46 protein-coding genes, 1 pseudogene and 1 other annotated feature are annotated in these 45274 nt (G+C 38.6%); of the genes and pseudogenes, 34 read left to right on the plus strand and 13 right to left on the minus strand.

The genetic code is table 11. The annotated features are described in order from the left end of the window. Window positions 1-112: 112 nt before the first annotated feature. Window positions 113-496 carry a hypothetical protein gene (locus FFM68_RS12465; protein ID WP_137619609.1) on the minus strand — a complete coding sequence of 128 codons (384 nt, stop codon included), beginning with the start codon at window positions 494-496 and terminating at the stop codon, window positions 113-115. A gap of 347 nt (window positions 497-843) precedes the next feature. On the opposite strand from FFM68_RS12465, the gene FFM68_RS12470 reads away from it, so the two are divergent. Then, the gene (locus tag FFM68_RS12470; protein WP_137619610.1) at window positions 844-2010 is read left to right on the plus strand and encodes a pyridoxal phosphate-dependent aminotransferase; all 1167 of its coding nucleotides are present in this window, start codon (window positions 844-846) and stop codon (window positions 2008-2010) included. A gap of 38 nt (window positions 2011-2048) precedes the next feature. On the opposite strand, the pseudogene FFM68_RS12475 reads toward FFM68_RS12470, so the two are convergent. Next, window positions 2049-2248, minus strand: a pseudogene (locus FFM68_RS12475) (DUF4649 family protein). A 237-nt stretch (window positions 2249-2485) separates the two neighbouring features. On the opposite strand from FFM68_RS12475, the gene FFM68_RS12480 reads away from it, so the two are divergent. After that, a complete protein-coding gene (locus FFM68_RS12480; protein ID WP_137619611.1) occupies window positions 2486-3358 on the plus strand; it encodes a phosphate ABC transporter substrate-binding protein PstS family protein in 873 nt (290 codons plus the stop codon). A 91-nt stretch (window positions 3359-3449) separates the two neighbouring features. Here the strand turns inward: FFM68_RS12480 and FFM68_RS12485 are convergent, their stop codons facing one another. Then, window positions 3450-5186: a sensor histidine kinase gene (locus tag FFM68_RS12485; protein WP_137619612.1), complete on the minus strand. Its 1737-nt coding sequence runs from the start codon at window positions 5184-5186 to the stop codon at window positions 3450-3452. Then, window positions 5183-5878: a response regulator transcription factor gene (locus FFM68_RS12490; RefSeq protein ID WP_137619613.1), complete on the minus strand. Its 696-nt coding sequence runs from the start codon at window positions 5876-5878 to the stop codon at window positions 5183-5185. The genes FFM68_RS12485 and FFM68_RS12490 overlap by 4 nt, the downstream gene beginning before the upstream one ends. 141 nt (window positions 5879-6019) lie before the next feature. Here FFM68_RS12490 and FFM68_RS12495 point away from each other — a divergent pair, with 141 nt between their 5' ends. The 6 genes from FFM68_RS12495 (at window position 6020) to FFM68_RS12520 (ending at window position 10906) form a co-directional block, all read left to right on the plus strand. Then, window positions 6020-6481 carry a 2-thiouracil desulfurase family protein gene (locus FFM68_RS12495; RefSeq protein WP_137619614.1) on the plus strand — a complete coding sequence of 154 codons (462 nt, stop codon included), beginning with the start codon at window positions 6020-6022 and terminating at the stop codon, window positions 6479-6481. Beyond that, complete coding sequence (locus FFM68_RS12500; RefSeq protein WP_137619615.1) at window positions 6481-6819, plus strand: putative DNA-binding protein; 339 nt, start codon at window positions 6481-6483, stop codon at window positions 6817-6819. The genes FFM68_RS12495 and FFM68_RS12500 overlap by 1 nt, the downstream gene beginning before the upstream one ends. A gap of 16 nt (window positions 6820-6835) precedes the next feature. Further along, window positions 6836-8251, plus strand: coding sequence for a signal recognition particle protein (gene ffh, locus FFM68_RS12505; protein ID WP_137619616.1), 1416 nt, complete (start codon window positions 6836-6838; stop codon window positions 8249-8251). A 184-nt stretch (window positions 8252-8435) separates the two neighbouring features. Continuing rightward, entirely contained in the window at window positions 8436-9695 is a 1260-nt protein-coding gene (locus tag FFM68_RS12510) for a DUF6287 domain-containing protein (protein WP_137619617.1), read from the plus strand. Window positions 9696-9728: 33 nt separating this feature from the next. Continuing rightward, the gene (locus tag FFM68_RS12515) at window positions 9729-10295 is read left to right on the plus strand and encodes a DNA-3-methyladenine glycosylase I (RefSeq protein ID WP_137619618.1); all 567 of its coding nucleotides are present in this window, start codon (window positions 9729-9731) and stop codon (window positions 10293-10295) included. Between the two features lie 98 nt (window positions 10296-10393). Continuing rightward, entirely contained in the window at window positions 10394-10906 is a 513-nt protein-coding gene (locus tag FFM68_RS12520) for a dihydrofolate reductase family protein (RefSeq protein ID WP_137619619.1), read from the plus strand. Window positions 10907-11351: 445 nt separating this feature from the next. Here FFM68_RS12520 and FFM68_RS12525 read toward each other — a convergent pair whose 3' ends face one another. Then, entirely contained in the window at window positions 11352-11906 is a 555-nt protein-coding gene (locus FFM68_RS12525; RefSeq protein ID WP_137619620.1) for an NADPH-dependent FMN reductase, read from the minus strand. 184 nt (window positions 11907-12090) lie between these two features. On the opposite strand from FFM68_RS12525, the gene rpsP reads away from it, so the two are divergent. The 13 genes from rpsP to FFM68_RS12590 all read left to right on the plus strand — a co-directional run bounded on the left by rpsP (window position 12091) and on the right by FFM68_RS12590 (window position 22631). Beyond that, window positions 12091-12366: a 30S ribosomal protein S16 gene (gene rpsP / locus FFM68_RS12530; protein WP_137619621.1), complete on the plus strand. Its 276-nt coding sequence runs from the start codon at window positions 12091-12093 to the stop codon at window positions 12364-12366. Window positions 12367-12377: 11 nt separating this feature from the next. After that, on the plus strand, window positions 12378-12623 hold the full coding sequence (locus FFM68_RS12535) for a KH domain-containing protein (RefSeq protein WP_137609297.1): 246 nt from the start codon (window positions 12378-12380) through the stop codon (window positions 12621-12623). A 79-nt stretch (window positions 12624-12702) separates the two neighbouring features. After that, a complete protein-coding gene (locus FFM68_RS12540) occupies window positions 12703-13539 on the plus strand; it encodes a lipoprotein (RefSeq protein ID WP_137619622.1) in 837 nt (278 codons plus the stop codon). A 23-nt stretch (window positions 13540-13562) separates the two neighbouring features. Next, window positions 13563-14087 carry a ribosome maturation factor RimM gene (gene rimM, locus FFM68_RS12545; RefSeq protein WP_137619623.1) on the plus strand — a complete coding sequence of 175 codons (525 nt, stop codon included), beginning with the start codon at window positions 13563-13565 and terminating at the stop codon, window positions 14085-14087. Beyond that, window positions 14074-14814, plus strand: coding sequence for a tRNA (guanosine(37)-N1)-methyltransferase TrmD (gene trmD / locus FFM68_RS12550; protein ID WP_137619624.1), 741 nt, complete (start codon window positions 14074-14076; stop codon window positions 14812-14814). The genes rimM and trmD overlap by 14 nt, the downstream gene beginning before the upstream one ends. A gap of 258 nt (window positions 14815-15072) precedes the next feature. Beyond that, window positions 15073-15420, plus strand: coding sequence for a 50S ribosomal protein L19 (gene rplS, locus FFM68_RS12555; protein WP_137609293.1), 348 nt, complete (start codon window positions 15073-15075; stop codon window positions 15418-15420). A gap of 286 nt (window positions 15421-15706) precedes the next feature. Beyond that, window positions 15707-16123, plus strand: a complete 417-nt coding sequence (locus tag FFM68_RS12560; protein ID WP_137619625.1) for a PTS sugar transporter subunit IIA domain-containing protein — start codon at window positions 15707-15709, stop codon at window positions 16121-16123. Between the two features lie 42 nt (window positions 16124-16165). Beyond that, window positions 16166-16657: a PTS sugar transporter subunit IIB gene (locus FFM68_RS12565; protein WP_137619626.1), complete on the plus strand. Its 492-nt coding sequence runs from the start codon at window positions 16166-16168 to the stop codon at window positions 16655-16657. Between the two features lie 12 nt (window positions 16658-16669). Then, on the plus strand, window positions 16670-17479 hold the full coding sequence (locus FFM68_RS12570; protein WP_137619627.1) for a PTS mannose/fructose/sorbose/N-acetylgalactosamine transporter subunit IIC: 810 nt from the start codon (window positions 16670-16672) through the stop codon (window positions 17477-17479). Beyond that, complete coding sequence (locus tag FFM68_RS12575) at window positions 17476-18303, plus strand: PTS system mannose/fructose/sorbose family transporter subunit IID (RefSeq protein ID WP_137619628.1); 828 nt, start codon at window positions 17476-17478, stop codon at window positions 18301-18303. The genes FFM68_RS12570 and FFM68_RS12575 overlap by 4 nt, the downstream gene beginning before the upstream one ends. Continuing rightward, complete coding sequence (locus tag FFM68_RS12580) at window positions 18297-19007, plus strand: HAD family hydrolase (protein WP_137619629.1); 711 nt, start codon at window positions 18297-18299, stop codon at window positions 19005-19007. The genes FFM68_RS12575 and FFM68_RS12580 overlap by 7 nt, the downstream gene beginning before the upstream one ends. Before the next feature lie 166 nt (window positions 19008-19173). After that, the gene (locus FFM68_RS12585; RefSeq protein ID WP_137619630.1) at window positions 19174-21684 is read left to right on the plus strand and encodes a sigma 54-interacting transcriptional regulator; all 2511 of its coding nucleotides are present in this window, start codon (window positions 19174-19176) and stop codon (window positions 21682-21684) included. Between the two features lie 353 nt (window positions 21685-22037). Further along, on the plus strand, window positions 22038-22631 hold the full coding sequence (locus tag FFM68_RS12590) for a PepSY domain-containing protein (protein ID WP_174784521.1): 594 nt from the start codon (window positions 22038-22040) through the stop codon (window positions 22629-22631). A gap of 228 nt (window positions 22632-22859) precedes the next feature. Here the strand turns inward: FFM68_RS12590 and FFM68_RS12595 are convergent, their stop codons facing one another. Both FFM68_RS12595 and FFM68_RS12600 read right to left on the minus strand, forming a co-directional pair. After that, window positions 22860-23948, minus strand: coding sequence for an ABC transporter permease (locus FFM68_RS12595; RefSeq protein WP_137619631.1), 1089 nt, complete (start codon window positions 23946-23948; stop codon window positions 22860-22862). Further along, window positions 23935-24675: an ABC transporter ATP-binding protein gene (locus FFM68_RS12600; RefSeq protein ID WP_137619632.1), complete on the minus strand. Its 741-nt coding sequence runs from the start codon at window positions 24673-24675 to the stop codon at window positions 23935-23937. The genes FFM68_RS12595 and FFM68_RS12600 overlap by 14 nt, the downstream gene beginning before the upstream one ends. 175 nt (window positions 24676-24850) lie before the next feature. Between FFM68_RS12600 and FFM68_RS12605 the strand changes: the two genes are divergently transcribed. Beyond that, the gene (locus FFM68_RS12605; RefSeq protein WP_137619633.1) at window positions 24851-25405 is read left to right on the plus strand and encodes a TetR/AcrR family transcriptional regulator; all 555 of its coding nucleotides are present in this window, start codon (window positions 24851-24853) and stop codon (window positions 25403-25405) included. Window positions 25406-25492: 87 nt separating this feature from the next. On the opposite strand, the gene FFM68_RS12610 is transcribed toward FFM68_RS12605, so the two are convergent. Both FFM68_RS12610 and FFM68_RS12615 read right to left on the minus strand, forming a co-directional pair. Continuing rightward, entirely contained in the window at window positions 25493-26416 is a 924-nt protein-coding gene (locus tag FFM68_RS12610) for a LacI family DNA-binding transcriptional regulator (protein WP_137619634.1), read from the minus strand. 23 nt (window positions 26417-26439) lie between these two features. Beyond that, window positions 26440-26712, minus strand: a complete 273-nt coding sequence (locus tag FFM68_RS12615) for a hypothetical protein (RefSeq protein ID WP_137619635.1) — start codon at window positions 26710-26712, stop codon at window positions 26440-26442. A 600-nt stretch (window positions 26713-27312) separates the two neighbouring features. Here FFM68_RS12615 and alsS point away from each other — a divergent pair. Then, entirely contained in the window at window positions 27313-28965 is a 1653-nt protein-coding gene (gene alsS / locus FFM68_RS12620; protein WP_137619636.1) for an acetolactate synthase AlsS, read from the plus strand. 13 nt (window positions 28966-28978) lie between these two features. Continuing rightward, window positions 28979-29695, plus strand: a complete 717-nt coding sequence (budA, locus tag FFM68_RS12625) for an acetolactate decarboxylase (protein WP_137619637.1) — start codon at window positions 28979-28981, stop codon at window positions 29693-29695. Window positions 29696-29762: 67 nt separating this feature from the next. Here the strand turns inward: budA and FFM68_RS12630 are convergent, their stop codons facing one another. After that, a complete protein-coding gene (locus FFM68_RS12630) occupies window positions 29763-31163 on the minus strand; it encodes a peptidoglycan DD-metalloendopeptidase family protein (RefSeq protein ID WP_137619638.1) in 1401 nt (466 codons plus the stop codon). Between the two features lie 324 nt (window positions 31164-31487). On the opposite strand from FFM68_RS12630, the gene msrC reads away from it, so the two are divergent. Together msrC and FFM68_RS12640 are read left to right on the plus strand one after the other, a co-directional pair. Continuing rightward, entirely contained in the window at window positions 31488-31964 is a 477-nt protein-coding gene (gene msrC / locus FFM68_RS12635; RefSeq protein ID WP_137619639.1) for a free L-methionine (R)-S-oxide reductase MsrC, read from the plus strand. A gap of 117 nt (window positions 31965-32081) precedes the next feature. Further along, window positions 32082-32309, plus strand: coding sequence for a hypothetical protein (locus FFM68_RS12640; protein WP_137619640.1), 228 nt, complete (start codon window positions 32082-32084; stop codon window positions 32307-32309). A 111-nt stretch (window positions 32310-32420) separates the two neighbouring features. Here FFM68_RS12640 and icd read toward each other — a convergent pair whose 3' ends face one another. Beyond that, a complete protein-coding gene (icd, locus tag FFM68_RS12645) occupies window positions 32421-33644 on the minus strand; it encodes an NADP-dependent isocitrate dehydrogenase (protein WP_137619641.1) in 1224 nt (407 codons plus the stop codon). Beyond that, window positions 33644-36289 carry an aconitate hydratase AcnA gene (gene acnA, locus FFM68_RS12650; RefSeq protein ID WP_137619642.1) on the minus strand — a complete coding sequence of 882 codons (2646 nt, stop codon included), beginning with the start codon at window positions 36287-36289 and terminating at the stop codon, window positions 33644-33646. The genes icd and acnA overlap by 1 nt, the downstream gene beginning before the upstream one ends. A gap of 186 nt (window positions 36290-36475) precedes the next feature. Between acnA and FFM68_RS12655 the strand changes: the two genes are divergently transcribed. The 5 genes from FFM68_RS12655 (at window position 36476) to FFM68_RS12675 (ending at window position 42345) form a co-directional block, all read left to right on the plus strand. Continuing rightward, a complete protein-coding gene (locus FFM68_RS12655; RefSeq protein ID WP_371852027.1) occupies window positions 36476-37801 on the plus strand; it encodes a citrate/2-methylcitrate synthase in 1326 nt (441 codons plus the stop codon). 225 nt (window positions 37802-38026) lie between these two features. Next, window positions 38027-38274 (plus strand) — a binding site (T-box leader). Between the two features lie 113 nt (window positions 38275-38387). After that, window positions 38388-39227, plus strand: coding sequence for an SAM hydrolase/SAM-dependent halogenase family protein (locus tag FFM68_RS12660; protein ID WP_137619644.1), 840 nt, complete (start codon window positions 38388-38390; stop codon window positions 39225-39227). 41 nt (window positions 39228-39268) lie between these two features. Then, window positions 39269-39820 (plus strand): ECF-type riboflavin transporter substrate-binding protein, encoded by a 552-nt coding sequence (locus tag FFM68_RS12665; protein WP_137619645.1) that lies wholly within the window; start codon window positions 39269-39271, stop codon window positions 39818-39820. 16 nt (window positions 39821-39836) lie between these two features. Next, window positions 39837-41525, plus strand: coding sequence for an ABC transporter ATP-binding protein (locus FFM68_RS12670; protein ID WP_137619646.1), 1689 nt, complete (start codon window positions 39837-39839; stop codon window positions 41523-41525). After that, window positions 41512-42345: an energy-coupling factor transporter transmembrane component T family protein gene (locus FFM68_RS12675; RefSeq protein WP_137619647.1), complete on the plus strand. Its 834-nt coding sequence runs from the start codon at window positions 41512-41514 to the stop codon at window positions 42343-42345. Before FFM68_RS12670 ends, FFM68_RS12675 begins: the two co-directional genes overlap by 14 nt. A gap of 108 nt (window positions 42346-42453) precedes the next feature. Here FFM68_RS12675 and FFM68_RS12680 read toward each other — a convergent pair whose 3' ends face one another. Beyond that, the gene (locus tag FFM68_RS12680) at window positions 42454-43812 is read right to left on the minus strand and encodes an MFS transporter (protein WP_137619648.1); all 1359 of its coding nucleotides are present in this window, start codon (window positions 43810-43812) and stop codon (window positions 42454-42456) included. Window positions 43813-43911: 99 nt separating this feature from the next. On the opposite strand from FFM68_RS12680, the gene FFM68_RS12685 reads away from it, so the two are divergent. The 3 genes from FFM68_RS12685 (at window position 43912) to FFM68_RS12695 (ending at window position 45154) form a co-directional block, all read left to right on the plus strand. Then, window positions 43912-44331, plus strand: coding sequence for a MarR family winged helix-turn-helix transcriptional regulator (locus FFM68_RS12685; protein ID WP_137619651.1), 420 nt, complete (start codon window positions 43912-43914; stop codon window positions 44329-44331). A gap of 74 nt (window positions 44332-44405) precedes the next feature. Further along, complete coding sequence (locus FFM68_RS12690) at window positions 44406-44921, plus strand: hypothetical protein (RefSeq protein ID WP_239585177.1); 516 nt, start codon at window positions 44406-44408, stop codon at window positions 44919-44921. A 23-nt stretch (window positions 44922-44944) separates the two neighbouring features. Continuing rightward, entirely contained in the window at window positions 44945-45154 is a 210-nt protein-coding gene (locus FFM68_RS12695; protein WP_137619649.1) for a hypothetical protein, read from the plus strand. The last annotated feature ends 120 nt before the right edge of the window (window positions 45155-45274 follow it).

A 45274-nucleotide genomic window follows, 5' to 3' on the forward strand; every position in this document is an offset into this window, starting at 1 on the left:
CTTGTTAAATTCATTTTAACTTGAATTCAACAAGGGGTGCTTTTTTATTTTGTCTCAGGTTATTGGGTCAGTTCCGTAACGATCCGAAGCTTTTTTATCAATTAATAAACAATTAGTTTTTACTTCCTTTATCGATTGAAAATGCCCCTTCTTTTTGGAGAGCATGGGCCCAAAAAATGCCGGTCAATTGTGCAAATATAAAGAGAACAATCAATGGGACTGCAGCTACAAATGGGGAAGAAGAGTGGTACCAATCGACTATCGGACTTTTTAAAAGGATCAAGGCACAACTCAATAAGATATTGACGAGATTGCCTAGGATCAATAAAGACAGGCGTCGAATTTTTTTTGCATAGAAACCTATAGTGACAGTAACTATCAAAAACAGAAAAATACCAATAAGAGAATCGAAAAGATAATCGATTGCTAATGAGAGATGCATGTAAGGGATGAGATAAAAACCAAACGGTAGTAGTGAAATTATTTTCTTATGCATCATAAATAGCCTCCAGCAGAACGTCTTTAAGGTTATTTTATGATTGATAAATAGTCAATTCAATCGAAATTACATAAATAATGATAATAATTAAAGTTATTTTATGCTGCTATCAACAAACCGTTACCTATTTAGAGTTAAATTTTCTTCTTTGTAAAACGAACACTTATCAGGAAAAAAGAAAAGTAAGTTAGAGTTGTCTTTTAAGAAAGAGCATGAGTCTGCTAAAGTTGATTAAATGACTGCTAAATGCCGCTGAAATTTTATCAATCATGAACAAACAAAGCAATATTTACACTTTACTATCTGAATAATTGTGATAATATGATTAGAAATGGAGGGGTTATATGAATAAAGTGCAAGATCGATTTAATAAAAATGTGTATGAAATCGCCGTCTCATTGATTCGTCAATTTGATGAAAAAGTTTCTGGAATTCCTAATATGTTAAAGTTGACATTAGGCGAGCCGGACTTTAATACCCCTGAACATATCAAAGAAGCAGGGCAACAGGCGATTAGAGATAATTTTAGCCATTATACAGGAATGTCTGGTTTGATCGATGTTCGAAAAGCCGCGAGCTGTTTTTTATCGGAAAAGTATACAGTCAACTATCAACCGGAAACGGAAGTATTAGTGACTGTTGGGGCAACGGAGGCGTTATCTGCTAGCTTGTTGGCAATTTTAGAGGCGGGAGATAAAGTTTTGCTTCCAGCGCCGACATATCCGGGATATGAACCGCTGATTTTATTAGCAGGTGCTGAACCCGTTTATATTGATACACGGGAAACGGATTTTATTTTAACGCCAGAACAAATTGATCAGGCAATGGCAGAACATGGAGACAAAGTTAAAGCCATCATTATTACATCGCCGTCAAATCCAACTGGGGTAGCTTACAATGAAGCGGAAGTTTCTGCATTGAGTGAGACATTAAAAAAATATCCGATTTTTGTAATCAGTGATGAAATTTATAGTGAATTGAATTATGAAGCGAAACATGTTTCATTCGGAAAATATTTACGAGAACAAACAATTTTGATCAATGGGTTGTCAAAATCTCATGCGATGACAGGCTGGAGGATTGGTTTTATTTTTGCGCCAGCAGAATTAGTTGAACAAATCATCAAAGTTCATCAATACTTAGTGACGGCTGCTTCGACGATCTCGCAAAAAGCGGCGGTTCGAGCATTGGTCCAAGGAATCTCTGATGCAGAAGTGATGCGGGAAGAATATCGTGAACGTCGAGATTTTGTGTATCAATCTATGACAAAATTAGGCTTTGAAGTTGCCCGTCCTTCAGGTGCATTCTATATCTTTGCGAAGATCCCAGCAGATCAAGAGCAAGATTCGATGAAATTCTGTATTGATTTAGCAGAGAAGAATCAGTTAGCACTTATTCCGGGAGTTGCCTTTGGTCCAGAAGGTGAAGGCTATGTCCGACTCAGCTACGCCGCATCAATGGATAACTTAGTTGAAGCGATGAAACGTTTGACCGACTATTTAAATAAATAAAAAAATGGATCAAATCGAAAAGATTTGATCCATTTTTTTTATTTGTTCAAGTAATTGAATAATCCGCTGATGGTTTTATCTTGCAAAGCGATCTCTTTGTCATCGATTGTCGCTGTTACTACATGGTAATAATCAGGCAAGTCTGGGACTTCTTTTAGTTGAGCGGCTAGAAAATCATTGGGACTAGAATAGTTCACCGTTTTTCTGAGCCATTTACATCATAGATAATGACTAACATAGGTTTCACTTCTCTCATGGTTGTTTTTCAATCTGATGTTATTGTACATCAAAACTAATAAAAAGTAAGGGAATTTGTCTTTACCAAATATTTACAGTTCTTTACGGATCATTTACAGGGACACAACTAGATATTTACTTTTGATTGATAAAGTAATGATGTACTAAGGAAAAGGAAAGCGTCAGCGTTTTTCGATTCGGATTCTTAAAAAGAAATTTATTAGTGGGAGTGTATACGATGAAGAAAATTATTTTAGCATTAGCTTTTTCAGGAATTATCTTGGCAGGCTGCGGTACAGGAGACGCGGCAAAAGATTCGGGTTCAACAAAAGAAAATCCTGTGAAGATTACAGCGGTAGGGTCTACAGCTTTGCAGCCGTTAGTTGATGCGGCCCAAGAAAGCTATACACAAAATCATCCAAACGTCCAGATCTCTGTTCAAGGCGGCGGAAGCGGGACTGGTTTAAGCCAAGTCGAAAATGGTTCAGTAGAAATCGGAAATTCAGATGTTTTTGCGGAGGAAAAAGAAGGGGTCGACGCGAGTAAATTAGTCGATCATAAAGTTGCAGTAGTCGGGTTTGTTCCGGTTGTCAATAAGGACGTTGGAGTAAAAAATATTACAAAACAGCAATTGATCGATATTTTCACCGGCAAACTCAAAAACTGGAAGGAACTTGACGGCAAAGACGAAGCGATTCAAGTGATTAATCGAGCTTCCGGTAGCGGAACCCGTGCTTCTTTTGAAAAATGGGGACTAGACGGAAAAGAATCTATTCAGTCGCAAGAACAAGATTCATCAGGAACCGTTAAAAAAATTGTGGCACAAACACCAGGAGCCATTAGTTATTTGGCATTATCCTATGTTGATGACAGTCTGCAAACCTTGCAACTTGATGGTGTGACGGCAAACGCTAAAAGCATTACGACAAATGAATGGCCGATTTGGTCCTATGAACATATGTATACAAAAGGCGAGCCGGAAAAAGCATTGGCTGATTTCTTAAAATTCATGACTAGTGACGAAGTACAATCTGGACCGGTCAAAGAATTGGGCTATTTGCCGATAACATCAATGAAAGTCGAACGTGCCGCAGACGGTACCGTAAAATAATTTTTGATGGAGTAATTGAAGAAAAGACACCTTTCCCCAAAAAATAAATAAGCTGACCTCAATTTCGTTAGAAAGTTGAAGTCAGCTTTTTTTAATTATTCGGTAAGGTCACTGTAAAGGTTGAGCCAAGTTTTGGATGGCTCTCGACTTCGACCGTTCCGCCAAGAATCTCACTGTATTCTTTGACGATAGCCAGCCCAAGACCTGTTCCGCCTGAGTGGCGGGCACGAGCTTTGTCCACTCGATAAAAACGTTCAAAGATTCGTTTCTGATCGCTTTTTGACATGCCGATACCATGGTCGGTCACCGTGATGACTAATTGATCCGTCAGACGATAACACAATTCAATCTGGCTTTTCTCTGTTGAATATTGAATCGCGTTTTCCAACAGATTTTTGATAATCGGTTGAAAAAAAGTCAAGCGCGTTTGGTAGAAACAATTTTTTGCGCCATCAATTGTAATAAGGATCTGTTTGTTTTTCAGCAAATGCTGATACAAATCGATCTGTTGTTGGAAAAAGTAGTTCAACTCGAGTGCTTGACGGTCTTCAGCTAGATCACTGCCATCTTTTGATAGTTCAATAATATCTTGGATCAGCCGCTGCAAGCGTTTGGCGTCATTTTGCATGATCGTTAAAAATTCTTCGGTTAGATCTGGATCCTCTTTGGCTCCATCTAATAACGTTTCCGTAAAGCCTAATAAAGAAGTTACAGGGGTTTTCAATTCGTGTGAGACATTGCCTACAAAATCTCGCTGAATTTTTTCCAAGCGGCGGACATGCGTCAAATCATAGACCGTTCCCATCACCTGATCGCCTTTAAGCTCATTTTCAATATAACGTAAGCGAATATCTAAGTTCATCGAATCGGGTAATTTGGCTGAGATTTCTTGATGAACTTGATTTTTGTCGACTAAAACTTGCTGGATCAATTGGATGAACTTATTGTCTTGGATAACTTGCCAATAGTAATGTTGGCTAGCCCCGCCGATTTGCAGCAATTCTTCCATGGCCGGATTGATCATGATAAAACGGCCTTCGGTATCGATAATGAACACCCCGATAGTCAATTCATGAAAGAGCGTCGAAAACTGTTCTTCAGTCGATGTGTAAGCAGCATAGGTTTCATTCAATTGTTCACTGATTTGATTGACAGTAACGTAAAGCTCTTGCCATTGCGAAGAGTTTTGCATGACATAATTGCTTTTTTCTGGTTCAGCCAACATCCGTTGCAAAACGGGTAAAACTGTTTCGATCGGCCGGTTTCGCTGATAGGTCAGATAGCAGATGATTAGATAGATGAAGGCATAAAACAAAAACAAAATAGTAAAAATCGTTCGCTGAAAGTTTTGGGTCTTTGATTGAAATGCAGAAGTTCTTTTAGCAACTCGCAAGATACCGACAATCTCATCACCAGAGCGGATCGGCTGCGCAGTATAGAGCAATTCCGCTTTCAAAGTAGTACTATAACGTACGGAAGAACCGACATCATTTTTATTCAAAACAAATTTTACTTCAGGTCGATTTTCACGCGTACCGGAAAGATTCGGCTCGGTGCTGTCAAAAATGATTTTTCCATGTGTATCTAATAAGGTGATTCGATCTTGTGTTTTTTTTGCAAAGTCTTCGATCGCGTGTTGGTTTTTGTCGGAGTCAAGTGAATCTAAGTCTAGCTGCTGAATGACCAATTCGCCGTTACTAGTCAAAAATTCCTCTTGTAATTCCAACAATTCTTTGGTGAAAAAGTGATTGGCTAACTTCCAACTGCCTAAAAACAGTAAGCAAACAAGTAGAAAAGGAACAAGGTAGTCTAAGTGTTTACGTTTCATTTAGCCGGCACCTGAAACTTATAACCAAAGCCGCGAACGGTTTGCAAATATTGCGGATGTTTAGGGTCGACTTCGATTTTTTCTCGCAGATGGGAGACATGGACATCAACGATCCGACTTTGACCGGAAAAATCATATTGCCAAATCCGATCCAGCAAGGTATCGCGATCAATGACGCGTTTTTGCCGTTTCATGAAGTAGACGAGTAGTTCAAATTCCTTCGGTGTCAGATCAATCTTGTCATCACGAATGAAAACTTGGTAAGTAGCCAAGTCGGCTTTGATTTCGCCAGCAGTTAAAAATTCATGTTCGATCGTTTCTTGTCTAGGTTCTACTCGGCGAAAAATTGCTTTCATTCGAGCAAGAACTTCCCGCGGCGAAAATGGTTTGGTCAAGTAATCATCGGCTCCAATCTCTAAGCCTAAGATTCGGTCGATCGTATCATCTTTAGCAGTGAGCATTAGAATCGGTGTATCAATTTTTTCTTGCCGCAATTTTTTTGCGATCTCCAAACCGTCCATCGATGGCAGCATCACATCTAAAATAATAAAATCAAATTTTTCATTTAAGGCCAGCTCGTAGCCTTCCTTGCCATCTTCAGCAGTAGTGACGGCGTAGCCTTCTTTTTCTAAATTGAAACTCAATAACTTGATGATCGAAAGCTCATCGTCTACGACTAATACACGTTTCATATGGATCTCCTCTCTAGTGGAAGGAATTAATTTTTCTTGTTAAGAACATTTATGAAAGACTATTTCCATACCTTAATAAATGGTATAATGGGAAGGCAGTTTTGTCACCTATTTTCTATTAATTTGATAGGAGAAGTAACCATGCTGGGAATTAGTGCCTGTTTAGGCGGTGTCGCGTGTCGGTACGACGGTGGCACAAATGAGATTGCGGCGCTGAAAAGTTTAGTTGAAACAAATCAAGCATTGATGATTTGCCCTGAAGTTTTAGGCGGCTTGCCTACACCGCGTCCTCCTGCTGAGATTCGTGGCGGTGACGGATTTGATGTCTGGCAAGGCAAAGCAAAAGTTTTCGATCAAGAAGGCCATGATTTGACGAATGCCTTTAAACAAGGCGCGATCAAAGCGTTTAAAGAAATGCAGAAATTACAGATCACAGGTCTTGTTTTAAAAGAAAGAAGTCCTTCCTGCGGCAGTAATTTGATCTATGACGGTAGTTTTTCCGGTACTCGGATCAAAGGTGTCGGTGTTGCAACGGCTTATTTTATCCAACAAGGATTACCTGTTTATTCTGAAGAAAATTGGCAAGAAATGAGGATGACGTAATGGAGATCGAAAAAACCAATCGTATGAATGCGTTGTTTGAATTTTATGCAACGTTGCTGACTGAAAAGCAAATGAATTATATGGAGTTGTATTATGCCGATGATTTTTCTTTAGGCGAGATTGCTGAGGAATATCAGGTGAGTCGTCAGGCAGTTTATGATAATATCAAAAGAACAGAAAAAATCTTGGAAGATTATGAGCGCAAGCTACATTTGTTTTCAGATTATATTGTGCGGGAAGAGCAGTTGGATAAATTGGAAGTATATGTCACGGAGCATTATCCCAAGGATGAATTTTTAGCCGCTACGATCGCTGGATTACAAGATTTAGATGAATAGAAAGGAAATTTAATCAATGGCATTTGAAAGTTTAACGCAGCGCTTGCAAGCTGCGATGGGGAAATTACGTAAAAAAGGAAAAATCACAGAATCAGATATCACTGAAATGATGCGTGAGATCCGTTTGGCTTTACTTGAAGCCGATGTCAACTTACAAGTGGTGAAACAATTCACCAAAGAAGTCCGTAGTCGGGCGATTGGAGCAGAAGTATTAGAAAGTCTGTCTCCAGCCCAACAAATCGTAAAAATCGTTGATGAAGAGTTAACAAAGACCTTGGGAACAGAAGCAGTCGGAATTGAAAAATCACCTAAGATTCCGACAGTTATTATGATGGCTGGGTTACAAGGGGCTGGTAAAACAACGTTTGCCGGAAAACTTGCCAATCAGTTGATCAAAAATGAAAAAGCTCGTCCGTTAATGATTGCAGGCGACATATACCGTCCAGCAGCTATCGACCAATTGAAAGTTTTAGGTCAACAGTTAGATGTTCCTGTTTTTGATTTGGGAACTGAAGTCAGCCCGGTTGAAATCGTTCGTCAAGGGATGGAACAAGCGCGAGAAAATAAAAACGATTATGTCTTGATTGATACGGCCGGTCGTTTACACATCGATGAAGCGTTGATGGAAGAGCTGAAACAGATCAAAGAAATCGCACAACCGAATGAGATTCTTTTAGTTGTCGATGCGATGACAGGGCAAGATGCAGTCAACGTAGCGCAGAGTTTTAATGAACAATTAGGAATCACTGGGGTCGTTATCACTAAATTAGATGGGGACACTCGTGGTGGTGCGGCGTTGTCAATTCGGGCCGTCACAGGGGCTCCAATCAAATTTGTCGGATCAGGTGAGAAACTAACAGACTTAGAAGTCTTCCATCCAGATCGTATGTCTAGTCGAATTTTAGGCATGGGCGATATGCTGACATTGATCGAAAAAGCGCAACAAGATTACGATGAGAAAAAAGCTGAAGAACTTGCACGCAAGATGAAGGAAAACAGTTTTGATTTCAATGATTTCATCGAACAATTAGATCAAGTGATGGGCATGGGACCGATTGAAGATCTATTAAAAATGATTCCTGGCATGAGCCAAATGCCTGGAATTGAAAATGTCAAAGTTGATCCTAAAGATGTCGAACGTAAAAAAGCGATGGTTTATTCAATGACACCAGCAGAACGAGAAGATCCAGATTTATTGAATCCTAGCCGCCGCCGTCGGATCGCTGCCGGTTCAGGGAACTCGATCGTCGAAGTTAATCGCATGATCAAACAGTTCAAAGAGTCGCGTAAAATGATGCAGCAAATGAGTAAAGGCAATATGTCAGCAGGAATGGATCAAATGTTTGGTTCAGGAATCAAAGGTAAAATGGGCAAGATGGCCATGAACCGGATGGTTAAGAAAAGTAAAAAGAAGAAAAAGAAACGCAAATAGCATAAATTGATGGAAAAGCTAGGCAGATTTTATTGCCTAGCTTTTTTGATTTTTATACGAAATTCCTGTCCAGATAGCCAGCCAATCGACCTTTTGAGTGCTATACTAACGGTAGTTGATTGCAACGGCTGTTGTAGTCATGGAGTAAAGGAGTTAAGAAAAAGTATTTTTTGGGGGTTATCAAATGAAAACAAAAAGAATCATCGCTTCACTATTTATCGTATTTTTCTTATTAGCAGGATGTTCGAATAAGGCTGCAGAAGAAACGACAACGGATAAAACAGAAAGTTCAACGGTTGAAAAAATTTCTGATTCATCTAGCGCTGAAAAAAAGCAATCACCTAAAAAGAAAAAAATAGCATTGGCAGGAACTTATTATACGAATGAAGGCAGTACAGCTACTGTTGAGCAACTGAGTGATCAAGAATGGAAAATCACGTACCAAGTTTCAGAAGGAGAAATGACAGCAACCTTTATTCCAGATTGGCAATCAAAAGGTGCCGACTATCAATCAAAGACACAGATGTCAAAATCTGACGGAGATTCAGGTTTTAAAATCGATATTACAGCAGCTGCATCTGGCGAGATTAAATTAACGATGAGTGACGGAAATCCAGATCATCAGATGACTTTCAGTAATCAGAAACCTAAAGTGACAGCGGACCCTGTTTTGCAAGGCGATCTTTCTACTTTTGAAGGCAGCTATTCAAATGATACGACTGAAAAAGCAATCGCAGAATCTGGTTTTACTTTAAATGGGTACACTCCAACGAATTATTATCAAAATCAGACGACCGTTTTCCCAGGCATTTCTAAAAGCGGGGAAGATTGGATTTATTGGGCAGGTTCAAGCCATGCACATTATAAAATGAATAAAAATCAGCTACCTAAAAAGACTAACGGGTATTATGAAGTAACTTTCTTAGGAACAAACGCGATCGCCATCGAAGGCAAAGAATTAGTTTTGACACTTGTTCCTAGTGGTGTATCAGGACCTGACGGCAAGACGAGTGACGAAAATCGCATCTTTTTTGATTCCGATAATCAGGAAAGTCTGCGTGAATACCATGACGAATGGTGGAAAGCGTATCAATCCAAACAAACAGAAACCGACCTTGATGTCGAAGCAATCCTCACTGGCGACTTTGCGACATTAGCTGGTACTTGGAAAAACGGCGAAGGCCGAACACTAACAATCAATGCAGATGGAACAACGGATAATCAAGAAAAAATTGTTGCACAAAGATCCGAACCCGCTGAAGATGGAATTTCTTATGTAAGTATTATGCCTATTAATGGAGGTGGAGGCGCTGCGATTGCTCTCTATAAAATTGGTGCGACAAATCCTGAAGGGGACCAATCTGATACGACAAGACCGAGAATCATCATCACGCAAAATAGCGGAAGTTTCCCGGCTGAGGAATACTATTATCGTCAAGACTAAGTACGCATAGTCGAAAAAGAGGGAGGAATGCAGATGGAACGTTGTCAATGGGCTGGAAGCAATGAAAAGATGCAACACTACCATGATACTGTTTGGGGTGTGCCGGAGTACGATGATCAGCGACTTTTTCGGAAACTAGTCTTAGATATGAATCAAGCCGGATTAAGCTGGCAGACGATTCTGAATAAAATGACTAATTTTGATTTGGCGTATGAACAATTTGATATTGAAAAAGTTGCACAGTTTGATACTGCAAAGGTTGAAGCGTTGATGCAAGACGCAGGAATTATTCGTAATCGTCGAAAAATTGAAGCAGCGATCAACAATGCACAAAAGATCATCGAAATGCAGACAGCCGGGCTAAGTTTTGCTGATTATTTGTGGGGCTTCACCGATTACCAAGTAGTAGATAATAAAATCAGTACGGCGAAAGATGTACCCGCCAAAACAGCATTATCCGATCAGATTGCTAAAGATCTCAAAAAACGCGGGTTCAAATTTGTCGGTAGCACGACGATCTATGCTTTTTTACAGGCCGTTGGAATCGTCAATGATCATGAACAAAATTGTTTTCGTTACGCAGAATTGACTAAGAAATAGCAGCCGTTAGTTGTCTTGATTTTTTCAGCAAACGATCAAAAAAATTGGTATTAGCAAATTTACTTGATAAACTGTTGGAAAAGAAAGAGGTGTGTCCAATGGCAAGAACAGTTTTTTATGGCGCAATGAGTTTAGATGGCTATTTGGCAGATAAAGAGGACCGTTTAGAATGGTTGTATCAGCAAGAAGGTGGGGACAAGTTCCCTTTTGATTTGTTTTATCAATCAATCGATTATACAATGATGGGGCGTCGAAGTTACGAAGTCGTTAAACGAGATGCACAGTTAGAAGTCATCAATCCCGGAAAAGAAAATTTTGTCTTTAGTCATTCAGCAATCAAAGTCGATGACAATATGCAAGTGATCAATGAAGATCCTGTCGAATTTATAAAAAAACTACCTGCAGATAAAACGATTTGGGTCGTTGGAGGCGGAGCATTATTGCAACCGATAATTGAAGCAGGACTGATCGATGAATGGTGGATTCAGATCGTTCCGATTTTATTAGGAGAAGGTGTGCCGCTTTTCTTGCCGCAATCCAATCAACAAAAATTTCAATTACTTGAAACTGAACAAATTGGCCAATTTGCTCAGCTGCATTTAAAGAAATAAAAAAAGAGTTTTTGATAGAAGTAAGCAGTTTAAAAAAATAGGCTGAAATTTTTGGGAATGACTTTTTTAAATTTTGCGAAATTCTAGCTTATTTCTGAAGCTGCTAGAATACTGTTTATTTGGAAAAAAGGGTGACAAGGTTTTGTCAGCCCTTTTTTTGAGGATATAAAATATTGACAACGCCTATACCGCAATCAAGGAGTCTGCGGAGTCCCAATTAGCTTTAATATTGCGCATATTGAATATCAAAAATGTGTCCGAGAGCCTACGTCAAAACTATCAGCTGAGCTATTGACTAAATGTTCAAACGGCGAGTTGAAGTACTATATAAATGACAAAAGTGGTTATGGTTCTAGTTTTTAAGCTCAAACTAAAAACTGAATTACTTAGCTGTTAAAGTGAGCTAGAAAAAAATACTCGCCCACGGCAAGTATTTTTTAATTGATTATTTAGTTAATTTATTGAAGAATTCAATGTATTTATCTGTGATCGTTTTGAAAAATTTCACTGTGCCATCGGCAATATGACCATCGTTATCTACTAAGTTCATGATTCCGCCAATATATGCTTCGGGTTGTTGTAAGGTTGGAACGTCTAAAAATACTAGTGACTGACGTAAAGCATGGTTGGCACCGAATCCGCCAGGTCCGCCAGGAGAAACCGTTACGACTAAACCAGGTTTGCCGCCCCAAACACTGCTGCCCATTGGACGAGAACCGACATCTAAGGCATTTTTTAATACGGCTGGAACCGAACGATTGTATTCTGGTGATACGAAGAAGAGACCATCAACTTCACTGACATCTTTACGAAAACGCGCCCAAGCATCAGGGGCAGCACCTTCTACTTCAAGATCTTCATTATAAAAAGGAAGATCATCAAATTTGATGAATTTAGCTTCAAATTCTTCAGGTAACAGTTCTGCCAATTGTTTGGCCACGATTTTGTTGTAAGAGTCTTTACGAAGACTGCCGACTAAGATACCGATTTTTTTTGTCATTATAATTCCTTCGCTTCCTATTACTTTTGTTAACCTATAGTTATATCTTACGTAAAATAAGTAAACGGTGCAAAGGATACGCTTTAAAAGAAAAAGAGTACTGTAAAGAAAAAACTCTTTACAGCTAAATCAAAGCGTGTTAAACTACATCTTGTGATTAATTATATGGAGGTGTAGTTATACAATGGCAGTTAAAATTCGCTTGAAACGTATGGGTTCTAAAAAGAAACCTTTCTACCGTATCGTTGTTGCTGATTCTCGTTCTCCTCGTGATGGACGTTTTATCGAAACTGTGGGTACTTACAATCCTTTGAAAAACCCTGCAGAAGTCGTATTAAAAGAAGAAAATGTTTTAGACTGGTTACAAAAAGGTGCACAACCTTCTGATACAGTTCGTAACATTCTTTCTAAAGAAGGCATCATGCAAAAACACCACGACGCTAAATTCGCTAAGAAATAGGGTGATCTGTTATGCAAGATTTAACGAACCTTGTGTTGACGATTGTTCATCCTTTGGTGACAAACCCTGCAGAAGTGAAGTTAGAGATCGAGGAATCTAATGATTTTTTAGAGTACAACTTAACTGTTGCACCTGAAGATATCGGCAGAATCATCGGGAAACAAGGCCGAGTAGCAAAAGCGATCCGTACGATCGTATATAGTGTTCGGACTGATGGACCGAAAAAAGTTCGTCTCAACATCGTGGATGGTAAATAAAGTGAGAACACTCGAGTCGGTTTGATTCGAGTGTTTTTTCGTTGAAAATACGTTAGACTATAGATGGAGGTGTTCCATCATGAAAAAATATTTGTTGTTGTTTAGCACGGTATTTCTACTAGCTGCTTGTAACTCAGGAAATAGTGATTCACAAGATAGCACCGCAGAATCGACTGTTGAGACAAAGACAAGTTCGAAGGCAAGCCTATCAAGTTCAACGAAGCATACAAGTTCCAGCACAGATTCATCCACTGTAACTAACACTAAAACACAAAATAGTTCAACAAAAACCAATTCGTCCCATGAAAATCATGCATTATCAGCGATGGAGGAATTGCAAGCCAATTATCCTAATGAAAAGTTTCCTGATCCAACAACGATCAGTGGTGGAAAATCAATTGGGATCACTGTTTCTGAAGCGCAGCAAACACTGACCATCAATTATTATGAAGTGGGAGAAGACGTACCGTTAAATGATCCCTCATTAAATGGACAATCACCAATCGCTCGATTTCAGCGGAAAAATTTCGACTCAAACGAAGCGGCACAAAATGAAGTTGGGCAAACTTATGATCCGAATGGACAACAAGTCGATCTTGGGTATAATATCACGGGGTATCAGAGCGCTGGTGCGGGATCTAGTTTCTTGATGTGGCAAGAAGGCAATTGGAGTTTAGCTGTACAAGCCAACAATCTTGAACAGGAGAATCCCATTCCATTAGCCAAACAAACCGTTGAATATTTAGAACAAGCTTTTCTGCCAGTCCCGCATGATGCCGGTCAGATTTCTTTGCGAGTAGCTACTGGTGATTACCAATCGAACAGAGTGGTTTGGCAAGACAATCAAACGATGTATACAATTATGAATGCTGATTCGATGAACAGTTTGAAAATGGCTGTATCGATGGCAAACTAGCCTAAGCAGAAAGAGGAAAATAAGTGACTAATTACTACAAAGTCGGGAAAATCGTCAATACGCATGGAATACGCGGTGAAGTTCGAGTGATTTCTACTACTGATTTTACGGAAGAGCGTTATCAAGTGGGAGAACAGCTATTTTTATTCCGTGATAAGCAAGAGGTTCTTCCTTTGACAATCGCAAGTTACCGCAGACATAAAAATTTTGATTTGCTCAGTTTTGAAGGCTACCCTAATATCAATGATGTGGAAGTCTTTCGTGATGGCATCTTAAAAATCTCAGAGAAACAACTGGGTGAATTAGATGAACACGAATATTATTATCATGAGATCATCGGTTTGACGGTAATTGATGAAGAAGATAAAGAAATCGGTAAAATTACCGAAATCCTATCACCTGGAGCCAATGATGTCTGGGTCGTAAAATGCAAAGGACAAAAAGATGCCTTACTGCCGTATATTGAATCTGTAGTTAAAGCCGTCGATTTGACAGCGGGGACAGTTCGTGTTGAAATTCCGGAAGGATTGTTAGATGATGCGGATTGATGTTTTGACGCTTTTTCCTAAAATGATCGAAGGTCCTTTAGGAGAATCGATCATCGGAAAAGCAGTGGAAAAAGATTTATTAGAAATCAACGTTCATGATTTTCGGCAATATTCTGATAACAAACATAAACAAGTTGATGATTATCCTTATGGCGGCGGTGCTGGAATGTTGTTAAAAGTTCAACCGATCTACGATAATCTACAAGCGATTGAAACTGAAACGCCCAATCAAAAAAAACGTGTAATCTTGCTCGATCCAGCTGGGAAACCCTTCAATCAAAAAATGGCGGAAGAATTTTCACAAGAAGAACAATTGATCTTTATTTGCGGCCATTACGAAGGCTATGACGAACGGATTCGTTCACTAGTAACTGATGAAGTTTCTTTAGGAGACTATGTTTTGACCGGCGGTGAACTTGGTGCGATGGTAATGATCGATGCCACGGTCCGCTTATTGCCAGATGTTTTAGGCAACCAAACATCTGCCAAGACAGATTCTCATTCGACGGGTCTGTTAGAACATCCACAATATACGCGCCCTGCAGAATTTGAGGGAATGGGTGTGCCAGAAGTCTTGATGAATGGCAACCATCGCTTGATTGAAGAATGGCAGTTAAAAGAATCACTGCGCCGGACTTATTTGCGTCGCCCAGACATGTTAGAAAAATTAGAAATGACACCAGAAATGATAAAATTTCTAGCTGAGATCAAACAAGAAGAACAATAAGAAGTTGTGCCAGAAGTGGATAGAAAAATAGGCTTGCGGCAAGACGCTTGTCACAGCTTATTTTGTAAAAATAAACTTGAAGAAATAATCAACGACAAAATAGATCTGAATTAATCGAAATATTTCTGACAAGAATTTTATCTTTACAGATAGATATTCCTCTGTTAGAATATTCAAGTGAGTGTAAAACTCATCTATTACGATAATCCGCTAGGGTGATAGACTCTAAGATTGTTTGGAAATTAGGAGAATGATAAAATGAATCCATTAATCGAAGCTTTAACTCAAGAACAATTACGTACGGATATCCCAGCATTCCGTCCTGGGGACACTGTTCGCGTTCACGCGAAAGTTGTTGAAGGAACTCGCGAACGTATCCAGTTATTCGAAGGCGTAGTTATCAAACGTCGCGGAGCTGGTATCAGCGAAACTTATACTGTACGTAAAATCTCTAACGGTGTTGGTGTGGAACGTACATATCCACTACACACTCCACGTGTTGCGAAAATCGAAGTAGTTCGTTACGGTAAAGTACGTCGTGCAAAACTTTACTACCTACGTGCATTACACGGAAAAGCAGCTCGTATCAAAGAAATTCGTCGTTAATCTATTGTTATCTGATGAAGCAAAGCCCTTGCCTAGTAGCAAGGGCTTTTTCTTTTTCTTTTTTTATTTGAGTTAAAATACCGTTGATAAACGCATCAGAAAACGAAAAGGGGAAAAAAGGGCAAGGCCTTACAATTTTATTAAGAGTTTTACTGAAAAATGGTGTGTTTAAAAATTAAAGCATCTGTTTAAACAGATTGAAAAGGAGAAATCGTGTATTCTTAATGCACTTTTTTCTCTTTTTTTTTGGCACGGCACTTGCATATAATAAAGTGAGGTGATAAAGATGAAAAAAAAATTCCTGGTTGCAACACACGGGCAACTAGCAAGTGGGTTTCAGAGCTCCCTGACTATTCTAGCAGATAAAGGTGCGGAGCTTAATGTAGTGGATGCCTATTTAACGGATGAGGACTATACGCCAATCATTAAAGAGTTCATCGGGTCTGTTGGAGAAAATGAACAAGGAATAATTTTTACTGATCTATTTGGAGGCAGTGTTAACCAAAAGGTTGTGACTGAACTCATGCTGAGTAAGAAAGACCAAATTTTTGTTGTTTCCAATAGTAATTTGGCTATTATTTTAACTTTAGTTTTGATACCAGAAAAGGAGATTTTTACACAACAAAGTATCAATGAAGCAATTAATGAAAGTCAAGTCCGTTTGGTAACGACACAATTACCGGAAGAAGAAACATTTTTTTAAATAGAACGATTAAATAGAAAAAATCCTGAGGAGGAAAAAATAATGATAACTCAAATTCGTGTTGATGATCGATTGATTCATGGACAAGTAGCGGTGGTTTGGACAAAAGAATTGAATGCTCCACTACTAGTAGTTGCAAATGATGAGGCAGCAAAAAATGAGGTAATGCAAATGACGCTAAAGATGGCAGTACCAAATGGCATGAAGTTATTAATTCGTTCAGTAGAGGACGCTATTAAAGTATTCAATGATCCTAGAGGTGCTGACAAACGTATTTTTGTCATTGTAAATAGTGTATCGGATGCTAATAAAATCGCTCAAAATGTCGAAAATTTAGCAGCTGTAAATGTAGCCAATGCTGGACGATTTGATAAATCTGATCCAAAAACAAAAACAATGGTTTTCCCTAGTGTGCAGCTAAATCCTGATGAACTAGCAGCTGCCAAAGAATTGTCTCACTTGGAACGTGTTAATAGCTATAACCAAGTTTTACCAACAAATCCACAATTAAGTTTAAAAGAAGCATTAAAATAGGAGGGAACCAATATGTTGATGCATGCAACGATGGCAGCTTTAGCGGTGTTTATCTGTTTTGCGGGGAACTATTTGACTGGACAAAGTATGATGGAGCGTCCTTTAGTGGTAGGACTCGTAACGGGTATTTTGATGGGAGATATGAAAACCGGTATTTTAATGGGCGCATCATTAGAAGCAGTCTTTTTAGGAAATGTAAATATTGGAGGCGTAATCGCAGCAGAACCAGTGACTGCAACTACTTTAGCAACTACTTTTGCAATTATTTCTAATGTGGAACAAAACGCGGCGATGACATTAGCAGTACCAATCGGGATGTTAGCAGCATTTGTCGTAATGTTCTTAAAGAATGTCTTTATGAATATTTTCGCCCCAGTTCTGGATAAGGCAGCACGGGAAAATAACCAAAAAATGATCGTCACGCTTCACTATGGTACTTGGGTAATCTATTACTTGATTATCGCATCAATTTCTTTCATTGGGATATTGGCTGGTAGTGGTCCGGTAAACACATTTGTTGAAAATATTCCGCAAAATTTGATGAATGGTCTTAGTGCCGCCGGCGGATTGTTGCCTGCAGTAGGGTTTGCCATGTTGATGAAGTTATTGTGGGATAACAAACTAGCAGTTTTTTATATCTTAGGATTTGTTCTAACCGCGTATGTTCAATTACCAGCTATAGCAGTTGCCGTTATCGGTGTAGTTATATGTGTTATCAGTGCACAAAGAGATCTTGAAATTAGAGATGTCGGCAATGGTGCTGGAAATCACCACACCGGTTCCATGACTAAAACTGAAGAAGAGGAGGACTTTTTCGCATGAAATTTCAAGAAAATCTAACCAAAGAAGAAAAGAAAATGATGCGCTCAGTCTTTTGGCGTTCATGGACAATGAATGCTAGTCGTACAGGAGCAACGCAATATCATGCTGTTGGAGTAATCTATACATTACTACCAGTAATTAATCGTTTTTATAAAACAAAAGAAGAGCGCGCAACAGCAATCGTTCGTCACACGACTTGGTTCAATGCTACAATGCACATCAATAATTTCATTATGGGGCTTGTGGCTTCAATGGAAAAACAAAACAGTGAAGATGAACACTTTGATCCTAGTTCGATTACAGCCGTTAAAGCATCCTTGATGGGACCAATCTCAGGAATCGGCGACTCATTTTTCTGGGGGATTTTACGAGTAATCGCAGCTGGAATAGGAATTTCATTGGCAGCCACGGGTTCTCCTTTAGGCGCGATCATGTTTTTATTAATCTATAACGTTCCTGCTTTTCTGATTCATTATTATGCATTGTATAGCGGCTATTCTGTTGGGGCTAGCTTCATTCAACGTATGTACGAATCAGGTGGTATGAAGATATTAACAAAGGCTTCTAGTATGCTAGGCTTAATGATGATGGGCTCAATGACGGCTTCAAATGTTAAATTCAAAACAATTTTAGAAGTCAGTGTAAAAGGTAGTAAAGAAGTAATGAAGATCCAAGATTATCTTGATCAATTGTTTGTCGGGATTATTCCCCTAGTTGTCACACTATTTGCTTTTTGGTTATTACGGAAAAAAGTTAATGTGAATATTGTAATGTTTGGAATCATGTTTTTAGGGATCGTATTAGGATTGTTAGGTGTATGTTAAATAAAAGTGCAGTCTTTTTTGATATCGATGATACACTATTAGATAATTATAGTGCGTTCAAGTGTACATTGAAAAAGTATTTTCCAGATTCTTCAATTGATGAGAATCATTTTTTAGGACTTTATCGTGATTTTCGTTCGCATAGTGAGAAAATTTATCAACGATATCATGAAGGGAAAGTTGGAGCAATCCATAATTATGATCGCTGGTCATCTGTTTTAAAAAGACTAAAGGTAGCTGATGATTCTAATAGAATTGATCTGGATAATTATTATCATGAGTGTCAAAAGAAGCAAGCGTTGTCTGTTGAAATGACTATTCTTTTGCAAGTTTTAAAAAATGCAGGTATTCTCTGTGGTGTTTTAACGAATGGATTTACCCAACAACAACAAACTAAATTAGACCAGTTGAAACTTAGTCGTTTCATTGATCCAAAATGGCAGTTTATTTCAGAAGCATTAGGCGATGCCAAGCCCAATGTGAGTTGTTTTCAAAAGGTGGCGGATCAATTACCGGCAGATATTACAAAAATACTCTATTTAGGAGATAGTTATAGAAATGACATTGTTCCTGCTCTAGCCGCAAATTGGGAACCGATTTGGTTAAACCGTTTTGGCGACAAGGATGAATTGTCAGTACTAGAAGTAAAATATAATGATGAAGCAGTGATAGAATTGTTATCTCGACTACTTAGCACCCGATGACACACATATAGAAATTTGATCAAAAAAACTATCGCAGTTCAGAGTATGTTTAATCCTACTTTGACTGTGATAGTTTTTAGTACGATGATTAAACAATCTTAGCTGAACATTTAATCAGATGACAAGTTGTCTAAGATACGGTATTTTTATTGGGGGAGGCTAAACGATGCGACAAGAGACACGGGAACAATTATTGGACTTATTGGCACAAAAAAAAGCTTCAACAACTCAAGAAATTGCAGATGCTATTTCATTGAGTCGATCAGCTACAAGTTTGTATTTAAATGAATTATTAGATGGAAATGAAATTCAAAAAAGTGGGACAAAACCAGTCTATTGGTCAATCGCAACACCAGACTATAATGAGGCTGGAGATGTCTTTTTACAATATATTGGAAGCGAAGGCAGTGCAAAAAAAGCAATCGAAAAATGTAAAGCGGCTGTCTTATACCCACCATTAGGTCTGCCGCTTCTTTTACATGGAGCGAGTGGCGTAGGGAAAAGTTTTTTGGCACAATTGATTTTTGACTATTTACACGAAAAAAAATATAATGGGGCACAAAATTTTTTTGTTTTCAATTGTGCAGACTATGCGAATAATCCTGAATTGCTTTCTTCGATTTTATTTGGCCATATCAAAGGGGCATTTACCGGCGCTGAGAAGGAAAAGAAAGGTCTTTTAGCTCAGGCCGACAATGGTGTTTTATTTTTAGATGAAGTCCACCGATTATCTCATGAAAATCAAGAGAAATTATTTCAATTTATGGATACTGGAAAGTTTCGGCCTGTGGGAGAAGAGGCGGAATTGATTCATTCCAATGTACGGTTATTATTTGCTACAACGGAAATACCTGAAGAGGTCTTGTTACCGACATTTTATCGTCGTATTTCGGTGATTATTGATTTGCCTACATTTCATGAGCGGCCGATTTTTGAAAGGATAGAACTTGTTAAATATTTATTTGAACGTGAGTCAAAACGAATCAAGAAAAGCATCACGATTTCAAATGATATTTTTTCTGCACTAGCAACACAAGAATTGTCGGGAAATATTGGAAGCTTGGCTAATCAGGTAAGAATGGCTTGCGCAGATGCCTTGCGTATATCTCCAAACAGTCAAGAATTAGTTGTTGGAGAAAACAAGCAACCTGTTATTCAAATCAATTATCCTCCTGCTCCGACATTAGTAGAAGATACACATCTTTTTGTCAAAAAAATCACGCCGCTTTTGCAAATAACTGATTTTGTTAAATTAAAGGAAGAACTGCGATCTTTTGATAGTCGATATTTGGAAAATACCGTGACATTAATAAATGACAGTCTAGCACTAAATATAAAAACAAGTATTCAAAAACAAAACCGTTGTGTTATTGATAACGAGCTGATGACGAAAGAAGCGCTAGAGACCGTTTGCAGATTGTTGCAAGTGCTAAAAGGAGAACTATCTTCCCAAAAAATAGAAGAGAAGATGTATTTGTTTTCAAAACAATATCCTAGGACATTGCTGCTTGTCACGAATCTTACTAAAAATGTACCCTCAGAAGTCCAGAATTTTGTTGCTTTTTTCTTGGGAATCCTGTTAATCGGCAAGGTCTCAGAAGAAATTCGTTATCAAGCACTTCTTGTTGCGCATGGTAACGCAACGGCAAGCAGCATTCAAGCAGTAGCCAATAAAATGTGCGGCGACTATGTTTTTGATGCAATTAATATGCCGCTCTCTTCTTCAGCCCGAGACATCGTAGCAGAAGTCAATGATTGGCTTTCTGAAAGAGACACCTCTGAAGGAGTTATCATGTTAGTCGACATGGGGTCGTTAACACAACTTTATAAAAGTTTGAAACCTCAGATTTTAGGGGAACTTCTAGTGATCAATAACTTAACAACTTCTTATGCATTAGAAATTGGGCAACAATTGGTCAATGGGAATCTTTTTTATGAAATTGCGAAAAAAGCTGAACGTGATTTTGTTACTAATGTACAGTACTTTGAAGGATTTTCTGTGGAAAAAAATGTGATCATTGCAAGTATTTCTGGACGTGATGTTGCTAAAAAAATTAAAGCAATTTGCGAGAAATATTTTAATCCAGATATTAAACTCATAGTGTTGAATTTTAGCGAATTAGTAAACACCTTAGAACGGGCTTATTCAGAGGAGGGATACTTAAAAGAGACAGCTGCGATCTTGACGACTTCTTATTTAGATAATAAGACGCCTGTCACGAATATCAACTTAATTGATGTTTTAGATGAAGATGCTGAAAATCAATTGAACATGCAATTAAAAAATTTGATTCATCCTAGTAGTATCCCGTTATTGGTAAATGAATTCATTCATTTCTTTTCTAAAGAAGGCCTATCAGAAAAACTTGAATTTTTAAATCCAGATGTTATTATTCGGCAAGTAGAAGATGTGGTTGGAAAATGTGAGAAAAGATTTAGCTTGCAGCTAAATGCTAAGATGAAGTTTAATCTGATGATGCATATAGCCTTAATGGTAGAACGTACTATTCTAGGTGCAGAGGATTATCCAGTTCCAGAAGATATCAATCAGCTAAGTATCAATAGCAAACCCTTTTATCAAAATGTCCAAACGATCTTTTATACACTGGAACAATTTTATAAAATTAAAATATCAACTTGGGAACTCTATATAATTTATGAAATTTTAATTGGCTAAAACTACTTAGAAAGAAGTTCCTTACTAGAAAAATTAGTAAAGCCGTACGTTCCTTTTTTTGGATCGTTAACTATATAAATTATCTGCGAATTATTCTTTTACTTAAAAGAAAGCTATCGATAACAAGGACGAAGTATCTAAATCTTTGATCGCTTGCCATTTAATAATAAATATAATGTTGAAAAAAATGATATTATTAAATTGAAAACAAATGGGTTGAATATAATTTTTTGATGATAAAACAATTCAATGATTTTACAATTCACTAGATAAATGTAATGATTAATGTGTATTTGTAAATTGGGAGTCGGCTTTCAGTCGACTTATTTCCTATAGATTAAGGAGTGAATATCATGAAAAAAATTATTGTCTTAGGTTTATCGGCAGCGCTGCTTGCGGTTTTAGCAAGTTGCGGGAGCAATCCGGAATATTCGAGCAGTTCCAGTTCTAGTTCTGCACAAGAAACAAGTCAAACAAAGGCAAGTGATACAACGGATACAGATTTTAAGGTGAGCGTCGATGACGCGATCGAAGCTTATCAAGAGGCGTATCCTGATAGTGAGATTACATCCATTGATTTAGAAACCTCATTGGGAAAATATTTGTATAAAATCGAAGGTGTCGATGACGACAAAGAATATGAGCTACGAGTAGATGCCAATACGAAAGCTGTTTCTAAAGAACGTGAAGAAAATCTAGATACAGAAGATCAAGCGGGTGTTAAACGAACAGAGGATAAATTGGATTTGCAGGATCTGTTGAGTATCAAGCAAGTATCTGATATTGCTGAAGAACATGTTGGAGATGGGAAAGCGACTGATTGGAGTCTGGATAAAGAGGATGGGACGACTTATTGGGAGATCAAGGTAACAAATGGAAATGAAGAAACAGAAGTTAAAATTGACGCGAAAACAGGTGAAGTGCTAGAAACTGATGTAGACGATTAAAAATTATTCCATAAAGATTATGCAAATGGGTGACTTTCAAACAATTAATGAAACATTGTTTGTTTTAAAAAGGGGATGGGGCATGCTTTTTGCCACATTCCCTTTTTGTATGGAGTGGACTACCAGAAAAAGTAAAAAGACACACTAAAAATAAAATGTGTCTTTTACAAATATTTTTCCCGTGATTTTCTAATGATAGAGTGTTTTCCAGTGAGTGTAAGACAGGACTTAAACTTTTCGGTATTTTTTTAATCCAGTAATATTTAATAAAGTAAATCCCGTGATGAATAAAATCAAAATCAGCAGATCAAATTTAATCGTTTCCCAGCCTTGGCCTTTGATCATGATGGCAGTCAAAGCGTCTCCTCCGTAACTCAAGGGAAAGATATAGGAAAGATAGCGCGCCCAAGGTGCCATGGTATCTAATGAGATCAAGCCTGAAAAGAAAATCTGCGGAATGACGACTAATGGGATAAATTGGATCATTTGAAATTCAGAGCTGGCAAAAGTCGAAACAAAAATTCCCATGGAAAGGGCGGTTAACGCAATCAAAATGTTTGTTATAATTACCCAAATCAAATTTCCAGCAATGTGCAAGTCAAGTACATAAACTGAGAATAGACTGATTACAAAGGTTTGGACAATGGCAAATAAGCCATAGCTTGCTAAATAGCCTAAGACGATTTCGCTGCGTTTGATTGGTGTCGCTAACAAGCGCTCCAATGTTCCGCTAGTCCGCTCTTTTAATAACGCGATGCCGGAAATAAAAAAGACAAAAAAGAAGATGAAGAAACCAATCAAAATTGGAAATATCTTGTCAAAGAAGGTACTATTGGCACCGCCATAGACATAAGAGTTTTTGATATGGAGCTTTTGAACAGCAATAGGTTGGGCATTGGCCGCCGATTTTTGCAACGCTTGACTCATTTCTTTTATTTTGCTGGTTGTTAAAATATTTTGGATCATAGCTTTGATACTTGCTGTATTGCCGGGGTCTTCGTTTTCATACGTCACTTTGACAGCTGAGTTATCCAATGTGATAAAAGCAGTGAGATCGTCTTTTTCAATCATGTCTCGAATCGTTGTTTTTTTAGGGTAGCTCTTTATTTCAACTTTGTCAGCAGGGAAATTGTTTGCTAGCGTGGAAGGGACAGTATCGTCTATGCCGATTGTCACTTTAGTTTCTGAGTTTGAATCAAACACGATATTCATTAACGATAAAATAAGGATCGGAGCAATCAGCATGAGTGCCAAGGTTCGTTTATCACGAATCAATTCTTTTAATACTCTAGTTAAAACTGCATTAAAACGCTTCATTTGTCTCGCCCTCCGCTTTTAAGAAAACTTCTTCAATAGAATGCACTTTAAATTTTTGTTTTAGTTCAGTTGGACTGCCGAATGCAAAAATTTTCCCGGCGATGATTAAGCCGACAGCGTCACATTTTTCAGCTTCATCCATTACATGTGTGGTAACAATGATTGTTTTTTCTGCTTCTGTTAGCAAGCGGAGTTGGTTCCAAATAGCCGCACGTAAACTTGGATCAATCCCAACAGTAGGTTCATCTAAGACAATCAGATCGGGATCAGCTAATAAAGTGATTGCTAGAGATAGTCTGCGTTTCATTCCGCCAGAATACGTTACGACTAACTGGTCAATAAATTCGTTTAAATTGACCAAATTCATCGTTCGCTCGATTGCTTGAGTCAATTCTTCTTTTGACATCTCGGTCAATTGTCCAAAGAAAAGTAAGTTTTCTTTGGCAGTCAATTCATTGTATAAAGCGTTACTTTGTCCCATATAACCGATTCTGCTTAATATTTTTCGATTGGGCATTTTAGTTTGAAAAACGGTTGATTCGCCTTGATCCAGCTTTTCCATCCCCAACAAACATTTGATGGTAGTAGATTTCCCAGCACCGCTAGGTCCGATCAATCCGATGATTTTTCCAGTCTCTATTTGAAGATTAACATCTTTTAAGATCGCGTGTTGATCGAAAGATTTGTAGGCGGCGGTCATTTTTGCCGCAAATTTATCAGTAGTCATTTTATTCCTCCTGTAAAGCCTCTATTTTTAAACTATTAAAATTGACATGTCAGACAGGGTGTCTATTATTTTGTACTATATGAATTATAAAAGGACAGCTGCCTGTTGCAAGGAAAGAATAATGATAATGAACAAATGAAAAAATACTGTTCACTATTTTGAGGAAGGGATAGAATTGAAAGAAGACTTACGTTATTATCGGACCCGAAAAAATATTTTAGCTGCAATGACTGTACTGCTTCAAACTAAAAAATTTGAGCAGATCACAGTGACAAATATCTGCGAAGAAGCTCAGGTCAGTCGAAGCGGTTTTTATCTTCATTATGTAGATAAGTACGATTTGGTTGAAGCAAATTTAAAAGAGTTTCGCGATCAAGCCAATCAATTTATCCAAATGAATGCGGAAAACAGCAAGACAAAACTGTTCCTCAATATGCTGTCATATTTGCAAAGTGAAGGCAAACTCATCGCTGCTTTGATATCAGAGAATGGTTCAGTGGAGGTTCAAAATTATATTAAACGAATGATGCAAGAAAATGCTCGGATAAATATTTTTCCGCGGCTGGATTTGAAACTTGAAAGTGCTGCAGAGATTCATTATGCATTGTTATTTTTGAGCAATGCATTATTTGGTGTTTTGCAAGACTGGATCAATCGCGGACAAAAGGAATCACCTGAAGAACTTGTAAGAATAATCGATCGTTTACTAGCGTTTGAATTTAAAAGCTAACAATAGACGCTGAAATTACTGCTTAAATTTTGTTTTGACGAAGACTTATAAAAAAGGTTGTGACAAAATGTCACAACCTTTTGGGGTTCAACGTTGAATAAAATCATGAGGGATGCATAGTTTTTCTTGCTTATGATAAAAGAATGCTTCAAAAGCTCGTTGTCCAATCTTTGCTAAGTGATGATCGATGCTGGGAAAACCGATTAAACGGCTGATCAATAAATTTTCGCGCCCGATTACTAAAGGCGTTTTGTCATAAGAGTGTGCTACGATGACTGCGGCAATCTCATCACCATTTGTTAAGATGCCATCAACTTCACGTTTTTCGAAAAATTCCACTGCTTTTTGCCCGTCTTGGCCATGAACGCAACAATCCCAAAAAATATTTTCCCTATCAAAACCAGGAAAAATTTCTTCAGCAATCTGAAGGGTTACTTTTGAGTTATGGCTGATATTTTTGCTGCGTCCTAAAGTCATTCCAAGATGCTCTACGCCTTTGTCTTTCAAGTATTGAAAGGCTTCACGCAATGAGCTCGCTAAATTGAAATAAACACAGCTGACAGATGCATCCGGGATATTTTCGCAAAAAACGATGGGACCGTATTGATGATAATCGTTAAAAACTTCAATGGGGTTTGATTTGGTCGTAACGATCAGACCGTCATAAGTCTTTGTCGCAAATTCATCCAAGTAGCTTTTTTCAAGTTCTTGATCATAATTTGTCGGTAACAGACTGACACGGTAGCGATGCTGAAAAGCCGCCTGCATAATACCGCTGAGCATCTGGTCATAGTAAGCATGGTCGATAAACGGCAAGACGACGCCGATATTTTTTGTTTTGCCGTAACTTAAATTTTGCGCCGAGCGATTCGGAACGTAATTTAGTTCTTTCATTACTTCCAAGACTTTTGCTCGCTTTGATTCATCCACATAAGGATGATTGTTAATGACGCGAGAAATCGTGGAAACAGAGTAACCAGTGATCTTTGCGATATCGCGGATATTTGCCATGAAACACACCTCTTCTAACTTTATTAAACGAGTAAATGTTCTTTTAAATACTCGATGACGCCAAGGCCGGATTGATAAAATGTATACCGGCGGTCTCGATAAAAGAAACTAATAATGGGACAGCCCAAAAATTCATTGATAAATAGATGTTTGATTTCAGTCAATTGAAGGTTCTGGATAGTCGGCCGTTTGAATCCACGGCTTCTTACAAGCTGCAATTGTTTATCAGAAAAATGCAGGGAAACTTGAAAATGTTCTTGGAGATTATCTTGCTGAACTTTCACATAAGTATTCATAAAAAAATTCCTCCTTTTTCTTTACGAGGAAAGTATAATTTATGAAACTCGTTTCATAGCAAGCATTTTATTTTATTTTTTGAATAGGAAGAGCCGCTTACGTTTTTTTAGGTTCAGTTAACAGCAAAACTTATTCATGATCACTAGAATCGAAATAAAAAGTTTCTTCAACATCTTCAGTGAGTAGTACTAACAGATAGCTTCAAATAAACCAACAATGGTTTTAACTTCAGCAGCGAGTTGAACGGTACATCTTTACTATCCCATAATTTTTTTCTGATCACAATCAAAAGTATCACTAAAAAAGCTTTCTTAGAATTGAATAGTACTTTTGAAAAACAGGATCGAGTAAAAATTGGTACAACGTTTGTATTGAACTGCTAACTTCAATTTAACAGTGGTAGAAATGGTTCAAAAGAGCTGATTGAAGTGGCAGACAGAATAAGAATATTCAAAATAAAAGAGAAGTCTTAAATAAAAGGCTTCTTTTTTAGAATTATGATAAAACAATTTGAACCGATGTTTCATCGTTGATAAATATAGACATAGGTGCTATATTAGCAAATATAATTAATACAGATTTTAAGGAGATGTAATACAGTGAGCAAGAAAGGTTCAGAAATCATTGTTAATAGTTTAGAAAATCATCGCGTGCCATTTGTTTTTGGGATTCCCGGTGCTAAGATCGACGGTGTATTCGATACATTAGAGGATCATGGTCCGCAATTGATCTTAACTCGTCACGAACAAAACGCCGCTTTTATGGCACAAGCTATTGGACGTTTAACAGGAGAGCCCGGAGTAGTGATTGCAACAAGTGGTCCTGGCGCAAGTAATTTAGCCACAGGATTAGTTACTGCGACTGCAGAAGGCGATCCGATTCTAGCGTTGGCTGGCCAAGTGAAACGCTCAGACCTTTCAAAATTGACTCATCAAAGTATGGACAATGCAGCACTGTTTGCACCGATTACAAAATATAGCTCAGAGATCCAAGATTCAGAAACATTGTCAGAAAGCATCGCGAATGCTTTTCGAATCGCTAAAACAGCTAAAAAAGGAGCCAGTTTCTTATCGATTCCGCAAGACGTGACAGATGGAGATGTTGAAGGCGAAGCAATCAAACCTTTATCAACACCTGTATTGGGCACAGCTGACGATGAAGACATCGCAGATTTGGTAAAACGAATCCAAGAAGCGAAACTACCCACATTATTAGTTGGTATGCGGGCTTCTGGTGAAAAAGAAACACAGGCAATCCGAAAATTAGTTGAGAAAACTGGCTTGCCAGTAGTTGAAACATTCCAAGGGGCCGGGATTATTTCTCGTGAATTGGAAGAACATTTCTTTGGCCGAGTGGGATTGTTCCGTAATCAGCCAGGAGATATGTTATTGAAGCGTAGCGATTTGATTCTAGCGATCGGGTATGACCCAATTGAATATGAAGCCCGCAACTGGAATGCAGAAAAAGATGCCCGGGTAGTAGTTATCGATGAAGTTCCAATGGAGATTGATCAATACATGCAGCCGGAAGCTGAATTGATTGGAAGCATCGCGAAAACGATTGAAAAATTAAGTAATTCGATCGAAGTTTATCAATTGTCAACAGATGCTAATCAGTATTTAGCGACATTGCAAAAAACATTAGCCAATGGCAAACAAAAAAGCAAAACCGCTGATGGGCGGGTACATCCATTAGAAGTTATTGAAACGTTGCAAAAAAATGTGACTGATGAAATGACGGTAACTGTTGATGTAGGAAGTCATTATATTTGGATGGCACGTCATTTCCGCAGTTATGAACCCCGTCATTTATTATTCAGCAATGGGATGCAAACGCTAGGTGTGGCTTTACCATGGGCGATTTCAGCGGCATTGGTGCGGCCAGAGACACAAATTTTCTCTATTTCTGGCGATGGCGGTTTCTTATTTTCAGCACAAGAACTTGAGACGGCGGTTCGGTTGAAACAAAAAATTATTCATTTGATTTGGAACGATGGCAGTTATAATATGGTGGAATTTCAAGAAGAAATGAAATACGGCCGTTCTTCAGGCGTTCATTTTGGTCCGGTCGATTTTGTGAAATATGCAGAAGCATTTGGAGCAAAAGGGTTGCGTGCGACGAATCAAACCGAACTAGAAGCAGCTATTCAAGCGGGATTGGCAACAGAGGGTCCGGTTATCATCGATATTCCAATCGATTACTCTGATAACAAAGAACTAGGCAAGACAATCTTACCGGATCAATTTTATTAAGAGGGGATTACTCATGACAGTGAAAACAAGAAGAAATTATATCTATCAGCATGGAACACTTGGTGGGTTGATGCAAGATTTGTTGGAAGGTACAGAAAAAATTGGGACTTTAGTAAATTATGGCGATTTCGGTTTAGGGACGTTGGAAGGTGCAAATGGTGAAGTCATTATCTTAGATGGCGTCATCTATCATGTCGATCAAACGGGAAAAGTCACTCAATTAACTGGCGATGAGCTGACACCTTATGCAGCAGTCACTAATTTTGAAACTGAAAAGCAATTTATTTTAGAGAATGTCTCTGATGCTGTTGTAAAAACAGAGATTTCAGCAGAAATTAGTCACAATTTATTTTCGGCTGTTAAAATAAGCGGTACATTCAACCATATGCACGTACGCGTAGTGCCCAAACAACAAAAACCTTATCCGCGCTTTGTAGAGATTGCGCGGAATCAACCAGAATTTTCGGCAGATAATATCACTGGGACAATCGTAGGTTTCTTTACACCAGGATTATTCCAAGGAGCCGCTGCAGCTGGATTTCATTTGCATTTCATTAGTGATGATCGGAATTTTGGTGGGCATGTCCTAGATTTTTCATTAGAAGAAGGGCTGGTCGAGTTGATGGAGTTGGCGGAATTTCGACAAAACTTTCCAATAAAAAGTGCGGATTACTTAGCTAATGAGATCAAATTAGAAGATATTTCAAAAGATATCGAAGAAGCAGAATGAAAGCGGCAGTTATTAAATAAAGAGTGCAACAGTATCTAACAGATACCGTTGCACTCTTTTTCTTTTTTTAAATACCTAATAATGGAGCAGGGTCAACAAATCCCGACCATAAAGCGGTGGACACACCGAAATGCAAGTGAACACCAGTCGAATTTCCGGTCGTTCCCATGCCGCCTAAAACTTGTCCGGCACTGACTTCAGAACCGACAGAGACACTTGGTGCAGAAACCATATGCATATAATATGAGTAATGACCATCTGAATGTTGAATCACAACATGGTTGCCAGCGGACCAATGGAAACCTGACTCAACAACTTTTCCACTTTTAGATGCCATGATAGGAGTACCGGCAGAACCAGCAAAATCTATTCCGTCATGCTGAGTACCAGAAGCACCGGTTGGATCTTGGCGCAAACCGAAGGGACTAGTTACAGATAGACCGATCGATAAAGGAGCGGCCCAGCCACTGCTGTTTTCTGTTGGTTTAGACGCAGTTTCTGCAGGATTTGTTGTTACCTGACTAGCATTTGTATCAGTTACAGTTTGTGCTTGCTCCTGTTGTTGTTTTGCTTGTTGTTCTTGTTGTTGCGCTTCTAGTTGAGCAATTTCAGCTGCTTGTTTTTGTTTTTCAGATTCAGCCGCGGCTGCCTGTGCTTGCGCTTCTTCTGCCGCTTTTTGCGCTTCTTCAGCTGCTTTTTTTGCTTGCTTTTCCGCTTCGGCTTGCGCTTTTTCACGTGCGGCTGCTTCTTTTTTACGTTGTTCTTCTAACGCTTTCAAAGCTGCTTGACGTTTCTTCTCAGCATCTTCTTTTTGTTTTTCATATTTCTTTTTCTGATCTTTTTCAGTTGCGATACTTGCTTGAAGATCATTGATTTTCACTTGCTGATCCAACTTTGTTTGGACAAGTTGATCTTGTTTCGCTTTTAACTCAGTTGTTTTCTGATTGATCGATTGTAGGCGTTGTTCTGCTTCTTTTTCAAGTTTTTCAAGTTCAGTTTTATCTTTTGTTTGTTGTTCCATGATATCTTTACTTGCGCTTAAAATAGTAGAGACAGCTATTGTCTTTTTCACAGCATCACCAACAGATTTCGCGTTGATGACAACGTCTACGATTGAAGCAGAATCATGATTGGTCTGAACATCGCGTGCTTGATTACGAATCTGTTCTTCGCGTTTTTGGATTTTATCTTGAAGAAGTCCAATCTTAGCAGTCAAATCACTTAATTTTTTTTCTTCAGTAGTTTTCTCTTTTAAAACATCTGCAACTTCTTGTTCAATAGCTGCAACTTGTTGTTCCAATGCCGCTTTTTGCTCTTCCGCCGTTTGTTCCGTTTGCTGCAATTCAGAGATTTTTTTATCTTGATCCGTGATCTTTTGATCATATTCATCGGCTAATACACTCAATGGTGCGGTAGTTAATGTTAAGGCGCATAAAGTTAGTGCCGTATATTTTTTTAATTTAATCAATGGGTTCCCTCACTTTTCATCTTTCGGATTTAATTATATAAGAAGATCGAGTTGAAAAGCTTAAAGTAGTCGAAACTTTATTTAACCGTATAGATTGTAATAGTAATGAAATATTTAATAATAGAAGGAAAAAGTCAATCAACTAATAAAGTGAGCTTTTTTACTGGAGGGACTCTTTTTTAGGGATGTAAGCTAAGAATACTATCGATGGAGTTCTCTTCTGAGTTAGGGTAGAATAAATCAAAAGTTATAAATTTTATTCTTGATAAGAATGGACAAAGAAGCGATGTTCGATTGAGATCGAATAAAACAGGAGGAATTATTGTGAGTTGGAAAAATCAAACAGAAAAAGAAGAAGCCTATAAATTATTATTGTTACAGCAAAAAGCATTATTAGAAGGAGAGACAGATTTGATCGCCAACTTGGCAAACTCATCTGCTTTATTAAATCAAACATTACAAGAAACGATTTTTGCTGGCTATTACTTGTTTAAAAATGATGAATTGATTTTAGGACCATTTCAAGGAAATGTTTCGTGTGTTCATATTGCCATGGGAAAAGGGGTCTGCGGCGAATCGGCAGAAAAAAATCAAACGTTGATTGTTGAAAATGTTTTAGAACATAAAAATTATATTGCTTGTGATTCAGCGGCACGCTCTGAAATCGTAGTACCTATGAAGAAAAAGGATCAGCTGATTGGTGTACTGGATCTTGATAGTTCCGAAATTGGTATGTATGATCAAATCGATCAATTATATTTAGAACAATATGTGTCGTTATTATTAGAAACTATCGACTAGAACCAGAAAATATCGCTTAAAAAACGTTTATTTGACAAATAACACTGTTAATGTAGTTTTTAATACACTTTAGTGCTATTATATAAGTGTAGTATAAAACATTAATGAGGTGGTTGAATGAATAAAGAAGCGATTATTGTAGGAGAAAGCTATGAGTGCCGTAAAACTGATTTTGCTCGGCCGATCATTGGTGAGGTAGTCCGTAAAGAAAACAACGGTTGTATCGTGAATGTAGAGCGCTTTTATGGGCTAGATGCGGATAAAATCGATCAAGTAAACGGACAAGTATTAATTAAATATAGTGAAATAGCGGGAATTAATTATAAGAAATGTTTCTTTAATTAATAAATCGGTCTATCTAAAAAACCACTCAACTATTATTTTGAGTGGTTTTTTTGTACCTAATAACAACGATTAAGCGAGTTATTTCCAAATCAACGAGTTTTAGTGAGTTTTTTACAGAACGTTGATTAAGTAGTCAGAAAATTCCGCAGTAGACAGCGCGTTGGTATCCAATGCTTGAGCAAAGTCGTGAGTTACATGTTTGCTTTGTAAAGCTTGTTCGATGGCAGCTGTGATTTTCTCACTTGCTTCGAACCAACCTAAATGATCCAGCATCATCCCAGCGGAAAGAAGTAAGGAACAGGGGTTGGCCCAACCTTTGCCGGCGATATCTGGAGCTGTACCATGAGTAGCTTCAAAAATTGCATGTCCTGTCTGATAATTGATGTTTGCTCCTGGCGAGATACCGATACCGCCAACTTGGGCAGCTAAGGCATCAGAAATATAATCTCCATTCAAATTTGTTGTCGCTACAACTTGATAATTTTCTGGGTATAAGAGAATCTGCTGCAAAAAATTATCCGCGATAACATCATCTACTATGATCTTCCCCAAATTTTTTGCTTCTTTTAGTGCCGCATCTGCTTTTTCGGCTCCTATCTCAGCAGAAAGCTTTTTATAGCGATTCATAGTAAAAACTTGCGGGTAATTTTCTTCAATTAATTCATAGCCCCAGTTTTTAAAGCCGCCTTCAGTAAATTTCATGATGTTTCCTTTATGGACAAATGTCACACGTTTTTTTTCGTGTTCAAGTGCGTAATCCAAAGCGGCCATGATCAAACGCTGACTTCCTTCTTGAGAAATCGGTTTGATCCCTAACGCACTTGTCGCTGGAAAACGAATGGTAGTCACCGCTAATTTTTTCGTTAAAAAGTCTAAAAGTCGTTTTGCTTCAGCGGATTCGCTGGCAAATTCGATTCCAGCGTAGACATCCTCGGTATTTTCACGAAAAATCGTCATGTCAGTTTTTCCGGGCGCTTTTAAAGGGGAAGGAACCCCTTTAAAATAGCGAATTGGCCGCACGCAAGCATAAAGATCCAATTCTTGCCGTAAGGTGACGTTTAATGAGCGAAAGCCTTCACCAATAGGAGTGGTCAAAGGACCTTTAATAGCAAGTTTGTATTTTTTTAAAGCCGCCAGAGTTTCTTTAGGAAGCCAGGACCCCGTTTGGTCAAAAGCTTTTTGACCAGCGAGAACTTCTAGCCATGTGATTTTCCGCTCAGTTTGATAAGCTGAGTAGACAGCAGCGTCGATAACTTTTTGTGTTGCCCGCCAAATTTCTGTACCAATACCATCGCCTTCGATATAGGGGATGACAGGATGTAATTGTTTTGTCATTAAGCCTGCTCCTTTCTTATTTTTTTGTGGATGACTAACGGCAGAATCCCTTGGTTTTTCCAATAGGCAATATCTGCTTCTGAATCAAAACGCAATTTAACTTTGAAATGGGTCGTTTGCTTGCCTTGGGCAGTCACATCAATAACTTGATTGATGTGCGGCTCGATGGGAAAGTCAAAACTGTAATTTTCTATCCCGGTTAAACCAAGTGTTTGGGCTGTTTCTCCTGAGAGGTACTCAAAAGGGACGACGCCCATCATAACTAGGTTGCTGCGATGGATTCGTTCATAACTTTCTGCTAAGACTGCTTTGACGCCTAAGAGATTGGTTCCTTTAGCCGCCCAATCGCGGGAAGAACCCATTCCATAATCTTTTCCCGCGAGGATCAAAGTGCCGATTTGCTTCTTTTGATAAACCATCGCTGCATCGTAAATTGACAGTTCTTCACCTGTAGCTAGTTTTGTATAGCCACCGGTTGTCTCAGGAGTCAATTGATTTTGGATCCGAATATTTCCAAAGGTGCCGCGCATCATCACTTCATGATTTCCGCGTCTAGAGCCAAACGAATTGAAGTCTTTATAAGCGATGTCATGATCCTTTAAATATTTTCCGGCAGGCGATTGAAGGCCAATATTTCCGGCAGGCGAAATGTGATCTGTCGTCACTGTATCGCCAAATTTAGCTAGAACCGCTAGATCCTTTAAGGTTGTTTCGTCTATCGTTTGATTTAAGTTGGTAAAGAAAGGGGGATTTGCAATATAAGTAGAATCGTCATCCCACTCATAACAAGCACCCTTAGAAGTTTCAATTTGGTTCCAACGTTCATTGGAGTGATAAATATTTTTATACGCATCACGAAAATCTTTAGGGTCTAAGAAATCATTGATGTAAGCATTCACTTCTTCTTGAGCAGGCCATAGATCTTTTAAATAAATAGCTTTTCCATCAATTGTCGCAAGCGGCTCTTTAGTTAAATCTTTTTTGATCGTTCCTGCCAAAGCATAAGCGATAACTAGTGGGGGAGAAGCTAAATAGTTTGCTTTGATCAATGGGTGGATCCGTCCTTCAAAATTTCGATTACCGGATAAGACTGCTGAGACGACTAATTCACTTTCTTTTAAACCAGTTTCGATTTCAGCTTCTAAGGGACCAGAATTTCCGATACAAGTAGTGCAGCCGTAGCCTACGATATCAAAACCTAACTCAGCCAAAGGTTCGAGCAAATGGCCTTTTTCTAAATAACTTGTCACGATTTTTGAGCCGGGAGCTAAAGAAGTTTTGATTGTTTTTGGTACGCGCAATCCTAACTTCACGGCCTTTTTTGCTAATAGTCCAGCAGCTACCATGACAGAAGGATTGCTTGTGTTGGTACAGCTGGTGATCGCAGCTAAAACTAAATCACCTGTTTCAATCGAATCTTTTGTGTTTTCTAACACTATTTCTCGCTCGATTTCAGCAGCTGCTAAACCAAAGCCTTGCGGTCCATTTGGCTTAGTCAACGATGCTTGAAAATTTTCTGCGACTTCAGCTAATAAAATTCGGTCTTGCGGTCGTTTCGGTCCGGCAAGAGAAGAATGGACAGTAGATAAGTCTAAGTGGATTACGCGCGTGTAACAGGGCGTTTTGGTCCCATCGTAAAAAAGCTGATTTTGCTTTGCATACGCTTCGACTAAATTGACTTGTTCTTCAGAACGGCCAGTCAAACGAAGATAGCTCAGTGTTTCTTCATCGATTGGGCAAAAACCGCAAGTAGCGCCGTATTCTGGTGCCATATTGGCAATTGTCGCGCGATCAGAAAGGCTCAGATTTTTGTAGCCAGATCCAAAGTATTCAACGAATTTCCCAACTACTTTTTTACTACGTAAAAGTTCCGTTAGAAAAAGTGCCAAGTCCGTTGCTGTCGCACCGGGACTTAATGTTCCGATTACTTCTACTCCGATTACTTCTGGTGTAGGAAAATAAGACGCTTCACCTAAAATAGCCGCTTCTGCCTCGATACCGCCGACGCCCCAACCAAGGACGCCCAGTCCGTTGATCATCGTCGTATGGGAATCGGTTCCCTCTAAAGAATCTGGGAAGAGCAGATTTTCCTCATCTTTTAAAATGACATCAGATAAATATTCAAGATTGACTTGATGGATAATTCCAGTTTCAGGTGGGACGACATCAAAATTGTCAAATGCTTGTTGCGCCCACTTTAGAAATTGATACCGTTCATGATTACGTTCGAATTCTTTTTCAGTATTATAGGACAAGCTTTCTTTCGTGCCCGCATGATCTACTTGAACAGAATGGTCTACGACTAAAGTAACTGGAATTTCAGGATTGATGATTTTGGGATCACCGCCTAAAGCTACTACGGCATCACGCATAGCCGCAAGATCGACAACCGCAGGAACGCCTGTGAAATCCTGTAAAACAACGCGTGACGGTCGAAAGGGGACAACCCCCGTTGGTTTCTTCGGATCAAAACCGATCAATTTTTCTAAATCAGTAATCTCTTGATGGCGAGCGAGACTTTCTAATAATACGCGAATACTGTATGGGAAATCAGTGATCTTTTTCTGATAGTTAGCAACAATCGTTGAAAGATCGAAATATGTATATTGTTCGTTATTAACGATAAGTTCTTTTTTCCAGCCCAATGAAAAACCCCTCCTAAATACACTGCCTTTTGGAATGAATGGTTATATTATACGAATAAAAAAATGAAAAGTAAATGAAATTATTAAAACTATTTAATTTTAAAATAATGATGTTATAATGATTTCTAACTATATTTTTAGTAAACGAAAGACTAGGAGGACACGGTAATGTTAGATTTAAACCAAATGGCAGATGTTTGTCGCAAAAAGGATTATTTAGAAGCTTCTTTATATAGGAAGCATCATGTAAAAAAAGGGTTGCGTGATCTTGATGGAAAAGGTGTTTTGGCCGGTCTTACCAACATTTCTACGATCCATTCACAAGTGATGGAAGGCGATAAAATCATCTCCCAATCTGGTGAACTGCGTTACCGTGGAATTAATATTAATGAACTAGTGGAAGGGTTTGTTTCTGAAGAGCGTTTCGGGTTTGAAGAAATTAGTTATTTGTTATTATTTGGTTCATTACCGACCCAATGTGAATTAGCGGAATTCAAAGGGGGAATCGGTAAAAGACGAACACTTCCGACAAACTTTGTGCGTGATGTTATTATGAAGGCGCCATCACATAATATTATGAATGTGATGGCTCGCAGTGTTCTAACGTTAGGATGTTACGATCATGAATCTGATGATATCAGTATTGAGAATGTTTTAGATCAATCTTTGTCCCTAATCGCTGCGTTTCCAATGATTGCGGTCTATTCTTACCACGCCTATAATCATTATAGCAAGGGGGCTAGTATGTATATCCATCGTCCAGATGAGAACTTGAGTACAGCGGAAGCCATTTTAACGATGTTGCGGCCAGATAAAAAATATACATTCCAAGAAGCGCAAACATTAGATATGGCATTAGTTTTACATATGGAGCATGGAGGAGGAAACAATTCGACTTTCACTACCCGAGTCGTTACTTCTAGCGGGACAGATACTTATTCAACAATTGCAGCGGCACTCGGTTCATTGAAAGGTCCAAAGCATGGAGGCGCCAATATCAAAGTGACACAAATGATGGAAGACTTAAAAGCAAGTATTACAGATTGCGAAGATGAAGATCAGATTCGTGCCTATTTAGAAAAACTTTTAAAGAAAGAGGCTTTCGATAAGCAGGGGTTGATCTATGGTATGGGACACGCCGTTTATGCTGAATCTGATCCGCGAGCGGAAATCTTTAAGCACTACGTTGAGAAATTAGCGACTGAAAAAGGTTCTGAGGCAGCCGCTGAATTCAACTTATATCGTAAAGTCGAAACTCTAGCACCGAAAATCATCGAAAAAAGCCGCAAAGTTTACAAGGGTGTCAGCGCGAACATCGATTTTTTCAGCGGTTTTGTTTATCACATGTTAGATCTGCCGCAAGAATTATATACAGCGATGTTTGCGATTGCTCGAATCGTCGGCTGGTCAGCTCATCGTGTAGAAGAGTTGGTGAATGTACAAAAGATCATTCGACCAGCTTATATGGAAGTTTCAGAAAATCGTGAGTACCAAGAAATAAAAGAGCGGTAGAGATCGTTCATTAAATAAAAATGTATTTGTGGCTTATTATAATTTGAGGTAGCGGCTTTTCTTTGGAATTCATCGATTGAAATTAAACTAATATTGTTTAACTTATAGTAACTGAGGTAATGAGTAGCAGGTCTTTTAGCAGTTTTTCGTGGCTAGTGATAAGCAAGTTTTCATTGACAAGTTAACTCTTCTCTGCTATTTTATTAACAATCAATGAAAAATGAATGAAACGCGATGAAAAAGAAAGTAAAGTAATGAAATTTTCTAAAGAGAGTTCCTGTTTGGTGAAATGGAATGTCGATTCATTACATGAAAATGGCTTTTGAGCGGATTTCCCGAATGTTTAAGGAAATACGGATGCCCCCGTTAACAGGACACAGTCTCCAAGATGCAACTTTTTTGGGTACTGATCGAGGTGAAGTCTGTGAAGATTTTACGATTAAAGGTGGTAACGCATAGTCAATGCCCTTAGCAATTTTTGCTGAGGGCATTTTTTGTGTTTGCTTTTTAGGCAACGGGTGACGACCCTAAGCGGTAAAAAGATTCAATGATCAACCTCAAAGAACAATTGGAAGGTGGAAAATTTATGGCAGGATTTTTAGTAGTTCAAACGGATTTTGGGTTGCAAGATGGGGCAGTGAATGCGATGTATGGAGTGGCCTACCAAGTCGAGTCAACATTGAACATCAACAATTTAACACATGAGATTGAACCGTATAATATTCATGACGCAAGTTACCGATTGTTACAAGCCGTGACTTATTGGCCGGCAGGAACTGTTTTTGTTTCAGTCGTCGATCCAGGAGTTGGTTCAACGCGCCGGAGCGTTGTTGCGGAGTTGCAAGATGGACAATATGTCATCACGCCAGACAACGGTACGTTGACTTATTTAGCGCAATATGTGGGAATCAAGGAAGTCCGACAAATCGATGAAGAAACTCAGCGCTTGCCAGGATCATCAGAAAGCCACACCTTCCATGGACGTGATGTGTATGTTTATAATGGCGCACGTTTGGCAAGTAAAAAAGTGACGTTTGTGGAATTAGGTTCGGTGATTTCAATCGATGAATTAGTGACATTTCCTTTGATTGCTCCTGTTCAAAATGAAAATAAAATCACTGGGACAATCGATATTACGGATATCCGTTTTGGTTCACTATGGACAAACATCCCAGTTGCCTTTTTTAAAAAGTGGCAAGTTGAATATGGACAAAGCCTGTTAGTGAAAATATACTATCAAGGCGTTGTACGTTACCAAGACGAAGTCGTCTTTGGTCGGTCGTTTGCGCAAGTCGCACCAAAAGAAGCGGTACTTTATATCAATTCATTATTAAATGTTGGTCTCGGAGTCAACTTAGATTCATTTTCTGCCGTATATAAAATTGGGACAGGCAATGATTGGACAATCGAGCTGACAAAAATTTAAGAAATAAGCACTTATAAATTATTAATTGGAGGAGTAAAATTATGAATAAAAAGTTTACAGTAAAACACATTGTGGCAATTGGTATCGGCGCGGCGGTCTTCTTTATTTTGAAACGATTTGTGACGATCCCGACAGGAATTCCAAATACTGACATCGCAACAGCGTATCCGTTTTTAGCTTTATTAGGTGTGGTGTATGGTCCAATCGTTGCGGGGTTAGCCGGTTTTATCGGACACGCGCTAGGCGATTTGACAACTTATGGAGCTTGGTGGTCTTGGATTGTTGCTTCTGGGATCTTAGGAGTCTTCTTTGGTCTTTTAGCTAAACGGATTCCAATTGAAGAAGGAATTTTTGGAAAAAAAGAGATCGTGACGTTTTTAGTAGGAGAAACCATTGCTAATCTAGTCACTTGGGTAATTATTGCACCCATCGGCGACATCTTGATCTATGCAGAAGCTCCAAGCAAAGTCTTTACGCAAGGGGTCGTTGCAGGGATCACAAATGCGATTGTAACAGGGATCATTGGTTTTATTTTATTAAAGGCGTACGCCCAAACAAAAACGAAAAAAGGTAGTTTGAATAAAGAAGCTTAGAACGAGAGGAAATAAAATGATCGAGTTTCGTAATTTTACATTTCAATATCAAAGTCAAGCTGAACCTACATTGAAAGAGATTCAGCTGACCATTAATCAAGGAGAAAAAATCTTGATCATGGGACCCAGCGGTTCAGGGAAATCGACGCTGGGGAAATGTTTGAATGGCATCATCCCGCAAAATGAACAGGGCAGTTTTACCGGCAGTTTAACGATCAATGATAAAGTTTTTAGTGAGGCTTCTATTTATGATCTTTCTTTAGATGTCGGGACAGTATTGCAAGATACTGATAGCCAATTTGTTGGATTGACCGTGGCAGAAGATATCGCTTTTTCACTTGAAAATGAGATGATAAAACAATCAGAAATGCGCGAAGCAGTAAATTACTGGTCGAAAAAAACCAATCTGGCGGCTCAACTGGAAAAACGTCCGCAAGATCTTTCCGGCGGACAGAAACAGCGAGTGACGATGGCAGGCGTTTTGATCGATGAGACACCGATTCTTTTGTTTGATGAGCCACTAGCCAACTTGGATCCCCAGACTGGCTATGAAGCAATTCAAATGATCGATCAGTTGTATCAGTCACAAAAATTTACGACGATCATTATTGAACATCGGTTAGAAGAAGTTTTAGCGGCACCCATCGATCGAGTTATTTTGATGGATGAAGGCAGGATCATTGCGGATCTGACACCGACTGAATTATTGAAAAGTGATCTATTAGCCAAATATGGGATTCGTGAACCCCTTTATATCACTGCTTTAAAACGGGCAGGGATCTCATTAGCTGATTTTTCAGATTTGACCCAAGTCGATCAATTGGTTTCGCCAGAAATATCAGCTGCTTTAGCTAAGGCACAAGGGACATTCAAACCACTCCTTAAAAAAGAAGAGGCACTACTAACGTTGAACAACCTTTCCTTTGGTTTTGGCGATGAGCCGGTGATCAAAGAAGTTGATTTGACACTTTATCAAGGAGAGATGGTCAGTTTAGTAGGGCATAATGGTGCGGGAAAATCTACATTGTCTAATCTGATCACAGGGTTTCATTCGTTGCAGACAGGTGAGCTATTATGGAAAGGGCATTCGATCGCAACAGCAAGTATCAAAGAACGAGCAGATAAAATCGGCTATGTTTTGCAAAACAGCAGTCAGATGCTTTCAAAGAATATGATTTTTGAAGAGGTCGCGTTAGGTTTAGAAAACCGTGGTGCAGATCCTGAAACGATTCAAGAAAAAGTTTTTGATACCTTGAAAGTTTGCGGACTTTATGAGTTTCGCAACTGGCCGATCTCGGCACTGAGTCATGGACAAAAACGGCGAGTGGCGATTGCAGCAATCTTAGTACTTGAACCAGAGCTGCTTATTTTAGACGAACCGACCGCGGGTCAAGATTATTATCATTACAATGAAATGATGGTATTTTTGCGTAAACTGAATCAACGGGGGATCACGATCTTGATGATTACCCATGACATGCACTTGATGTTGGAATACACACAGCGGACGATCGTATTAAAAGAAGGACAAATTATTGCGGATAAAACACCAGCGGACGTTTTATCTTCTGCAGATTTAGTAGCTTCTGCAAGTTTGCGTGAAACGAGTTTATATCGTTTGGCCCAAAATAATCATTTAGCGGATGCTGCGGGCTTTGTTTCGGCATTTATCCAACATGAGGAGGCGTCTTATGGAGGCAAATAATTTAATCGGTTATCTGCCGAAAAAAACTGCGATTCATCAACTTAGCGGTTTTACCAAGCTCATTTGTTTCTTAATGATCTCAATCGTCGGTATGATCTCATACGATACCCGTTTTTTGCTGGGACTTGCTGTGTTTTCTGTCGTCATTTTCCAACTTGCACAAATCAGTTATCGTGAGATTTCTTTTGTAGTGAAATTTATCGCATTTTTCTCTCTTCTGAATTTATTGACAGTCTATCTGTTTGCTCCAGAATACGGGGTAACGATTTACGGGACACGCCATGTACTTTTTGAAGGGATCGGTCGATACACGATCACGCAAGAACAGCTTTTTTATGAATTTAATTTACTAGTTAAATATTTTGTTACGATACCACCGGGTCTGATTTTTATTTTGACGACAAATCCGAGTGAATTAGCATCAAGTATTCATCGTGTTGGTGGATCGTATAAGATTGCTTATGCCTTCTCTTTGGCTTTGCGGTATATTCCGGATATCCAAGAAGATTTTCGGACAATCTCAAAAGCACAACAAGCCCGTGGAAACGAACTTTCCAAGAAGGCATCGTTGATGAAACGAGTACGTGGAAATCTAACGATCGCGATTCCTTTAATTTTTTCAAGCTTAGAGCGAATCGAGACGATTTCTTCTGCGATGGAACTACGGCGTTTCGGTAAGAAAAAAGGGCGGACGTGGCTGCTGGCCAAACCATTAAAGCGTCAAGACTATTTAGCTTTAGCCGTTGTCGTCCTATTATGCTCGGTAGGGATTTTCTTATTAGTTATCAATGGCGGCCGCTTTTATAATCCATTTCATTAAATCGAAAAAGAGTCAGCTGTGCAAACTAGCTGACTCTTTCTTTGCATCGACATAAAAGATGGACCAGCTCTTAAATAATCCCGGTCATAAAAATTTTTCGTAGTAAGATCATTGTGACTGTACTCGCTTTTTTGATTTCTTACTGTAGCTGACTAGAATCAATAAAGTGATAAAAATGAGACTAATCGTTAAATAGACACTATGGTAACCAGCGAGCTGCTGATTTTTCAGCAAAAAAATCTGCTGGTTGATCACACTGAGAAAAGTCACCATAAAACTTTGACCTAGTGTTCGGCAAAGAGTGATAAATCCAGAAACAGTACTAAGATTTTGTGTAGTCGCATAAGCTTGCGCCGAAATTACACTGATCGTTACACCGGTTCCGATAAAGAAACCGAGTAAACTAGAAAAGATCAGCAAAATTGAATAACCAGCGGTATTAGGCAAGATACTTAGGCATAAAAATCCAAGCAAGGCACCACTAAGTACTAATTGTAATAAACGTTTTTGTCCGAATTGGATCAACAACTTGCTGGAATAATAAGATCCGATGATAAAAAATACGGAAGATGGTAGCAACGCCAACCCAGCTGAGGTAGGAGACAAGTGTAATTCAGTCTGGATCCACATAGGAAGATAGACTTGAAAACCAATCAAAGCACCGTTAATCAAGAAAACACAAATTGTTAATAAGCGAAAATCACGAATGAGGATCGTGCTGACAGGAAGGATCGGACTATCTTTCTTTTTTTCCTTGCGATAAAAACGAAAAAGAATCAGCATACCCGCAATCAAAATACTAATCCCCAATAAAAAGTGAGTGCTGAATAATTGAATTCCACTTAATACTATCAATAAGCCGAAAATAAGCGAGGTATATTGTTGAAATACACCGGACTGAGGAACTGTCGGATGCGCCTTTTCTTTGTAAAAAATTTGTACGATCACAAGTATAAGCAGTATAAAAGGAACATTAATAAAGAAAATCCAGTGCCAAGTGAGCTGCCTTAAAATCAAACCACCAATCAACGGAGCAATCAATGATGCAATTCCCCAGGCAGAATTATTCAGCCCCATAACTTTCCCTCGAGTAGTAATATCGAAAAGTTCACCGATCAAAGCAAAGGTCATCGGCATGATTCCACCGGCACCGATACCTTGGATGATGCGAGCACCAAAGAGCATCCAACTAGAAACAGAAAATCCGCAAAGAATTGTTCCCAATAAAAAAAGCAACAGCCCGATTTGGAAAATGATTTTTTTGCCATGATTGTCTGCTAAGCGTCCAAAAATTGGAGTGGCCAGCGCACTTGAAAACAAATAAGTTGAAAAAATAAGCGAGGTCAAGTTAGGATCTCCTAAAGAACTTACAATAGAGCGGGTTGCAGTGACTACGATTGTTGATTCGATAGCAGTTACTAAAGTTGCAAGATAAATCGCGACGATCATCCAGTTCGTTTTAGCCATATTATTTCCTCCCAGAACGTTCTATTTGACGATACTCAGTATATGTTATATTATTTGCTTGCGCAAGTAAATAAACTTGTAAAAAAGGAAGTGACCGAATTGCAACACGCAATTAGTGAGATCGATACATTAAAACAATTACCCGTCGTCAGCCGCAGATATATCAAGTTGATTGATAATTATCTTGCACCTTATCAGTTAAATTCAAGTCTTTACTATTATATTTTGAAATTACATGATTTTGGGGATCTCCCGCAAGAAAAATTAGTGCAATTGACAGGAGTCAATGCCAGCAACGTGACCCGAGCAATTCAGAAGTTGATGGACAATCAATATATTCTTCGTAAAGAAAACCCAGAAGACCGGCGTGGTTATCTACTTTCTTTGACAGAAGAAGGGGGTAAGATGTATCAGGTGATTTTAGCAGCTTTACAAAAAGCTAATGAAGCATTTTTGGCCCCATTAACTCCAGAAGAACAACGATCTTTCATTGCAGCTGTTAACAAATTGAGTGAGTAGACTGAAAGGAAGTCTGTAAAATGAAAAGATAAGAACTATTAAAGGAACTAGTAACTATTCCTGATGACTATCAATTGATTGATGAAAGAAATGAAATTCGCAACAAGCAAGAAGTCACTATTTGGCGTTTTCAAAAAGATGGACGCTATGAATTGAATGGTCCAAGAATCATTGCAGTTTTTCTAAAAGATACGTTGATAAGTGTAAAAAACATGTCGACTATTCCTTCAGGGAAAATGAGTTCACCCGACCGTGCTCGTGAAATTGCAGAGACTATTTTTGCAAAAAGTAATCGAAGCTACGCTCGCGGATTATCATTTCTTCGAATGGAACGTCAACAACGCCAATTTTTAGATGAAGACGGAAGAAATCATCAATTTCCAGTATTGTGGATCAAATTTGGTCATTCAAATGGTAGTTACAACTGGGTTACGTTAGGCGCGAACAATCAAGTGATTGAAATGGAAATTGATTCTCGGTGGGATTATTTTCATGGACGCCGCAAAACGGAGATGTGGGACAATGACGATTGGGTGTTGGCTAGAGAAGGAAACGGCCCACAATTAGCTAGTCCAAACGCTTTGGCTTAGGACTTTGAAGGGAGTGGACCATCATGGATGAACGACAATACGAGAATAATCTTGAACTGTTAGGTCAACTTAGAGATCGACTGCAGCGGCTAGAAGATATGGATTATATGACTGCATACTATAAAGGATACAGTACAAGTGGAGCGACATTAGACGAGATCAAGGAAGAAATCCAAATTCTTCAAGGGCAAATCAATGAATTAGAAATGCAACTAGACGATTTTGAATGGTGAGCTGCTGAACTCAGGAGTCTTAACTGCCTCGTTTAGCGCAATGAAAGAGGCTGTGACATAAGTCTCAAAAAAAAAAGCACTAGAAACGACGTGAAAACGTCCTTTTCTAGTGCTTTTTGG

It is taken from the genome of Enterococcus xiangfangensis, assembly GCF_005405365.1.
Lineage (GTDB): Bacteria > Bacillota > Bacilli > Lactobacillales > Enterococcaceae > Enterococcus_A > Enterococcus_A xiangfangensis.

Excerpts from the sequence above, each read along its gene's own strand:
- FFM68_RS12565 (WP_137619626.1), top strand. The coding sequence starts at position 16,166 with ATGATAACTCAAATTCGTGTTGATGATCGATTGATTCATGGACAAGTA.
- FFM68_RS12665 (WP_137619645.1), top strand. The coding sequence starts at position 39,269 with ATGAATAAAAAGTTTACAGTAAAACACATTGTGGCAATTGGTATCGGC.
- FFM68_RS12490 (WP_137619613.1), bottom strand. The coding sequence starts at position 5,878 with ATGAAACGTGTATTAGTCGTAGACGATGAGCTTTCGATCATCAAGTTA.
- FFM68_RS12560 (WP_137619625.1), top strand. The coding sequence starts at position 15,707 with ATGAAAAAAAAATTCCTGGTTGCAACACACGGGCAACTAGCAAGTGGG.
- FFM68_RS12675 (WP_137619647.1), top strand. The coding sequence starts at position 41,512 with ATGGAGGCAAATAATTTAATCGGTTATCTGCCGAAAAAAACTGCGATT.
- FFM68_RS12535 (WP_137609297.1), top strand. The coding sequence starts at position 12,378 with ATGCAAGATTTAACGAACCTTGTGTTGACGATTGTTCATCCTTTGGTG.
- FFM68_RS12470 (WP_137619610.1), top strand. The coding sequence starts at position 844 with ATGAATAAAGTGCAAGATCGATTTAATAAAAATGTGTATGAAATCGCC.
- FFM68_RS12655 (WP_371852027.1), top strand. The coding sequence starts at position 36,476 with ATGGCAGATGTTTGTCGCAAAAAGGATTATTTAGAAGCTTCTTTATAT.
- FFM68_RS12615 (WP_137619635.1), bottom strand. The coding sequence starts at position 26,712 with ATGAATACTTATGTGAAAGTTCAGCAAGATAATCTCCAAGAACATTTT.
- FFM68_RS12525 (WP_137619620.1), bottom strand. The coding sequence starts at position 11,906 with ATGACAAAAAAAATCGGTATCTTAGTCGGCAGTCTTCGTAAAGACTCT.
- FFM68_RS12520 (WP_137619619.1), top strand. The coding sequence starts at position 10,394 with ATGGCAAGAACAGTTTTTTATGGCGCAATGAGTTTAGATGGCTATTTG.
- budA (WP_137619637.1), top strand. The coding sequence starts at position 28,979 with ATGACAGTGAAAACAAGAAGAAATTATATCTATCAGCATGGAACACTT.
- FFM68_RS12585 (WP_137619630.1), top strand. The coding sequence starts at position 19,174 with ATGCGACAAGAGACACGGGAACAATTATTGGACTTATTGGCACAAAAA.
- FFM68_RS12480 (WP_137619611.1), top strand. The coding sequence starts at position 2,486 with ATGAAGAAAATTATTTTAGCATTAGCTTTTTCAGGAATTATCTTGGCA.
- FFM68_RS12590 (WP_174784521.1), top strand. The coding sequence starts at position 22,038 with ATGAAAAAAATTATTGTCTTAGGTTTATCGGCAGCGCTGCTTGCGGTT.
- FFM68_RS12515 (WP_137619618.1), top strand. The coding sequence starts at position 9,729 with ATGGAACGTTGTCAATGGGCTGGAAGCAATGAAAAGATGCAACACTAC.
- FFM68_RS12695 (WP_137619649.1), top strand. The coding sequence starts at position 44,945 with ATGGATGAACGACAATACGAGAATAATCTTGAACTGTTAGGTCAACTT.
- FFM68_RS12595 (WP_137619631.1), bottom strand. The coding sequence starts at position 23,948 with ATGAAGCGTTTTAATGCAGTTTTAACTAGAGTATTAAAAGAATTGATT.
- trmD (WP_137619624.1), top strand. The coding sequence starts at position 14,074 with ATGATGCGGATTGATGTTTTGACGCTTTTTCCTAAAATGATCGAAGGT.
- FFM68_RS12575 (WP_137619628.1), top strand. The coding sequence starts at position 17,476 with ATGAAATTTCAAGAAAATCTAACCAAAGAAGAAAAGAAAATGATGCGC.
- FFM68_RS12600 (WP_137619632.1), bottom strand. The coding sequence starts at position 24,675 with ATGACTACTGATAAATTTGCGGCAAAAATGACCGCCGCCTACAAATCT.
- rplS (WP_137609293.1), top strand. The coding sequence starts at position 15,073 with ATGAATCCATTAATCGAAGCTTTAACTCAAGAACAATTACGTACGGAT.
- FFM68_RS12495 (WP_137619614.1), top strand. The coding sequence starts at position 6,020 with ATGCTGGGAATTAGTGCCTGTTTAGGCGGTGTCGCGTGTCGGTACGAC.
- FFM68_RS12510 (WP_137619617.1), top strand. The coding sequence starts at position 8,436 with ATGAAAACAAAAAGAATCATCGCTTCACTATTTATCGTATTTTTCTTA.
- FFM68_RS12670 (WP_137619646.1), top strand. The coding sequence starts at position 39,837 with ATGATCGAGTTTCGTAATTTTACATTTCAATATCAAAGTCAAGCTGAA.
- FFM68_RS12465 (WP_137619609.1), bottom strand. The coding sequence starts at position 496 with ATGCATAAGAAAATAATTTCACTACTACCGTTTGGTTTTTATCTCATC.
- FFM68_RS12640 (WP_137619640.1), top strand. The coding sequence starts at position 32,082 with ATGAATAAAGAAGCGATTATTGTAGGAGAAAGCTATGAGTGCCGTAAA.
- FFM68_RS12485 (WP_137619612.1), bottom strand. The coding sequence starts at position 5,186 with ATGAAACGTAAACACTTAGACTACCTTGTTCCTTTTCTACTTGTTTGC.
- FFM68_RS12570 (WP_137619627.1), top strand. The coding sequence starts at position 16,670 with ATGTTGATGCATGCAACGATGGCAGCTTTAGCGGTGTTTATCTGTTTT.
- FFM68_RS12610 (WP_137619634.1), bottom strand. The coding sequence starts at position 26,416 with ATGGCAAATATCCGCGATATCGCAAAGATCACTGGTTACTCTGTTTCC.
- rpsP (WP_137619621.1), top strand. The coding sequence starts at position 12,091 with ATGGCAGTTAAAATTCGCTTGAAACGTATGGGTTCTAAAAAGAAACCT.
- FFM68_RS12500 (WP_137619615.1), top strand. The coding sequence starts at position 6,481 with ATGGAGATCGAAAAAACCAATCGTATGAATGCGTTGTTTGAATTTTAT.
- FFM68_RS12660 (WP_137619644.1), top strand. The coding sequence starts at position 38,388 with ATGGCAGGATTTTTAGTAGTTCAAACGGATTTTGGGTTGCAAGATGGG.
- FFM68_RS12680 (WP_137619648.1), bottom strand. The coding sequence starts at position 43,812 with ATGGCTAAAACGAACTGGATGATCGTCGCGATTTATCTTGCAACTTTA.
- ffh (WP_137619616.1), top strand. The coding sequence starts at position 6,836 with ATGGCATTTGAAAGTTTAACGCAGCGCTTGCAAGCTGCGATGGGGAAA.
- FFM68_RS12540 (WP_137619622.1), top strand. The coding sequence starts at position 12,703 with ATGAAAAAATATTTGTTGTTGTTTAGCACGGTATTTCTACTAGCTGCT.
- FFM68_RS12580 (WP_137619629.1), top strand. The coding sequence starts at position 18,297 with ATGTTAAATAAAAGTGCAGTCTTTTTTGATATCGATGATACACTATTA.
- icd (WP_137619641.1), bottom strand. The coding sequence starts at position 33,644 with ATGACAAAACAATTACATCCTGTCATCCCCTATATCGAAGGCGATGGT.